A 44,064-nucleotide genomic window follows, 5' to 3' on the forward strand; every position below is an offset into this window, starting at 1 on the left:
AGGACTCAAAATTCCCCCTGTTGTCTTTGAATTCCAATAAGACTCTGGTTTGTTCAAGGTGTATTGGAGAGTATAGTCGTCCACTGCCTTGACTCCAACAGTCTCAAAGTCAGATGTTTTCCCCTCAACATAGTCTGCCAAACCTTTGATGGAGTCTTGTACCAAATACAAGTTTTCAGCCTTTTTATCCGCCGCATACTTGAGACCCGTCACAAAGTCATGAGCTGTCACTTCAGCGTATTCTTCTCCTTCAGAGGTATACCACTTAACTCCCTTTCGGATTTTATAGGTATAGGTCAAGCCATCCTTTGATACTTTCCATGACTCCGCCATAGAAGGGACGAGGTTCCCATACTTATCATTTTCAAACAAACCATCGATCAAGTTTGTCGTAATGCTAGAAGTCGAGCCACGTGTCGAAGTGATATAGTCTAATGTATCTGGATTGCTAGCAAATACATAAGAGTAAGTTTTATCTGTATTTGATTGTGCCGAACTACAAGCCACCATCAAGAAGCTTGCACTCAAAATTCCAGCCCCTAGTAGGAGGGCTTTTGATTTCTTCATAACTGTTCTCCATTTTTATAGTATATGAAACATTATACATTATTTCAGAAAAAATATAAAGCATTTACAGACTGATATTATAGGAAAAAGAAAAGCCAGTAGACTCGAGTTCCTACTGACTTCTTTGTTGAATTCGTTTGGATTATGCAGCCAAAACTTTGCGTCCTTTACGACGACGAGCTGCCAATACGCGACGACCGTTTTTAGTTGACATACGGTTACGGAATCCGTGTTTGCGCGCACGACGAAGTTTACTTGGTTGATAAGTACGTTTCACGATGAATACCTCCTCATAGATTTTGTATTCGTTTAGCCGGCTATAAAGTGATCAGTTACTAAACATACTTTACTATTCTATCTGATTCTGCCACTTTTGTCAATAGCTCCAAGCAAATGTTTTCGAGCTTTTCCTATGAAAGCCCTATCTACGATATTGTTTCAAGAAACGAGTCATCTTTTCTTGAATTTGTGCTAATTCGTCCACTCGTGGAAGGTAAACGATACGGAAATGGTCTGGTTCTTGCCAGTTAAAGCCGCGACCATGAACCAAAAGAACCTTTTCTTGCTTCAAGAAATTGAGGACAAACTGCTCATCATCATCGATGCGATACATATTACGGTCAATTTTAGGGAAGATATAAAGACCCGCCTTCGGCTTGACTGCTGATAAACCTGGAATATCTTGAATGGCATTGTAGATAAAGTTTCTTTGCTCATAGATACGACCACCAGGAAGGAGCAATTCGTCCACTGACTGGTGACCTCCTAGCGAGGTTTGTACAACTTGCTGGGCCAAAACGTTGGAGCAAAGGCGCATATTGGACAGCATATTGAGCCCTTCGATATAGCCCTTAACATGAGTCTTAGGTCCAGACAAGACCATCCAGCCCACACGAAAACCTGCGATACGGTGGGATTTCGAAAGACCGTTCATGCTGACGCAGAATACATCTGGAGCCAGACTTGCTACAGGTGTATGCACATGTCCGTCCATCACCATGCGGTCATAAATCTCATCCGCAAAGATAATCAAATCATGCTGGCGCGCAATCTCGATAATCTCCAACAGAAGTTCTTTAGGATAAAGGGCTCCTGTTGGATTGTTCGGATTGATAAGGACGATAGCCTTGGTATTGGAAGTGATTTTTGACTTGATATCGTCAATATCAGGATACCATTCTGCAGCTTCATCACAGATATAGTGAACCGCATTTCCTCCAGCTAGGCTGACAGCAGCCGTCCAGAGAGGATAGTCTGGCATAGGCACCAAGACCTCATCTCCATTGTCCAAAAGCCCCTGCATAGACATGACAATCAGCTCACTGACACCATTTCCAAGGTAGATATCATCAATGTCCACATTAGGGAAGTTCTTCAGTTGGCAATACTGCATGATGGCCTTACGGGCTGAGAAAATCCCTTTAGAGTCAGAATACCCTTCGCTATCACGCGCATTCATAATCAAGTCATGAATGACCTCATCTGGTGCTGTAAAGCCAAATTCTGCTGGATTCCCTGTATTCAGACGTAAAATCTTTTCTCCGTTTGCTCGCATCCGCATAGCTTCTTCCAAAACAGGGCCACGGATATCATAGGCAACATGCTCTAACTTACTAGACTTGTTATATTCTTTCATCTTGTTTCCTCAATTCATCGAGATAGTAACATTATACCACTAGAAAGGGATTGCGACAAGTTTCCTGAAATGAGGAAGCCAAGAAAAAACTCACAACAACTAGGTTCTCACCGTCTAAACAACTAGAATGAAGAACCATTTCTCACATACCAAAAGACAAACCTAGGAAGACCAATGCTAAAAAAGAATCATACAAAAGATTAAACATGAGAAAGAGACCCCACGTGACCAAATAGTCCAAGCGACCACTTCTCTTTGCAATCACAAATAAAATGATGTGGTAGACTAAGTGAAAGAGAAGAAAACCAACAAAATATGGATAGAGAATAGGCACGACTCTTTCCAGCTGCCAAAGCATCACTACTTCTCCTACAAGTAATGCAAGGATAATTCCATGATAAAGAAGACTTATTTTTTTAGAAGCTTGAACAAAATCTTTCATACTTTCTCATCCCTTCACTATGTTTCCTAATATCCCGTTTTCTTTTATTTTAACATATCTCCACCAAATCGAATCTCCGATAATATTTATTTAAATATGATTTTTACTTTACTTCTTTAGTGAAAAGGATTACAATAAAAGTAAGAAAATTTCAGGAGGTTTCATTATGGCACAACGTTACCAAAATGTTATGGTTGCAATTGATGGTTCTAAAGAGGCAGACTTGGCTTTTGTTAAAGGTGTTTACACTGCTCTACGCAATGATTCCAAGCTCACCATTGCCCATGTTATTGACACACGCGCTCTTCAAAGCGTGTCTACCTTTGATGCTGAAGTTTACGAAGAACTCCAAGTCGATGCTGAAAGTTTGATGAAAGAGTACGAAAAGCGTGCAAGAGATGCGGGCGTGACGGATATTCACATCGTCATCGAAATGGGAAATCCGAAAACCCTCCTTGCCCGTACCATTCCAGACGCAGAAAATGTTGACCTGATTCTCGTCGGTGCAACGGGTCTTAATGCCTTTGAACGCCTCTTGGTTGGCTCTTCATCTGAATACATCCTCCGCCACGCAAAAGTTGATTTGCTCGTCGTGAGAGAACAAGAAAAAACATTATAGGAACATAAAAGGAGCCTGCTAGGCTCCCTTTTTTCTTACTTATTTCTCTCTTTATGTCGCTCATAAGCCTTGAGCTGACGCTGCAGTTCCTTTCTGATAGCAGGTTCTGGAGCATATTTTTCGTCCCAGTCATCCGGTTTTAAGATTTTATGTGTAACTGGATCAAAATGGGCTTTTCCATCAGGAAAAACCTTCCCCATGTTTGCCTCATGCACAATATCAAAGATGCGTTCTGGATCCACTCCCATCAAGGCAAAACTGCCGTAAGTAAAATACAGTGTATCGATTAAGGCATCAACCTGCCCGATTAGATCTTTTTGGGCAGGCGTTTTTTGCCTTACCTTTTCTGCCGCCTTGTCAAGTGCCTCATGCATGCTTGCAAGGGAGTTTTGGAATTCTTCCTCCGAAGAACTTGCCGCTCGGACAAACTCTACTAATTCTTCAATTTTAAAGTCTGCGCGGTGGGTTGCCCCCTCAACATCCCATGCCTGTGGCTCTTCCTGCGTCCGTTCATCCATCATGTGATGGAAGGTCTTGACCTTATTAAAGTGGTAGTCTCGACTGACAAACACTTTTTCTGAAGCCAAAACACCAAAGTGCTCGAGCGCCTTGTGGATGCCATCTTGTTGGTTACTTGCTGTAATGTGCTTGGCAACTTCTTTGACGCTGCTACTGCCATTTCCCATGGCTACAGACATACCAACACCTGCCAACATTTCCAGGTCATTGTCTGAATCTCCGAAGGCCATGACTTGGTTGAGATCAAAGCCATATTCTTTCCCGACTCGGCGAATGCCTTCTAGTTTGGAATTTCCTTGGTTGATGATATCTGCTGCAAAAGGATTGCTTCGAGTCAATTTCAAATCTTCAAAATCAGCTGCTGCCTTCTCAGATTCTTCAGGAGTCATCAGCATTAACACTTGATAGATTGGCTCATTGATCAAACGAAGTAGGTCATCTTCCTTTTGAGGGACTGCCTTGCTAACCATTCGATTAAAGGAACGGCTAACGGTTCTTGTTAAGCCAGTTGGAATGAAACGGCTAACCAGCTGTGAAAAGGACCCAAGACCAAATGACATAATTTTCGAACCAACAACAGCATGCTCGGTTCCAAGAGCGATTTCTTTTCGCTCTTTTTTAGCATAGGCAATCAATTGACGCAGGCTTGACTTAGCAATCGGACTAGCAAATAAAACTTTTTCTTTATTAAAGATATATTGTCCGTTATAAGTTATTGCAAAATCCAGATCTAAATCTTCCATCAATTCCTTGACAAAGAAAGGCCCCCGTCCTGTCGCCACTCCAACAAGCACCCCTTGCTCTTTCACAATCCTAATCGCGTCCTTAGTGGATTTCAAAACACTCTTACGATCGTTGACTAGCGTTCCATCAATATCAAAAAAAACAGCTTTGACTTCCATCCTATCCCATTCTCCCCTTTTGTGTTACAATGATTATACCACATTTCAGAAAAGAGTGAGTTAATCATGACTAAGAAAATCCTTGTTTTACATACTGGCGGTACTATTTCTATGCAGGCAGACGCCACAGGCGCTGTTGTGACCAGCCAGGACAATCCCATGAACCATGTTTCCAATCCACTTGAAGGGATTGAGGTTCATGCCCTAGACTTTTTTAACCTGCCAAGTCCCCATATCAAACCCAAGCATATGCTTGCGCTCTATCATAAAATCAAAGAGGAAGCAGACCACTACGATGGAGTTGTCATCACACATGGAACAGATACGCTAGAGGAAACTGCCTACTTCCTTGATACCATGGAAATCCCACACATGCCCATCGTTCTAACAGGAGCTATGCGTAGTTCAAACGAACTCGGTAGTGATGGAGTTTATAACTATCTGAGTGCTTTACGGGTTGCCTGCGATGACAAGTCAGCTGATAAGGGGGTGCTGGTCGTCATGAATGATGAGATCCACGCAGCAAAGTATGTCACCAAAACCCATACGACCAACGTCGGTACCTTTCAAACTCCTACTCACGGGCCTCTCGGTCTCATCATGAAGCAAGAAATCCTCTACTTCAAAACAGCCGAACCGCGAGTCCGTTTTGATCTCGAACATATTCAAGGTCTGGTTCCCATCATCTCGGCCTATGCAGGTATGACAGATGAGCTGATTGATATGCTTGACCTAGATCACCTAGATGGATTAGTCGTTCAAGCTTTTGGAGCAGGTAATGTACCCAAAGAAACAGCTCAAAAATTAGAAAGTCTCCTCCAAAAAGGCATTCCAGTCGCCTTGGTTTCACGTTGTTTTAACGGAATTGCAGAACCTGTTTATGCCTACCAAGGCGGAGGAGTGCAGTTGCAACGAGCTGGTGTTTTCTTTGTCAAAGAACTCAATGCTCAAAAAGCTCGCCTCAAATTATTGATTGCTATTAACGCTGGGCTAAAAGGAGAAGAACTTCGCAATTACATGGAAGGTTAAAATTGAAAATCAGGAAATCTTCTCGATTCCCTGATTTTTTCTATTTGCGTTTTCGTGTCGAACGACGTTCTGTCAAGCCGTGAGGCAGGAGAACTTCACGTTCTTCCAACTCTTCTTTATGCATAATCTTGGTCAACATACGCATACTGATAGCACCAAGGTCGTATAGAGGTTGAGCAATTGTCGTTAAGTTTGGACGAGTGAATCGTGCAATTTGAGAATCATCTGTCGTGATGATTTCAAACTCTTCTGGTACAGAAATACCGTGATCTGCCAAGCCATTTAACACACCTGCAGCCAATTCATCACCTGTCACAACTGCAGCTGTAGCCTGTGAAGAAACCAAGCGTTCTGCCAAGGCATAGCCATCATTATAGCTGTATTTAGACTCAAATACCAAGCCCTCGCTATAAGGGATTCCTGCCTTTTTCAATGCTTCCTTGTAACCAATCAATCGAATTTTGCCGTTGATATCATCAACAAGTGGCCCACTGACAAAGGCAATCTTTTCATTTTCCTGAAGCAAATGAGTTACTGCATCAATCGTTGCTTGTTTGTAGTCAATATTAACACTTGGCAACTGGTGTTCGATATCCACCGTTCCTGCAAGGACAACTGGTGTCCGAGATCGAGAAAATTCTGAACGAATCTTTTCAGTCAAGTGATAACCCATAAAAATGATCCCGTCAACCTGTTTCGAAAAGAGAGTATTAACTACTGAAACTTCTTTTTCATCGTCTTCATCACTGTTGGCTAGGACGATATTGTACTTATACATCTCTGCAATATCATCAATCCCCTTAGCTAGGGTTGAAAAATAGCCATTGGTGATATTTGGAATCACAACACCAACTGTCGTGGTTTTCTTGCTGGCCAAGCCACGCGCTACCGCATTTGGACGGTAGTCAAGACGATCGATCACCTCTAGAACTTTTTTACGAGTATTCTCTTTGACGTTCTTATTGCCATTCACTACACGGCTAACAGTTGCCATTGAGACCCCAGCTTCACGGGCAACATCATAAATCGTTACTGTATCATCTGTGTTCATTCTGTTTCCTTTCTATATTGAAAATTTCGCTTTCATACATCTGCTTACTCCATTTTATCACTTATTGTAAACACTTTCAAGTATTTTTTAGAGAAACTTTGAAAAAATTTCACAACCTATTCCCATTTTGAAAAAGTGAGTACGATTTCTTGATTTTTGGGATGTTTTGCTGTATGATAAGGAAAAATAAAAGGAGGGAGGGAATGTTTATGGCTTTTACAAATACTCAGAGACGTTCGGCCAGTTTTGGCGTTGTGACAAGCTTGCCTGACGATGTTATCGACTCTTTGTGGTATATTATCGATCATTTTTTGAAAAACGTCTTTGAATTAGAAGAGGAACTTGAATTTCAACTACTAAACAACGAGGGGAGCATTACCTTCCATTTCTCTAGTCAGCACCTGCCGACTAGTATCGACTTTGATTTTAATCATCCCTTCGACCCTCTTTACCCTCCTCGGGTCCTTGTTTTAGACATGGACGGGAAAGAAACCATCCTCCTTCCTGAAGAAAATGACCTATTTTAAAAACTCTAGCTTCTCGGCGCAAACTGCTGAGGAACTAGAGTTTTTTCTATTTGTTCAATTCTTGATACAAGTAGCGTATCGGCTGTTTGAGTACTGGATGAATAAAATGGGGAGCTATTTCTTGCAGAGACTCAAGGACAAAGAGGCGTTCTGCTATATAGGGATGTGGCAAGATGAACTCGTCTGTATAGATGACTTGGTCCTCCACAAAGAGTAAGTCCAAATCAATCAAACGAGGCCCCCAATGCACCTCTCGAACCCGTCCCATTTCTGACTCAATGGCTAACAAAGTTTCTAACAAGACTGGTGCTGGAAGCCAGGTTTCTACTTCAATCACCTGATTGGTAAAGCTATCCTGCTCCACACCGCCCCAGGGCTCCGTCGTCAAGACACTGGACTCTTTTAAAATATGGATACCACGAGCTCGCAGTTTGTCAATAGCTTGTTCCAAGTTTGCTTGCTTATCCCTCATATTGCTTCCTAGAGCGATAAAGGCCCGCTGCTTACGACGGTGAATGGTCACCGAGCAGGTATCCAACGGTAAATGCACTGGAGCCCACGGTTTTTTTAGTTCCAACTCAATTTCTTGGACAAGAGGATAGGTCTCAAAGGTACGCTCTACTAGTTTGTAGGCTACCGTTTCAATCAAGTCCTCAGTGCTTTCCTGAAACCAAGTCGTCCACTGCTGACACAGTTCTCCGTAATGGACAGAAGCTGTCAAATCCAATTCTGTCGCCGCCTTGGTCATATCATAGGATAAGCTTGCGGAAATAACAAACTTCTGCCCCAATTCCTTCTCACTAGGAAAAAGACCATGATAGGCAAAAATTTCCAAATCTTTTATCTGCAGTTGATCCATAACTAGTCCTTTCTAGAAAAATCCGCATGAAGCGGATTCTTTTTATACTCAATGAAAATCAAAGTGCAAACTAGGAAGCTAGCCGCAGGCTGTACTGGAGTACGGCAAGGTGAAGCTGACGTGGTTTGAATTTGATTTTCGAAGGGTATTATAGTCCCATTAAACGATAAGCCTGATCTCTTAGGTCCTTATCTGTTTCAAATAGACCACGAGCTACTGTCGTCAAAGTCGCAGTGCCTGGTTTTCTTACACCACGCATGCTCATACACATATGCTCCGCTTCAATAACAACAAAGGCTCCCTTAGCCCCTAGATAGTCCATCAAGGCATCAGCCACTTCAATATTCAAACGTTCTTGAATCTGTGGTTTTTTAGAGTAGACTTCAACCGTACGGGCTAGCTTGGACAAGCCTGCCACCCGACCATCTGGAATGTAGGCAATGTGCGCTCTCCCATAAAAGGGCAAGAAGTGGTGTTCACACATGGTGTGGAAAAAAATATCCTTTTCCACTACCATATTGTCATCAATAATCTCAAAGGATTTTGACAGGTGTTCCTCAGCAGTTTGGCCAAGACCTGAAAAAATCTCTTGGTACATACGGGCTACACGAGCAGGAGTTTCCTGCAATCCCTCTCGGTTAGCATCCTCACCGACGGCCTCGATAATCATTTTTACAGCCATTTCAATCTTTTGTGTATCCATTCTCGTTCTTCCTCTCCATCAGATAGGCTCTCACTTGGCTCAAGAAATACAAGGAACCAGTGACAAGCCTAACTGTTTTTTTCTCTTCATCTTCTGTCATTTTCTGATCTAAAAATTCCTGCCAACCTTGGTAATTGAGTTTTCTAGACTTAGCTGTCTCTTTCAGCACGTTCTCATCTGTCGCCCGACTATCATCAAAATGGGTCAGGGTAAGCTCGGTATCTGGGATTTCCTCCAACAAATCCAGCATATCCTCCAAGGCCTTGGTTTTGATGCAGGTAAAAAGGATTTCCTTATGATAATCCGCAAAGCGTTCTTGCAAGGTTGCTAATAAAGCCTTGATAGCATGAGGATTATGGGCTCCATCCAAAATCATCAAGGGGGCGCCAGACAGAACCTCCAAACGCCCTGGCCATCTGGTTTCTTCCAAGGCTTGAGCAACCAAGTCATTGCTAGCTAACTCTCGTCCAGTCTCCTGGCAATAAGTGTCTAGGAGGGCAAGCGCCATCCCCGCATTCTCTATCTGATGTAAACCAATCAGACCTGTTTGAAAGCGACCTTGTCTGACAGAACTGGTATAATCAAAGACCTCGCCTGTCACCACACTTTCTTGATGACGAACCTGATAATCCGTCCCATAGGCAAGTCTCGGCGCATTTTTAGCTTCTGCAATAGGATCAATCACAGTCAAGGCTTCTGGAACAATGCAACCTGTCACCAAGGGAATACCTTGTTTGACAATACCAGCCTTCTGCTCTGCTATGGCCCCCAAGGTATCACCAAGTAGGGCTACATGGTCCAGTCCAATGGTCGTAATCCCTGTCAAAATTGGCTGACAAACATTAGTACTATCCAAAAGTCCTCCCATGCCGACTTCCATGATAGCCACATCTACTTGTTCTGAGGCAAAATAATCATAAGCTATGGCTGTGATAATCTCAAACTCAGTCGTTCCTTGTAATGCAACGCTCCTCTCCCCCTCAAGCAAAGAGCGATAAACTGCCATGAGGGCTTCTAGCCTCTCTTCTGGGATGGATTCCCCATTGATGCTAATCTGGTCTGTATAATGAATGAGATAGGGCGAGCTAAAAACTCCAACTTTCAACCCCATCTTTTCCAGCATATTTTTCAAAAAAGCAATGGTCGAACCCTTTCCATTGGTTCCACCGATATGGATAACCTTGAGTTTGAGATGGGGATTACCTCGCAAGGCTAGGAGTTTTACCATTCGCTCCAAACCAAAATGTGGTTGGTCCGTCCGGTAGTGGGCAATCCACTGATTGTTTTGAATTTCTTTCATCTTATTTATATTGTTTTAAATCTAGATTTTCCGCATCATCTGCCAAACGAATGGCTGACGCAATTTCAACTGCCATCTTATGACTGGCTACATCGTGCACGCGCACAACTTCGACACCCTGTCTCGCAGCGATACTGGTCACATGAGCCGAAGCGGTGTCCCGATTGCGAAAACCGACTTCCGTCTCAGGATTAACTTCAAAGTCATTCTCCTCAAGGATATTGATAACAAACCGCTTGCGCGAAACACCGAGAAAGATTGGATAGCCTTTCTGATGCAGTTTATCCAGATCACGTAGAAGGAGCAGATTTTCCTTCTTAGTCATACCAAAGCCAATTCCTGGATCCAGCATGATCTTGCCTTTCGAAATCCCCGCTTTCTCCGCTCTCGCTAGAGCGCGGTCAAAGAACGCGGTCATCAAATCTTCTACTGGTAGTTGTTCAAAGTACGCCAAGTCTTCATTTGTAAAAGGATCCCCAAATCCAAAATGCGGGAATATGAGCGAGCTAGGGTGCTGAGGTCTAGCCATGACTGGATTAAACATGATAATCACTTTCGCTCCAGCTTTAGCAACCACATCCGCCATTCTCTCATCTCCCATGAGACCAGTGATATCATTGACCAGATTGGCACCAGCTTCCAAAGCTGCCTCTGCCACCTGACTCTTCCAAGTATCGATGGAGATGAGGACATCACTTTCCTTACGGATAGCTTCGATGACTGGAACAACACGCTGGATTTCCTCTTCTATCTCGACATAGCTACTGCCAGGACGAGTCGATTCTCCACCAATATCTAGCATACTCGCTCCTTCAGCTATCAATTTACGAGCTTGCTGGAGAGCCTGGTCAACAGCAAAAAACTGACCACCATCCGAAAAGGAATCTGGGGTTACATTGATAATTCCGCAAATGGCTGTTTTTGCCTGACTAGCTTTATTGGACATAAGGTCACTCCTCAAGGTTTTTCACCACATTATTTCTCTATTTTACCATAAAAAGAAAAAGATGGATACGCTAGCATTTATCTTTTCCAAGTAAGGAAATGGTTTAGAAAGGCAAGCCTACATTTCGACTAATCAAAACCAGTAAAGCCAGCAAACAAAAGGCAATACCATTGACAATCATATGAAGCAAGATCGACATCTCTAAGCGTTCTGTTCTGTAAGCTGTCCAAGTTAAAACTGTAGACATTCCTCCATAGATAAGGAGAGAAGGCAGATTGGTCGGTGTGTGGAGCAAGGCAAAGACGACTGCACCTACAAGATAACCCAACTTCTCCTTCCCACGGAAGATCTTTTTAGGGATAATTCCACGACACAATATTTCCTCACAAATGGGAGCAATCAGAACCAGTAAGAAAAAACTGGAAATCAGCGAGCTATTCTGAACCAGATTATTAATAGTTGATTGGTTGCTGGTCGTAGATTCATTCATCAGACGAAGCAAGGCAGAGCCGAATAAGTTACTTGTGAAAATAACCAAATAACTCAAAACCAAGCGGGCTAGATCTTTTGCCTTGAAAAAAGAAAGATTGAAGGTCGCAATCTCTGTTTTTCGCGCACTAAAGATAAAAACAGTTAGAATAGCAACCGACAGCAAAGCCACTAAGAGTCCTGACTGGAGGAGTGGGAATTGTCTAGCGGATAAAAGGGCAGATAAAATTAAAGGAAGTTGAGATAGCACTAGTGCTACTAAAAAAATTAACACCCATATTCCTCTATCCAGAATTTCTTGCCAGATACCTTTTTTCTTCATGATGTACCTCCTTATAATAAAAAGGGGAGACTCCCCTTTTTCTATTATACCATTTATAGCTTATAGCGCCATGCTAATATAGTTCAGGATGAACAAGGCATCCAAAATCCAAATCATCACGTGCACATCCTTGGCTTGACCTTTGACAACTTTTGTCAAGGTATAAGTCAAGAAACCAACAGCAATACCTTGTGTGATAGAGTAGCTGAATCCCATAAAGATAGATGTGAAGAAGGCAGGAACCGCTTCAGCCATATCATCCCAAGGAATGTTTTTCAAGTTAGAAAGCATCATGATTCCGACGATGATCAAAATTGGCGCTGTTGCAGCTGTCGGAACAATCGCTAGAAGTGGGCTAAAGAAGCTAGAGAGAGCAAAACAGATCGCAACTACTAGGGCTGTCAAACCAGTACGTCCACCAGCGCCGATACCCGCCGCAGACTCAACATAAGTCGTAACGTTTGAAGTACCTGCAATGGCACCTACTGAAGTCGCCACCAAGTCAGAGTAAAGAGCCTTGTCCAATTTAACTGACTCATGGTTTTCACCACTTGTCGCAACGATACCAACTTTTTCACCAGTACCGATAAGAGTACCAATTGTATCAAAAATATCCGTTAGTGAGAAAGCAAGAATGGCCATCAAAGTTTCTGGCAAACGTGAAGTGTTTGAAATCAAAGATCCTAAACCTTCTGAGCCCAGAGCGGCACCAAACAAAGTCCCAAGATCATTAACTGCTGATGAAAGATTGTTGCTAGCGAAGTCAATCCCTGATAATTTCACAACACCAACAGCAATGGCAAGCACAGTCGTTGTTAAAATAGAAAGAATGATTCCACCTTTGATGCCTTTAACAACAAAGAAGATGGTAATAGCCAGACCAGCAAGAGCCACCAATACTGCTGGAGTATTGAAGTCTACCAAGCCTGGAACAGCTGCTGAGTTTGCAGTAAGTGCAGCTTGAGCCTTGTCTGCTCCCTCACCTGCTACAGTATAAGTACCTGGATCGATTGAGAATTTCAAGAGACCAGCATTCTTAATCCCAACATAGGCAAGGAAAACACCAATACCAGCTGAAATTGCTGAACGGAGCGTTGTAGGAATGGATTCGATGATCATTTTACGAACATTTGTCAAGGTAATAATCAGTGAAATAATTCCACAAATGAAGACCATACCAAGAGCTTCTTTCCAAGTATAGCCCATCCCAAATACAACTGTAAAGGTAAAGAAGGCGTTCAATCCCATACCTGGTGCTTGTGCATACGGCAAATTAGCATAAAAAGCCATCATCAAGGTACCGACTACAGAACCGATAATCGTTGCCAAGAACACACCTTGTACAGGCATTCCCGTTTGGGAAAGCATTTGAGGGTTTACAAAGAGAATATAACTCATTGCAAAGAATGTTGTTAAACCAGCAAGCACCTCTGTACGGACATCTGTCCCGTGCTCTTTTAGTTTAAATAGTTTGTCCATTATAAATCTCCTTTTGTTTTTTACGAACAATATGAGTATTATATCATTTATTATTCACCTTTTCAATATATTTGTTTGATTTATTTAACAAAATGAAATGTTTATTTTTTGTTTTGAGTCTGTTTTTCTTCTTTCTTTTTGATATAATAGTAGACATCTTATCTGGAATGTACTAGGAAGGTTTATATGACTAAAAAAATTATCGCAGTCGATTTGGACGGAACCCTGCTCAATGGTGAAAGCAAGCTCTCCGATTTTACCAAAAAGACAATCAAAAAAATTACCGAAAAGGGGCACCATGTTGTCATCACGACAGGTCGTCCTTATCGTATGGCAAAAGAATTTTATCAGGAACTAGAGTTGCACACACCTATGATCAACTTCAATGGTTCCCTTACCCATCTACCAGGACAAGCTTGGGAGCATGAAAAGTGCTTGACATTGGACAAAAAATACCTCTTAGATATGGTCAAACGCAAAGAGGATATCCAAGCTGACTTTATTGCAGGAGAATACCGCAAAAAATTTTATATCACGGCTCCTAATGAAGAAATTGCCAATCCCAAACTATTTGGTGTAGAAAATTTCCAACCAGAAAATCAATTCAAATCCGAATTGGTGACCAAGGACCCTAACTGTATCCTCTTGCAAACAAGAGTCGATGATAAATACGCGCTAGCAGATGAGATGAATCGTTTTTACCAACACCAACTAGCAATCAATACCTGGGGAGGGCCCCTCAACATTCTCGAATGTACACCAAAAGGGGTCAACAAAGCCTTTGCTTTAGAATACTTGCTCAATGTTATGAACCGTGACAGACAAGATTTGATTGCCTTCGGTGATGAGCACAATGACACCGAAATGTTGGCATTTGCAGGCAAGGGATATGCTATGAAGAATGCCAATCCCGATTTGCTACCATATGCAGATGAGCAACTCTCTCTGACAAATGATGAAGATGGTGTTGCCCATACCCTACAAGATTTGTTCCTATGACACTCAAAAAGTTAGCTTGTGCTAGCTTTTTTGATTTTCACAATTTTTCAATTAATCGGCCTGTTTTCATTTTTTTATATTAAATTACTCCCTTATCTTTTTAAATATTTCTACAAAATATCTATATATTAACATTTTGTAAGCGAGTTTTCATTGAAGACCAATACATATTTATAAGAAATGGTTGATTTTTGTTTGAAAACGGTTTATACTTAAAGTTAGGCTTAAAGTTTTCTTAAACAAATAGTCAAACATTTTAAAGGAGGAATGACAATAATGAGTATCGGAATCATTATTGCGAGCCACGGCGAATTTGCTGCGGGTATTCATCAGTCCGGATCTATGATCTTTGGTGAACAAGAGAAGGTTCAAGTTGTAACCTTTATGCCAAACGAAGGTCCTGATGATTTATACGCTAAGATCAATAACGCTGTTGCTGCATTTGACGCAGAAGATGAGGTTCTAGTTTTGGCTGACCTTTGGAGTGGATCTCCATTCAACCAAGCTAGCCGCGTGATGGGAGAAAATCCAGAGCGTAAGTTTGCCATCATCACAGGACTGAACTTGCCGATGTTGATCCAAGCCTACACAGAGCGCCTGATGGACGCTACTGCAGGTGTGGATAAAGTCGCTGCGAATATCATTAAAGAAGCCAAAGAAGGCATCAAAGCTCTTCCAGAAGAGCTTAACCCAGTTGAGGAAGTTGCAACTGCTGCAGCTGCTCCTACTGCCCAAGCTGCTATTCCAGAAGGAACAGTTATCGGTGACGGTAAACTGAAGATCAACCTTGCTCGTCTAGACACTCGTCTCCTTCACGGTCAGGTTGCAACTGCTTGGACTCCAGATTCAAAAGCAGATCGTATCATCGTTGCTTCAGACAACGTTGCAAACGACGAATTGCGTAAAGAATTGATCAAACAAGCAGCTCCTAACGGAGTAAAAGCCAACGTTGTACCAATCAAAAAATTGATTGAGGTTGCAAAAGATCCTCGTTTTGGTAACACACATGCTCTTATCTTGTTTGAAACTCCACAAGATGCACTCCGTGCCATCGAAGGTGGCGTGCCAATCAAGACTCTTAACGTTGGTTCTATGGCTCACTCAACAGGTAAAACAATGATTAACAACGTTTTGTCTATGGACAAAGACGATGTTGCAACCTTTGAAAAAATGCGTGACCTCGGTGTTGAATTTGACGTACGTAAAGTACCAAACGACACGAAAAAAGATTTGTTTGACTTGATTAAGAAAGCAAACGTTCAATAATTTTAATCTGTTTCTATCATTTTTGAAAACAGGATTAAATACTTTATTAAAACTAAATAGAAAAGGAATAAAACCATGTCAGATATTTCAATCATTTCTGCTATCTTGGTTGTAGTTGTTGCCTTCCTTGCAGGTCTTGAAGGTATCCTCGACCAATTCCAATTCCATCAACCAATCGTCGCATGTACCCTTATCGGACTTGCAACTGGTAACCTCGAAGCAGGTGTTATGCTTGGTGGATCTCTTCAAATGATCGCCCTTGGTTGGGCAAACATCGGAGCTGCCGTAGCTCCTGACGCTGCTCTTGCATCTGTTGCCGCAGCGATTATCTTGATCAAAGGTGGTAACTTTACTACTGAAGGTATCGCCGTCGCAACAGCCACAGCTATCCCTCTTGCCGTAGCTGGACTTTTCTTGACTATGATTGTTCGTACAATCTCAGTTGGTTTGGTTCACACTGCAGATGCTGCCGCTAAAGAAGGAAATATTGCAGCTGTTGAACGTGCTCACTACTTTGCGCTTGTTCTTCAAGGTCTTCGTATTGCAATCCCTGCAGCCTTCCTTATCGCTATCCCAGCTTCTGCCGTTCAAGATGCTCTTAAATTGATGCCAGAATGGTTGAATGGTGGTATGGCTGTCGGTGGTGCTATGGTCGTTGCCGTTGGTTACGCTATGGTTATCAACATGATGGCAACTCGTGAAGTATGGCCATTCTTCGCAATCGGTTTTGCTCTTGCAGCAATCTCTCAATTGACTTTGATTGCCCTTGGTGTCATCGGTGTTGCCCTTGCCTTCATCTACCTTAACCTTACAAAACAAGGTGGAAACGGTGGCGGCGGAGCTGCAACTTCTAACGACCCAATCGGTGATATCCTAGAAGACTACTAGAAAGGGGAACAATCATGGCTGAAAAAATTCAATTATCAAAATCAGATCGTCAAAAAGTTTGGTGGCGTTCACAATTCCTTCAAGGTTCTTGGAACTACGAACGTATGCAAAACTTGGGTTGGGCTTACTCATTGATCCCAGCTATCAAAAAATTGTACACTAAAAAAGAAGACCAAGCGGCTGCTCTTGAGCGCCACCTTGAATTCTTCAACACTCACCCATACGTCGCTGCTCCAATCATGGGGGTTACTCTTGCACTTGAAGAAGAGCGCGCTAACGGTGTTGAAATCGACGACGCGGCTATCCAAGGGGTTAAAATCGGTATGATGGGACCTCTTGCTGGTATCGGTGACCCAGTATTCTGGTTTACAGTTCGTCCTATCCTTGGAGCCCTTGGTGCATCACTTGCTGCATCTGGTAACATTGTTGGTCCCCTTCTCTTCTTCTTTGGATGGAATGCTATCCGTATGGCCTTCCTATGGTACACACAAGAGTTCGGTTACAAAGCTGGATCTGAAATCACTAAAGACATGTCTGGTGGTATCTTGAAAGACATCACCAAAGGAGCATCTATCCTTGGTATGTTCATCCTTGCCGTTCTTGTACAACGTTGGGTATCTATCAACTTTACTGTCAACCTTCCAGGTAAACAATTGGCTGAAGGTGCTTACATCAACTTCCCAGAAGGTGCTGTAACAGGTGGAGAATTGAAGGGAATCCTTGGTCAAGCACTCAGCGGATTGAGCCTAGATAAGATTCAACCACAAACTCTTCAAGGTCAGTTGGACTCATTGATTCCAGGATTGATGGGACTTCTCCTTACTTTCCTTTGCATGTGGTTGCTTAAGAAAAAAGTATCACCAATCGCAATCATCCTTGCTCTCTTTGCAGTAGGTATCGCAGCTCGTTTCTTCGGTATCATGTAATCTCGGTGAGAATATATAAACAAAAAAGAATCAGGATTAAACCTGATTCTTTTTATGTATCAACTTTTTCTCCTAGTAAGATAATGAAAGCACCCAATCACCACTGCTAGTATGGCAACATAGAGTAGCTGTTTGGCTTCTAAAGGCACAAAAGCTCCCTGTAGGATAAAAGTATTGGCAAGTACACCAACAAGGGCTGCAAGGCTCAAAAACGTGAGCAAAAGCATCTTGTATCGATTAAAAGGCAAGCTGACCTTGGCAACTAGACACAGACCATTGATCAGGGCAAGGAGGAAGCAAATAAATTTGACCTGACCTGGGACAGTGATAAAGAAATTGGTCAAAAGAACACTAGCAACCAGAACGCCACCACCAATCGCCGCGTTGGTTAGGATATCTCTCATAAAGTGAGTGCTAACCTTTTCTTTATTGGACTCAAAAGTCAGGAAGAAGGATGGAATCCCAATCGTAATAGCTGAAATGATTGTAAACTGAATAGGGATAAAGGCGAATTCCAAACCAAATACCACACTCAAAATGGCAAACACGACGGAGAAGAAGGTCTTTGTTAGAAAAAGAGAGGCTACCTTTTGGATGTTGTTAATGACCCGGCGTCCTTCCATCAAGATATCATAAAATACTGCAAAGTCATCTGTGAGAAAAACAATATTGGATACACTTTTGGCTGCACTCGTAGCCCCCTTCATGGCAAAACTAATATCTGCTTTCTTGAGAGCCAGAACATCATTGACTCCATCACCACTCATGGCAACTGTTTTACCAGCATTTTGCAAAATAGATACCATCTTTTGCTTCTGTTCAGGTGTCACACGACCGAAGATATCGTGTTCCAAGACCACTCTTTCAAAGTCATCATCGCTCACCTTAGTCATATCAATCGCACGCGCTTCCTCCTTAAAACCTGCTTTACGAGCCACCCCATATACAGCAACATGATTGTCACCACTGATAATCTTCACTTCAACACCTTGAGATTCGAAATAGTCAAAGGTTTCCTTGGTATTGTCCTTAATCTCATCTGACAAAACAACATGGCCTAGGAGTTCCATATTGGCTGGACTCGTAATCTGGTCCTTGCTATGAGCAAGGGACAAAATTCGAAAACCTTGCTGTTTTAGATCTTCATAGTAGGCATCCATCGGCTGGGTAAAGCCTAAAAACTCATAGGCTCCGAAGAAATAGGTCCCACCATCTTTTACTTGGACAAAGGAATACTTGTTTTTGCTTGAAAAGGCACCGACTTCTTGAACTTCCCACTTTTTCTCACAGGTTAAGTAAGTCTTCAGAGCTCGGGAAGTTGCATTTTCATCCTCGAAATAAGCCAGATAAGAAGATAGTTTCTCTGCTACATTAGCATCCATTTCTTGGACCTTCATATTCCCCGTCGTGATAGTTCCTGTCTTATCAAAACAAAGAACATCTACTCGCGCCAAGGTCTCTACACAGTATAGCTCCTGCACCAGAACCTTCTTTTTGGCCAGCTTCATAGCCGCTACTGCTAGAGACACACTAACTAAGAGAATCAAGCCCTCTGGAATCATACCGACCAAGGCACCAGAACTTCCCAAGATAATCTCAACATAAGACCGTCCTAGACTAAAACCTCTGATATAAAGCAGAATGGCAACGGGCACCAGCAAGATAGAGACGATTTTTAAAATCTTATCCATGTAATCGCGCAGTTGAGAAGGATATTTTTTGAATTCCTTGCTGGATTTTGCGAGTTTGTTGATATAACTATCCTGCCCCACAGCCGTTGCCGTGACCAAGCAGGATCCGCTAACGACATTGCTTCCGCTCATCAGCTGGTCACCAACCGTTTTAAAGATCGAATCACTCTCACCCGTCAGCAAAGACTCATCAACTTCAATATTCCTTTCAAGGACTTCTGCATCTACAGGCACTTGGTCACCCAGATTGAGATGCAGGTACTCACCCAGAACGATGTCCTCTGGATCAATCTCGATTGTTTGACCATCTCGATTGACTTTGTACTTACTTTTACCAAGCAAACTTAGCTTTTCTAAGGCATTTTTTGAACGCACTTCTTGGAAAATCCCGATGACTGTATTGATAGCAATCACACCTAAAAAGAGCATATTTTCAAATCGCAAGGTTGTGGCTACCAGAACCGCCAGAGCCAAATTCATGGCATTAAAGAAGGTAAAGATATTTGAAATGACGATTTCCTTGGTTGTTTTATAAGGTTTAATGTCGCTGATATTTCGTTGACGATCCTTGATGTCTTGACTGCTTAAATACTTCATTTCTACTCCGATATCCTTTTGTACTACTATAGTAACACATATCTTTTTCTCTGTCACTTAAAGACTCAAAATAAGAAGAACTCCCTTGGCAAGCATCATCTATCGCCACTTCGATAAGAACTTAAAAAGAAGCTAGGATTTCCCTAACCTCTTTTCTTTAGACTTTATTCTGCCAAGGCACCCATTGGATCCCATGGTGCAAGTACGATTGGTTCCGCTTCATAAGCAGCTTGTTCTTCTGCTGTCAGCAATTCCTTACGGACAACGATTTGGTAAGTGTATTCATCCATCCAAGCGTCTGAGGCAACAAAGTAACCATCTGCGCCGACCTTATCTCCCCATGAGTTTTCAACCTTCCACTTAGTTGACTTGCCATTTTCATCCAAATCAACACCTGTCAAGACCATGGCGTGGGTCATCAAGCTTTCGCTGTAGTCCAAACGTCCAGCTTTGTCTTGAGTGAGTTGAATATCCATGCTTGATTCAAAGTCATAAACATCTGTCGCAAGAATTCCTGCTTTGCGGTTGCTGAGCTGGCCGACATCTGAACCAAACCAAACAGTCTCACCTGTTTGCATTTGGGCAATCGCCAATTCTTTCAAGCGCTCCATTGGAACGTTGATATAGCGAACTGCACGGCTACCAACCACATTTCCTAACATCTCAACTGTGTAAGATTTGCCGTAAGGCTTGTCAGCAGTTGGAGCATTGATAACAGAAACGTAGTCTTCTAGAGGAAGATTGACATATTTCTTGTAAAATTCCTGTGGTGTGATTCCTTTTTCGCTTTGGTAGTTGTCATCCTTATCGCGATAAGCAAAGTCAAATTGACGTGGTGGAAGTCCTAGTGACATAGCAAGGAAGTTAAAGATTTCTTGTAAGAGGTCTTCTTTCTTAGCTTGAACAGTCACTTGGTCTGCACCAGAAGCGAGCAAGTCACGCAAGATTTGGGCATCTTGACGGAGCAATTTATTGAGGATGGCATTGAGCTCACGGCTGCTGCTAGATGAAACAGACTCAGGATAAACAGACTTAGGAACGACACCGTATTTTTCAAAGAGGGCAACGACCATATCCCATTGACCTCCATCTTGTTGAGGGGTTTGGAGTAGGAAGCTAACCTTGCGGCTCGTCAAGTCTTGGTCTGCAGTCGCAATCACTTGCTCCAAGAACCAGTTTGATTTCTCATACTTGTCCCAGAAGAAAGTGTGGGCTTGTGACAATTCAAAGTTTTCCAATTTGTATTGAGAGATGAGTTTGTGGCGGAAGGTGTTGAGAGCTGCAAACATCCAGCAACGACCAGAGGCCTTCTGGTTAGTAACCTTGTCCTTGGTCAAATCCAATGAGAAAACAGGTGTATTGTCTACATGGCTTTGACGACGTTCTAGGGCTGCAAAAATTCCGTTGTGGCTGGCAGCATTTTCGATCGCTTGGTATTTGACATTTGCTTCATAGTTGGCAAATAATTTATCTGTAAATGATTCTTGAATCGCGTTCATAGATTCCTCCTTTTATTCTACTGTCTATTATAACTCTTTTCACAAAGGAAGCAACTGAAAAACGAAAAAGGAAGGGACATTCTCCCTACCTTTTTACTAAAATACATTGACTTAATCAATACTAGCAAGAAGCTCCTCTAACTCCTCCTTGGTCAGGCGACGCCATTCACCCCGTTTCAGCTTCTCGTCTAAAATCAGTGCTCCCATAGTCAAACGTTGCAGGTCTACCACTTCCTTACCACAGTAGGCTACCATGCGTTTAACTTGGTGAAATTTTCCTTCGGCAATGGTCACCCGAACCAAACTTTGATTTTTTTCTGGATCTACCGATACAAGCTCCAGTCTAGCTGGCTGGCAGGTAAAGTCCTTGAGAGGAATGCCCTCAGCAAATGTCTCCACATCTTCTTGGGTCATGATGCCCTCGACTTGCGCCAGATAGGTCTTATCCACATGACGTTTTGGTGAAAGCAAAGCATGAGCCAACTGGCCGTCATTGGTCAAAAGTAGGAGACCATGCGTATCAATATCCAAGCGCCCTACTGGGAAAACTTCCTTACTTCGAGCCACATCATCCAACAAGTCTAGAACCGTTCTATGCTTGGAATCTTCAGTCGCTGAAATAACTCCTTGGGGCTTGTTCATCATGTAGTAGACAAACTCCTCATACTCCAGCACTTGGCCATCAAAGCGAATCTCATCTCTTTCTTCATTAATCTGCAATTTAGCTGACTTTTCTTTTTTACCATTTACTGTCACGCGCCCAGCCTTGAGCAAGTTTTTGACTTCTGTCCGACTCCCCACAGCACAGGCAACTAAAAATTTATCTAATCTCATAGAACTATTATATCATACTCAAAAGGAGGCTGGTTCAATGACCAACCTCCTTTTCTTTTCAGATTTAGGAACTTAACTTCCTCGTCTCCAGAAAATAGCTAAGACAAGCATAGCTCCTAAAATAGCAGGAATAACAGCTGTTCCCGCTAGAATTGGTCCCCAAGTCCCAAAGAGCAGGTGGCCCAGAAAGGCTCCAATCCAGCCGAGAAACATTTTTCCAAAGCATCCCATGCTCTCTCCCCGATTGGTCAAAGCACCTGCCAAGAGTCCCACTAGGAGACCAACAAACATACTTCCAATCATAGCTTCTCCTTAATTTGCCCAGTCTCCATTACGGAAGAGAGGTACGCGCGTTCCATCCTCACGGATACCGTCAATATCCATTTGATTCGAACCAATCATAAAGTCCACATGAACATCTGAACGGTTCAGGCCTGCAGCTTCAAGTTCTTCTTCGCTCATCTCTGCTCCACCAACAACGCTGGTCGCATAGGCAGCACCGATAGCCAAGTGATTTGAAGCATTTTCATCAAAAAGGGTGTTGAAGAAGGTAATGCCTGACTGTGAAATTGGACTTGGATCTGGTACCAAGGCACATTCACCCAAGGCACGCGCACCAGCATTTTCAAAGACAAGGTCTTTCATGACCTGATCACCCTTTTCAGCAGTAATGTCAACGATTTGTCCATCCTTAAAGGTCACCTTAATACCTTCGATGATATTGCCATTGTAGCTAAGTGGTTTTGTAGAGGTTACATAGCCATCTGCACGACGGAAGTCAGGAGCCGTAAAGACTTCTTCTGTCGGCATATTTGGCAAGAATCCTTCTCCCTGTGCATTGATAGCGCCAGCTGATTCCCAAACGTGATTCTTAGGCAAGCCAAGTGTCAAATCTGTCCCTGGCGCTGTGTAGTGAAGGGCTGAAAATTGTTCTTTATTAAGCATTTCCGCCTTACTCTTAAGAATGGCTGCATGTTCTTCCCAAGCCTTAACTGGATCTTCTTCATAGACACGACAAGTTTTGAAGATTTGGTCCCAAAGGAGATCGACTGCTTCTTCATCGCTCGCAGCATTTGGAAAGACCTTCTTAGCCCACTCAAGCCCTGCTGCAGCTGCTACAGTCCAGCTAACCTTGTTGGATTGAGTTGCGATGCGCATCGGCTTCATAGCGAGTCCCATCGCTTTTGCAGAAGCTGAAAGCTTGTCCGCATCCACTCCGTTCAAGGCACCTGGATCAGATGAACGGACACCGAGACGGCTAGCCTTGTTTTCCAAGAGATAGTTCATCTCAGCAATCTTGTATTCTGGCACATTGTCCAAACGCTCCATCGGCGCGTGGAGGAATTTCTCACGGTTGATCACATCATCTGTCCACTGAACGATGACCTCATGCGCACCCAAGGCATAGGCTTCTTTCACGATCAAATGCGCCAACTCACGTTGCTCCACATCGATAGAAAGAGCCAAGGTGTGACCAGGTTGCACGTTGATTCCATTCGCAACCAATAATTTCGCATATTTTTCTAGATTTTCTTTAAAATTTGGTAAAACCATTTTATTCTTCCTTTTCTATTCTTCTTTCAAAGCAGTAAACAATCCTGCTAAAGCAATGGCACCAGACAAGAGTGCTGTCGATAGAATAATTGTTTCATCTGCAAGCTCTAGCTGATAATCAAAAACCTTTTCAGCTGGTTTATCTTCTGCAAAGATTCTAAGTTTCATAAAGATGTTCTCCGTTCTAATTCTTAAAACAACTCATCAAACAAACTCAACTGATTATCCTCTGGCATATTGCCGAGAATCCCCATTTCATCCATCTTTTCAACCAAGGTTGATGAGAGTCCACCGCGCTTGCGTAGTTCTGTCTTAGAGAGGAACTCACCCTCTTCACGCGCACGCACCAACTGCTTAGCAACGTTCTCTCCCAGACCATCCATTGCTACAAATGGTGGGATGAGGGTATCCCCATCAATGAGGAACTCTGTCGCCTGACTACGATAGAGATCAAGTTTGCCAAACTTGAAACCACGTTCCCACATTTCATTGACAATCTCAAGAGTTGTATAGAGGTCAATCTCCACATTAGAGGCTTCATTGTTCTTCCGTTTTTCAGCGATTTCTTCCATTCTGCGCTTGATGGCATCCAAGCCCGCTCCCATGGTCTTGATATCAAAGGCCTTGGCGCGGATAGAGAAGTAAGCACAGTAGTAATAAATCGGGTGATGAACCTTGAAGTAGGCCACACGCAAGGCCATCATAACGTAGGCTGCCGCATGGGCTTTAGGGAACATATACTTGATTTTTCCACAGGATTCGATATACCACTCTGGCACCTTATTGGCCTTCATAGCTTCGATATAACCATTTCTCTCCTCTTCAGAAATCTTCAACCACAAGCCCTTACGTACCCGTTCCATGATGGTAAAGGCCATCTTAGGCTCGAGACCCGCATGCATGAGGTAAACCATTATGTCGTCCCGACAACCGATAACGGTTGATAGGTCCGCAATCCCTTGCTTGATCAAATCCTGGGCATTTCCCAACCACACATCGGTACCGTGGGACAGACCAGACAACTGAAGCAATTCCGCAAAGGTCGTCGGATGCGTTTCGTCTACCATCCCACGTACAAAGTTGGTTCCAAATTCTGGAATCCCCAACATGCCCGTCGGCGTACCGATTTGCTCAGGTGTCACACCTAAAACTTCCGTTCCAGAAAAGAGGGCCATCACACCTTCATCATCCATAGGGATTTCATTAGGGTCAATACCAGACAAGTCCTGAAGTTTCCGAATCATGGTCGGATCATCATGTCCCAGCACATCGAGTTTGAGGACGTTCTCATCGATATCGTGGAAGTTAAAGTGAGTCGTCTGCCATTCAGCCGTCACGTCATCTGCTGGATACTGAACAGGCGTAAAGTCGTAAACATCCATGTAATTAGGAATAACAACAATTCCCCCCGGGTGTTGTCCCGTTGTGCGCTTGACACCAGCTGCACCTTGAGCAAGGCGTTCCACCTCTGCATCACGATAAAACTTGCCATAGTCTCTCTCGTAGCCCTTTACAAATCCATAGGCAGTCTTGGCAGCCACCGTACCAACCGTTCCTGCACGGAAGGCATATTCCTCACCAAAGATATCACGCACATCCAAGTGGGCGCTAGGCTGGTCTTCTCCCGAGAAGTTCAAGTCAATATCGGGAACCTTATCTCCATCAAAACCAAGGAAGGTCTCGAAAGGAATATCCTGTCCATTTTTGCTGAGTTTATGGCCACAGTTTGGACAGTCCTTATTGGGCATATCAAATCCTGAACCATAAGAACCATCGGTGATAAATTCGCTATACTGACACTGACCACAGACATAGTGAGGAGAGAGAGGATTAACCTCTGTAATCCCAATCATGGTCGCAACGAAACTAGATCCGACAGATCCACGAGAACCCACCAAGTAGCCCCGTTCATTGGAACGTTGTACCAGCATCTGCGATGCCAGGTAAATCACGGCAAATCCATTCCCCAGAATGGAAGTTAGTTCCTTTTCAATTCGCAAATCAACGATATCTGGCAGCGGATTTCCATAAATCTCAAAAGCTTTCTTATAGGTCAGCTCAGCAACCGTTTCTTCAGCCTTATCGATGAAAGGAGTGTACAAGTCACCCTTAACAACCTCAACAGACTCAAATATTTCTGCCAAGGCATTGGTGTTTTCAATAACCAGTTTACGGGCCAATTCTTCTCCCAAGAAAGCAAATTCATCCAACATCTCATTAGTTGTTCGAAAATGAGCCTTGGGAAGAGGTGCTGGTTGGGCATGTTCACCGTGACCAATAGTTCGGTTAATCATAGCCCCCTGTCCCAAACTACGGACGATAATTTCACGGTAAATCTCTTCTTCCGGTTCAATATAGTGAACATTTCCCGTAGCCAGAACAGGCTTCCCAAGACGATCCCCGACCTCTATCAAACTCTTGATAATAGTCTGGAGTTCCTCCATATCCTTGACCTGCTCTTTAGCAATCAAGGGAGCATAGATAGCCGGTGGCATGACCTCGATAAAGTCATAATACTTGGCCACCTCAACCGCCGCATCCACACCTTGGGAAACAACTGCGTCAAAAACTTCGCCTTCCGAGCAAGCCGACCCCAAAATCAAGCCCTCCCGATGGGCATCTAGAACCGTTCTCGGAATCCGTGGCACCCCTTCAAAGTACTTGGTATTGGACAAAGAAACCAGCTTAAAAATATTTTTTAAACCAACTTGATTCTTGACATAGATAGTCGCATGCTTGATCCGAGCTTTTTTATAAGAGTCTGGACTAATCAAATCAATGTTGAGTCTAGCTAAATCAGTCACACCATGTTTGTCTGCTACCTCTTTGATAAAGATGAAGAGCAGACGACCAGTAGCTTCCGCATCGTAGTTGGCCATGTGGTGGTGTTCAAGTGCCACACCAAAACGCTTGGTCAAAGGTCCCAAACCATGACGTTTATACTCAGGATAGAGATTTCTAGCAAACTCCAGCGTATCGATAACTGGCTGGTTAATTTTAGGCAGACCATGGCGCTCATAGTTGGCATTCATAAAGCCAACGTCAAAGGTAGCATTGTGAGCAACTAAGACTGTATCCTTGCAAAATTCTTGGAATTCTTGCAAAACTTGTTCCAGTGGTTTAGCATTTTTGACATGATCATCTGTAATTCCTGTCAACTCAGTAGTAAAGGCTGATAATGGATGCCCGGGATTGATAAATTCATCAAATTCGGCAATAACATTCCCCTTGTACATCTTAGAGGCCGCAACCTGAATCAAATCATTATAGATAGCTGAAAGTCCCGTCGTTTCCACGTCAAAGACCACATAGGTCGCTTCTGACAAGCCCATCTCCACTTCGTTGTAAACGATAGGGACACGGTCCTCCACGATATTGGCTTCCATTCCATAGATCAGCTGAATTCCAGCTTTCTTAGCTGCCTTGTAGCCATGTGGGAAGGACTGGACATTCCCATGGTCCGTGATGGCAACCGCCTTGTGTCCCCACTTAGCAGCTATCGCAACGATTTCTTCAACCTCTGGTAAAGCATCCATGGTCGACATATTTGTATGAGCATGAAACTCAACCCGACGCTCACCTTCTGGCATCAAATCCTTCCGCTCATAGTGAACCACTTCCTGCACATCCTGGACGTTCATGGTCAAATCACGTGTGAAGTTATTCATCTCCACATTCCCACGAACTCGAAGCCAAGAATTCTTCTTAATGATGTCAAACTTCTGAGCCTCTTCTTCATTCTTAACCCATTTTTGCATTGAAAAACTTGAAGTGTAATCTGTCATTTTAAAGTTGATCAAAACGCGACCAGTTCTGGTCACTTTATGCTCCACATCAAAAACAACCCCTTCAAAGACTAGACGATTTTCCTCAGTTGTCACGTCGATCATCTGGGTAACTTCTGCCTTATCTAGTTTTGGTTTAGCCGCAGCTTTTTTAGCCTGAAAATCAAAGGTCGGTTTCTCTTCTACTGGAGGAGGAGCCATTTGTTCTAGTTGTTCCATAGCACGCAAAGCCTCTTCATTGGCAGCTTGAACGATCTGCTCATTCTCCGTATGGAAGGCTTCCTCCTGCTCTTGTGTAAGGGCATCATTCTTTTCTATCTGGCAAACAAAAACAGGGAAACCAAATTTCTCAAGTTGCTTTGCTAGATTAGGAAGATGATTTTTCTTAAAGTGTTCCTTATCAATCGCCTCAGAACCTTCAATAAAGAGTTGATTACCCTCCGCACGAACTTGCAGGTTCTGGTAAAGAGATTTAAACCCTTGGCTTGCACATGGACCTTCAGAAAAAGCCTCCTTATAGTAGGCCTGCAAGAGTTCATTAGAAAATTCTTGGGAAAGAGCCTTGATTTCAAAAACAGCTTGATTGCCTGTCTTAGAAAATTCCTCACTCAACCCCTTCTTTAACTCTAGAAAAATTTCGATCGGTAAAATTTTAGAAAATACAAAATGAAATTCCCATACCTTACTAATTTTATGAACCACGACACGCTCAATGCTTGCATCAACGAGAGCAGGATCCTGTTTCAGTTGATCAGAGATTCCTAGTTGATTCATTAAAATTTCAAACTTACTTGACATTCATTTTCCTCACATTATTCTCTTACTATTTTACCATAATTAAAGAAAATATATAGCTAGTACCATTTTCCTTGCGATTTAGATGGAAAGGTTTCATCATACTTGTAGTAGATAAAACTATACTGATCCGTAGTCACATATTAAAAAGTGAGATGACATCTCACTTGGCACCTCACTCTTTTTATTCTTAAAATCCATTATTGTCGCTGAGTTCTTTGAACCAGTGGCCTGATTTCTTCAGACGTCGTTCCTGCGTTTCCAAGTCAAGTTCAACCAGACCATAGCGGTTTTTATAGCTGTTGAGCCATGACCAGCAGTCAATAAAGGTCCAGATTAAGTAACCTTTACAGTTAGCACCATCTTCGATGGCACGATGGAGTTCACGCAAATGCCCTTTGACAAAGTCAATACGATAGTCGTCTTGAATCATGCCATTCTCACGGAATTTATCTTCACCTTCAACGCCCATTCCGTTTTCAGTCAACATCCACTCGATATTACCATAATTTTCTTTGATATTTTGGGCAATATCATAAATCCCTTGCTCGTAGATTTCCCAACCACGATGGGGATTGATTTTACGGCCTGGCATGACGTAAGGTTCGTAGAAATGTTCAGGCAAGAGCGGGCTATCAGGATGTTTAGCAAAACGTGGGGCCATAACACGCAGAGGTTGATAGTAGTTAACTCCAAGGAAATCAACTGTATTCTCGCGAATGAGTTCTAACTCTTCAACAGTGTACTCTGGTAACAAGTCATAGTCTGCTAAAATCTCTACTAACTCTTCTGGATAAGCTCCCAAAACAGATGGGTCTAGAAAAGATTGAGCTTGAAAGAGGTCGGCAATGCGAGCGGCCTTGACATCCGCAGGATGCTGGCTACGTGGATAGGCTGGTGTCAAGTTAAGGACAATCCCAATCTTAGAATCTGGCAGAATCTCATGACAAGCCTTAACCGCAAGACTACTAGCCAGTTGTGTGTGATAGGCAACCTTAACCGCTGCTTTGGCATCCACCTTGTGAGGATAGTGGGCATCGTAAAAATAGCCAAACTCTACAGGGACGATGGGCTCGTTAAAGGTAATCCATTGGTCCACCAAGTCACCGTAAGTCTCAAAACAAAAACGAGCATAGTCTTCATAGGCTGAGACAGTCGCCTTATTTTCCCAACCATCCCCATCTGCTTGAAGGGCAAAAGGGAGGTCAAAGTGGTAGAGATTGACTAGAAGACGGATTCCCTTAGACTTGATGGCTTCAAATACCTGACGGTAGAAAGTCACCCCTTGAGGATTGACTTCTCCACGGCCTTGTGGGAAAACGCGAGACCACTGGATAGAAGTTCGGAAGGCTGTATGGCCAGTCTCTACCAAAAGCTCAATATCCTTCTCCCAGTTCTCGTAAAAAGTCGATGTTTTGTCAGGTCCAATCCCATTGTAGTAGCGATTGGGTTCCACCTGATACCAATAATCCCAGAGATTATCTCCCTTGCCATCACCTGGCACTCGTCCTTCTGTCTGTGGTCCAGAAGTGGAGGAACCCCAAACAAAATCCTTTGGAAATTTTAGCATTGTTATACCTCTTAAATTGATTATGTCTTTATTCACTTCCATTATATAGAAAAAACAAGGTAAAAACTAGTTACATTTTTGCCTTGTTTTTCTTCTGATTATAGTTTTTATTTCTTGCTGAGGATTTCAAGCGTTTCAAGCAAGTTGTCTGCGTGAACTTCGATGGTGTCACCAGTCGCTTTGATTTTAACTTCTACAATACCGTCAGCTACTTTCTTCCCAACAGTGATACGGATTGGCAACCCAATCAAGTCGCTATCGCTAAACTTCACTCCGACACGTTCGTTACGGTCATCTGTCAAGACTTCGTAACCAGCTTCCATCAAGCTAGACTCAAGTTTTTCTGTCAAAGCTTGCGCTTCTTCGTCTTTGACATTGACAGTAATCAAGTGCACATCAAATGGCGCCAATTCTTTAGGGAAGTTAATTCCCCAAGCGTAACGGTATTCCCCTTTTGGCGTTTTGTTAACAAAGAGGCGAGCGTGTTGTTCCATAACTGCTGATAGAAGACGGCTAACACCGATACCGTAACATCCCATGATGACTGGCACAGCACGACCATTCTCGTCCAAAACATCTGCGCCCATACTTGCTGAGTAACGAGTTCCAAGTTTGAAAATATGACCGATCTCAATACCACGCGCAAAGTTAAGGACACCTTGTCCGTCTGGTGAAATTTCACCCTCACGAACTTCACGTATATCCACATATTCTGCGGTAAAGTCACGACCTGGATTCACACCCGTCAAGTGGTAGCCATCTTCGTTAGCCCCTACAACAGCATTGCGAACATCTTGCACCTTACGGTCTGCAATGATTTTCACATTTTCTGGCAAACCAACTGGGCCAAGCGAACCAAAGCCAGCTGAGATAACATTTGCTACTTCTTCCTCGCTCGCAACATCAAAGAAATCTGCACCCAAGTGGTTCTTTAACTTGACTTCATTGAGTTGGTCATTTCCAACTAGAAGGGCTGCAACAAGCTCACCATCTGCCATGTAGAAGAGGGTTTTGATTGTTTGTTCTTCTGGGACATTTAGGAAGGCTGCGACTTCGTCAATGGATTTAACACCTGGTGTTTCCACGCGAGTTACTTCTTCTTCAGTAACGACACGGTTGCTTGGTTTGTACTCGTTTGTTGCCATTTCTAAGTTAGCTGCATAGCTAGACTCACTTGAGTAGGCAATAGTGTCTTCACCAGAAACCATCCATTTGAGCAATTCTGCCTTGATTTCTTCTTGCACTTCTGCAGGAATCTCATCAAATGAGGCAACTGACTTGTCTAAGACAACCCAGCGATCGAGGTCTGTACGGGCTGGTGTGATGGCCATAAATTCTTGGCTATCCTTACCACCCATGGCTCCACCGTCACCGATGATGGCCTTGAAATCCAAACCACTACGAGTGAAAATACGTTCATAGGCCGCCTTGTACTCGTCATAAGTCACATCCAAACTATCGTAATTAGCATGGAAACTATAACCGTCTTTCATGATAAATTCACGCGTACGGAGAAGGCCGTTACGTGGGCGTTTTTCATCACGGTATTTAGGTTGGATTTGGTAAAGGTTGAGTGGCAATTGCTTGTAAGACTTGACAGAGTCACGAACAATAGCTGTAAAAGTCTCTTCGTGTGTCGGACCTAGGATAAAGTCCGATTTTTCACGGTTTTTCAATTTATAAAGGTCTTCACCATAGGTTTCATAACGACCTGATTCACGCCAAAGATCGGCACTGAGAAGGGCCGGAGCTAGCATTTCTACCGCACCAATCTTATCAAACTCTTGGCGCATGATGTTCTTAGCCTTTTCAATCACACGGTTAGCGAGTGGTAGGTAAGAATAAACACCAGCAGAAACTTGACGGACATAACCAGCACGCAACATAAGGGCGTGGCTGATAACTTGAGCATCGCTTGGCATTTCGCGAAGCGTTGGGATTAGCATTTTACTTTGTTTCATAATATTCCTCGATTATCTAAAAGAAGAGTCGCATAATGTCATTCCAGGTCACAGCTAGCATCAAGACAACCATGATAACTACACCAGCCATGGTGACATAGGTTTCAATTTCTTGTTTAAGGGGTTTCCGGCGGATAACCTCTAGGATATTGAGCACAATCTTTCCACCATCCAAAGCCGGAATCGGAATCAAATTAAAAATTCCGATATTGATGGAAATCATAGCTAGGAAATAGAGGACATTCTCAATTCCATTTTTAGCAGCATCACTACTTGCCTTAAAAATGGCAACGGGACCACCGAGTTTGTTCAAATCTGGATGGAAAATCAAGTTTTTCAGAGCCGAAAGGATACGGAGCCCTGAATCAGCAGCTGTCGTAAATCCACCAACAAACATGGATAGAAAGTCTGACTTGACCCCCGGTCGAACCCCGAGAATGTAACGTCCTTGATTCTCTTCTGGAGTCACAGTAACTTGTTTTTCGCTACCATTTTCAGAAATGGTCACATCCAAGGTCGGGGCGGTCTTGTCCTTGGTATCTGCTTCCACAGCCTGGGTCAAGTCTTGCCAATTCTTAATCTCATGTGAGCCGACCTTGGTAATTTGGGCGGTTTCAGCCACACCCACCTTAGCCAAAGCTCCCTCTGGCATGACATGAAAGAGATTGGTCTGAGTATCTCTAACACCGCCCTGCAAAAAGATCAAGATCCAAAAAACAACAACACCTAAGATAAAGTTATTCATGGGACCTGCAAAGTTGGTGATGAGCTTGCCCCAGATAGAAGCATTTTGATACTGTACATCCAAAGGAGCGATGCGTACTTCGGTACCATCTGCCTCAACAACTGTTGCATCATGATCCACAGCAAAGGTCTTTTCTTCTTCCAAGACCAAACCCTTGATAAAGAGCTTGTCTTCAAAGTCAAACTGGGTTACCTGCATAGGGAGAGCTGTTTGATCCAGTTTCTTTCCTGAGAGGTTGATCCGTTTGACCTTACCATCATCAGCAAGTGTCAAACTGACCGGAGTTCCTGTCTTGATTTCTGTCGCATCATCACCCCAGCCTGCCATACGAACATAGCCTCCTAGAGGAAGGATTCGAATGGTATAAGCAGTGCCATCCTTACCGATATGAGCAAAAATCTTGGGTCCCATACCAATGGCAAATTCACGAACTAGAATGCCTGATTTCTTGGCAAAATAAAAATGTCCAAACTCATGCACCACCACAATAATCCCAAAAACGAGGATAAAGGTTAGCAATCCAATCATTCAATATTCCTTTCTTTAAAACAGGCCAAATAAGTGCATCATTGGAAACACAATCAGCATGCTGTCAAAGCGATCCAACACACCGCCATGTCCAGGGATAAATTTGCCAGAATCCTTGACACCGAAATGGCGTTTCATGGCACTTTCAATCAAGTCACCAAACTGACCGGCCACACTGAAGAAGGCAGCAAAGAGACTCATTCTATAAATCCCATAAGGAAGAGCAACTGTGCTGTCCACTAACATGAAAATCACTGTTATCAGTACCGCACCTAGAATGCCCCCGACAAATCCCTCAATACTCTTATTAGGAGAAACTCTCGGAGCCAACTTATGTTTACCAAAATTCATCCCTGTCAGGTAGGCTGCGCTATCTGTCGCCCAAACGATAAAAAGGGCCAAAAGTACCTTGTCAAAACCTGCCACCCGAGCATCTAGTAAGGCATTGAAGCCAAAACCAACATAAAAGCTCACAGCAATTGGGAAAGCGGCATCTTCAATCGTATAGTTCTTACTGAAAACGGTCGTCCCTAGCATTATGGTAATCAAAACACTGTAGGCAACCACATTCCCATCAACAGGCAAAAAAGTTAGGTAATTTTCTAAAGGAACTGTGAGAGCGAAGGTCGCAAAAAGAGTCAAAGCACCCTCAATGGTCATAGTCTTTAGCCCCTTCATGTGCAAGAGTTCATGGACGCCTAGCATCGCTAACAAGCCAATCCCTATCTGCAACAAGAGCCCTCCCGCAAACAAGACTGGAAGGAAAATTGCCAGGGCCAATACCGCAAACAATGTTCTCTTTTGTAAATCCTTGGTCATATCTTCTCCTAAACTCCTCCAAAACGGCGATTGCGATGGTTAAAAGCAGCAATAGCTTCCTGCAAGGCTGCTTCATCAAAATCAGGCCACAAGGTATCCGTAAAGTAAAGCTCACTATAGGCTGCTTGCCATGGCAAGAAATTACTTAAACGCAACTCACCACTCGTACGAATAATCAAGTCCGGATCTCGCAAATCCTTTGGCAGGTGTTGCGTGAAAAGATAGTCCCCAATAATATCTTCTGTGATATCACCAGGGTTGATTTTAGCATCTAGAACATCTTGAGCCAAGCCCTTAAGAGCCTGCGTAATTTCAGCACGACCACCATAGTTAAGCGCAAAATTGAGAATCAAGCCCGTATTGTTCTTAGTCAACTCCTCTGCTTTTTTCAAAGCTTCAAAAGTCGGCTTAGGCAGACGGTCTGTCTCCCCAATCATCTGAATCTTAACGTTATTTGCGTGCAATTCAGGAACGTAGTTATCATAAAACTCGACTGGCAAGTTCATGATAAACTTGACCTCTTGATCTGGACGCGTCCAATTTTCCGTTGAAAAGGCATAGACTGTGATGACCTTGACTCCCATCTTGTTAGCTGCCTTGGTCACTTTTTGGAGGGCTTCCATCCCCGCCTTATGACCAAAAACCCGTGGTTGCATCCGTTTTTTAGCCCAGCGACCATTCCCATCCATGATGATCCCAATGTGAGCAGGAACCTGTGTTGGAACCTCAACTTCTACAGCTTTATCTTTCTTAAAAAATCCAAACATGATCATATTCCTATTCAAAAATCTATCGTTTCATTATACCATATTTCCCTATTTTCTTCTATAGCTAAGTTGCTTCCTTTGCTTGTAGACAAACAAAAAAATAAGCCGCCTGATTGGGCGACTTTATTTTATAGGGAGATTATTATGAAAAAGTTTTAGGAGTTTAAGTTAAGTTCTTCTTAACTTATGAGTTTAGTATACACCTCCTAGCTTAAATTTTTCTTAAGTTTTTTGAGCTTATTAAGAATTTATATCAAACTCATCGTTTAATTGAAAAATATTATTGAGATGATCTGAAATTTGCTTGGCGACACTTTCACTTGATCCTCTATTTTTAGAAAAAATTTGTTGTAATTCATTCTCTATTTTTTCATTACTATATTTTTCAAAGAAATTTAACACCTCATTAAATTTTTGAAATTTATATTTTAAATGTAATGAAGTGAAAAAGTTCATTAAACTGCTAAATCCAACAGCTTTTTTTGTTAAAAGATCCTCATTATCCCATACGCTTGAAAAAGCTATTTCAAAAGCGCTAAAATAGTTTATCATAAACTCAGTAACACTTTCTGGAGTATTCTTTCTAAAATATTCTCGAAAAATTTTACTTGAATCTCCTTCAGTCAATTTTTGTCCTTTTTCTATATTAAGATTATCTTCCTGTATATTCGAACTTATCCTATCTATAATTTTTTTCGCTACAGTTCCTTGAGAAATAAATTCATGTTTATTAGTTTTTCTTCCTAGCATTTTTATTCGGTGGTAAAATGGAGAAATATCACTACTGTTTAAAGAGTTGACAACTGTAGATGCAAATGATTCAACTGTATACAAGCTAGAGTTCTTATAAATTACTCCAAAAAGCTGACTTATCGTTGATCTATCAACAGAACGTTGATTAGCATTAATGGTCACAAATATCTTGGCAGAAGACTCAATACTAGCATCTTTATATATAATAAGGGGTAACATAAATTTTTTTTGATTCTCTTTATTGGTTTCAAAATATTTTTCTATCCCTGCTAATCTATGCTGCCCATCTATAATTGAGAATGGCACTAAGTCACCATCTAATTTATTTTTAGCTTCTGATGCACTCCAAACAGACAGCTTCCCCTCATTTTTATTTTCTTGATTCACAAAGTCTGTATTTAATGAAACTATTATAGGCGTCGGGAAAATAGCATCATTTTGTTGACAAAATTTAGCTATATCAAGTGTTCTCTGTTCATTTAAATATCTTTGAACACCTTTTCCCTCAGACAATCTTTCCACATTACTATTGACAATTAGATCACTTGCGTCTATTGAGGTTATATAGAAGTCAAACTCATCCTTTGAGCCTTGTTCAACCGTTATTAAATTTCTAAAATGGATCATTATTTCTATTCCTTCAATTTATTCTTACGTGCTTTTTTAATCATTTCTGCATTATCTGAATCTGAAACACTTCTCACAACTTCTTGAGTATTTATTTCTTGTTTCTTTAAATAAGATTGTTGTTCACTCTCTAAATCTTCAGGGGTAAAATAATTTTCTATATATCCGATAAAGAAAAGAGAAATGACATATATAAGAAGTTGAAGGATAACCATTAGAGGATGTAATTTATTATTTTGACTAATAAATAGTAATCCAGATGCAGGTATAATACATAAAGTTGGAATTGCTTCGTATTTAATTAGTTCAATTATTAGCATGATTTTTAACTCTTTAGAAGTATTATCCGCAAAATCTGAAATATTATACTTACTTTTTATTCTAGAATATAAAGTAATCATATAAATTCCATTAATACTTATAATTGAAGATAACAAAGCTCCTGTTGCTAACTTTTGATAAAATTTATCCCAAAATTGATCTAGAGAATCATTTTCAGTCAATGGTAATGTTACAAATAAAATAGTCAAGACAAACGAGAAGAAAAGATTAATAAAGATACTGTTCCAGTTATAGTTATTTTTTTTACAAATATCTTTAAAGTGACAAGGGAAAAAACGTTTCATTATATTCTCAATCTAATTAAATTAATTTCAATTATTTTCTTATATTAGTTTAGATACCTACAAAATATCACTATAAACAATATATACAAATTAAACTACTATTGATTATATCATATAGAACAAAAAAGGTGTAAGTAATAGCAAAATTTATTTAAAAATGTATACCACTTCCTAATATTTTTTAATACCTTTTACTCTAAGTAATTTTGAAAAATTCAAGTATCCATTATAATATTCTTGTTTTTTCTTCATGGTAGAAACAAAAGCTAATTTTACAGGAACTGCATTGGCTCTTGAATGTTTAAAACTTAAATCTTCTGATTGTGGGATAAATCTTAATTCATCTTCCAAATATCTATACACTCTTTCAGGAATTACTAAATTACAGATATACTTTGCATGATCATTGTTTCGAAACATTCGTAAATAGTACTTTTTATCAGTCTTACCTATAAATACCTTACATTCTCCATAGTATATAGTTAGATGGGCAGATACTTCTAATTCACTTAGGAGGAGGGACCTGCGAAGTAAATATTTTCTGATACCGACTTTATTTTCTAAAACAAATTTTACATCAGGCACCTCATTATTATTTTGTAGAGAATTGACGCTCCTTGGTTGGATTACTCTAGTGGCCTTTTCTTCCAGAATACGATTTAAGAGTTGCTCAGCTAAGTCTGCATCAATTTTCTCATAGTATTCTTTCAGTTCTATTTTCGAAGCAGATTCCAAAGCATATTCACATCCGTCACCATGAGGTGATTTAGGATGGCTCGATAAATAGATTTTCCCTTTTTTCTCGTTTATCACTAAATCCACTTTGTAATAACCAGGACAAAATAATTGGTTTTCATACTTAAGTTTTGTCCCAGCTTTATCATTTTGATATTCCTTTTGTAGCTCATGAAGTTCTAGTCTCTCATGATCGTAAATACAGTATTGAAATTTATTTTTTGTAGACATAATATTCCTTTCTAGTTATCAACAATTAAATCTTGTTTTTAAAAATCTGAGATGTGTAGTTATCTTAAACCAACGTCTAAATTTCTTAAACAACACAAAAACGCTCTAGATCAACTAGACTTTTTTAGTTTATTCTACCTGTAGTTCCTTGTCTTTCAAAGTCAACTTCGAGTTTTCTGTCAATTCTGTTTGTTCAAAAGTGTAAATCGTCTCGCCTTTTGTATCAATCATGTACCAAACTTGATCTTTGCGGACAACCAGTCCAATTTCCTTGCTATTTTCGTCCTCGTTTTTGATCGACAATGGAAAGGCCTTGTCCACACCTTCCAGAGCTACTTTCTCACCAGTTTTTAATTCTACTAGGTAGTGCACGCCATCCTTTGTACCAAAACTGTAGTCCCCATTAATCGGTGTGTGGGTATCATAGTTTTTCATTAGAATGGAAGTTTTATCCATACCATCAAACGCCTTTTTAAATTGTTCTTTCTGCTCTTCAGCTTTCTTTTGATCTTGAGACTGAACCGTCTCTTGCACAGCAGCAATCCGTTCCATATTTTGCTTTTTCGCTTGTCTCGCCTGATGGATCAAAACTGTTCGGATTAAGAAAGAACCTGATAAGACGATACCAATCAGCATGAGAATAATATTTTTTTTCCTCTTCATTTCTTCTCCTTATAAAAAACTACCTTCGGAATAGAAGGATTCCTATCTCAAGTATAACAAGGAAGAGCAAAAAAGTCTAGGCAGACTAGACTTTTTTAGCTTATTCTACTGTTACTGACTTGGCAAGGTTACGCGGTTTGTCCACATCAAGACCACGGTGGAGGGTTGCAAAGTAAGCAACCAACTGCGTTGGTACGACCATTGAGATTGGTGAGAGATAAGGGTGTACGGTCGTAAGGACGATATCATCTGTCTCTTTAGCAACATTTTCTTCTGCGATGGTAAGGACTTTGGCACCACGAGCTGCGACCTCTTGGATATTTCCACGAGTATGGTTGGCAAGGACTGGATCTGACAAGAGGGCCAAGACTGGCGTCCCTTCTTCGATCAAGGCAATGGTTCCATGCTTGAGTTCTCCTGCCGCAAAGCCTTCACACTGGATGTAAGAAATCTCTTTAAGCTTAAGACTCGCTTCCATAGCTACGTAGTAGTCTTGACCACGTCCGATATAAAAGGCGTTGCGAGTTGTTTCAAGAAGCTCACGAACCTTGGCATCAATGGTTTCTTTCTCAGAAAGAGTTGATTCGATAGACTGAGCCACGATAGACAACTCACGAATCAGATCAAAGACTTGTGCTTTGGCATTGCCATTTGCTTCTCCGACTGCTTTTGCAAGAAAGGCAAGGGCTGCAATTTGCGCTGTATAAGCCTTAGTTGAAGCCACTGCGATTTCAGGACCCGCATGAAGGAGCATGGTATGGTTGGCTTCACGTGAAAGGGTTGAGCCTGGAACGTTGGTGACTGTCAAACTCGGAATCCCCATTTCATTGGCCTTGACCAAAACCTGACGGCTATCCGCTGTTTCACCAGACTGGCTGATGAAGATGAAGAGAGGTTTCTTGCTGAGAAGTGGCATACCGTAGCCCCACTCAGATGAGATTCCAAGTTCCACTGGTGTATCCGTCAATTCTTCCAGCATCTTCTTAGAAGCAAAGCCTGCATGGTAAGATGTTCCAGCTGCAAGGATGTAGATTCGGTCTGCGTCTTGAACAGCCTTGATGATAGCTGGATCCACGACAACTTGACCAGCCTCATCTGTGTAGGCTTGGATGAGTTTACGCATAACCGTTGGTTGCTCATCAATTTCCTTGAGCATGTAGTAAGGATAAGTCCCCTTACCGATATCTGACAAGTCGAGCTCAGCAGTATAGCTAGCACGCTCACGACTGTTACCATCATAGTCTTGAACTTCGACGCTATCAGCCTTGACGATTACCAACTCTTGGTCATGAATTTCCATGTATTGGTTGGTCTCACGAATCATAGCCATAGCATCTGAGCAGACCATGTTGTAGCCTTCTCCAAGACCAATCAAGAGTGGTGATTTGTTCTTAGCGACATAGATGACATCTGGATTTTCAGAGTCAATCAAGGCAAAGGCATAAGAACCACGGATGATGTGAAGGGCTTTTTTGAAGGCTTCAAGAACTGACAAGCCATCTTCTTCAACAAATTTCCCAATCAAGTGAACGGCGATTTCCGTATCTGTTTGCCCCTTGAAGTGGTGACCTGCAAGGTATTCTTCCTTGATTTCAAGGTAGTTTTCAATCACCCCATTGTGCACCAAGACAAAACGTCCAGTCTCAGAGCGATGTGGGTGAGCATTGTCCTCAGTTGGTTTACCATGAGTCGCCCAACGCGTATGTCCGATACCAGTTTTTCCCTCAACACCGGTAGTTTTAGCAGACAATTCTGCGATACGACCAACAGCCTTGACTAGATGATTTTCAGCATCACCTAGGACAAAAATTCCCGCAGAATCATAGCCACGGTATTCAAGCTTTTCAAGCCCTTGAATCAAAATATCAGTTGCATTTGTGTTTCCAACAACACCGACAATTCCACACATAGTATATACGACACAGACCAGCTGTGCTTTCCCCTTAAATTGGTATAGTCTTATTTTCCTTTTATAGAACCAACAAAGACAGTATATACTTGTTTTTCTCACTTGTCAAGCATAAAAATTGGTATAGTTTTTTAAAATACCATCAGAGCAAGATTTCACTTGAGAACTGACAAGTAGGATTCGATTACTTATAATAGAGAAAGGAGGTAGTTACCATGTGGTTTTTCTTCGCACTTTTATCTGCTGTCTTTGCAGCCTTAACTTCTATTTTAGCCAAGATTGGGATTGAGGGAGTTCCGTCCAATCTAGCAACAGCCATTCGTACGATCATCGTCATCCTTATGGCTTGGGCCATGGTTTTCCTGACCAATAGTCAGACTGAGATTGTCAACATCAGTAGAAAAAGTTGGCTCTTTCTCATCCTGTCTGGTTTGGCAACAGGTGCCTCCTGGCTCTGCTACTACAAGGCCTTGCAGATGGGCAATGCGACTGAGGTATCTGCTGTCGATAAGTTTAGTCTCGTCATTACACTCGTTTTAGCCTTTTTCTTTCTACAGGATGTCCTGACGTTTAAAACAATCATTGGATGTATACTGATTACGATTGGGACCTTGGTGATGATTTTGTAATCCTCTCCCCCTCCATATATGACTTTTCCCCCAAAAAAAGCTAGATAGTTTTGGGGGTATTTTCTTACGTCTAAATTTATAGGTACAGGGAATCAGTTTCAAGCGTCTAGCAAAAAGGAGAGAACCAAATTGGTTCCCTCCAAGATGTGGTTTTTCATCAACCCATTACAGTTGATAAAAAACTAATTATCTAAGATGGCTAACTTCGACTTGAAATTTTGCCTTTCTAAATCTGAATGTGGTAAACCGATGACCGACTTTTGACTAATCTAAGAGCATCATGGAATCAATAAACAATTTCTTTGTGAAATAACCATTTTTAATTAAGTAAGCTGTATATTTTGCTCTTGTAACCATTTGATCATACTCTTCTGCCGTACATTCCTGAACCACGCGGCTAGCTTCTTCCAAACTGGACACGACAAAGCCCAAACCTTTCTCACGGATATAGTCGACATTAGAAAGATAGTCTGGCACAACCACAGGAATACCCGCAGCCAGATAAGTTGTCAACTTATAAGAAACATTTTCTTTATAGTAGTCACGCTCTTCCGTAGGATTTTCGGAATTTCCCCATACTAGGCCAAAACCTCCTCCTTTAGACAACTCCAACAATAATTCCTGCTGAGTTCGCCACCCCTCAAGATGGACTTTGGAATAATCTACTCCCTCTGTTCTCGTAGCATAAACATGAAGGGGGGTACTGTGTTTCCAGTCAACAATATGTGGAAAACGAGATGGGTCTCCTGAGAAGATTAATTTTTTCTCAAATTTTGGAGTATAGAGTTCCAAACCATGGGGAAGATCCCAGAGTTTTTGAACAACGTAGTTCTTGACGGTTAATCCCTCCGAAACGAGTTTCTGATACATTTGTTCGGATGGTACTACCACCACATCACACTTGTTATACATGTCAATGTGGGCCTTCATAAGATAATAATTGCTCTCAAACATTAGTGGCTGAACATCATGGATAAACATCACCATTTTTACATGAGAAAGCTTTAACTTTTCTACCAAGTGATTGTCCCATTCAACACTATTCCATGAAGGAGATTGGAAAAAAACGACATCTCCATAAGATACCCCCGCGACAATCCCATCCATCCGCGAGTTCAGTTCTTCCCACGGTTCATGGCTTGCATCATAAAAATATATCCCCAGTTCGTTAACTCCAAAGTCTCGAACAATTTTCATGACATTGTTCTGCGCCATCAAGGCAACACTCGTTGATGCTTGCCCAAATAAATTTGTGAAATGTACTTTCATTATTTTCTAAATCCTCGTCTCAGTAATTTCTCTAAACATTGTATCATAATTTACGACTTTTCAAAAGCGTTTATATCCCAATTTTCAAGCTCAAGTTAGTTACTTGGGATAATTTTCCAGGAGTCTTATCTTCCAAGAACAATAAGGATAGCCTTAATAGATGTTTTTCTCACTCAATCTCACAAATTCGGTATCTTTGTTAGCTATGATAGATTGAATGAGTTGTTCCTGTTGACTATATAATTTTTTGCACCTTTAGATTTCTCTGTTTATCTTGTGATGACTACAAGCTCACATATAGAATTCTTATGTAATCAAGTCACTAACTTCTTTTCAGAGATTCGAGAAAGTGAGATCTTTCCATTTTTCTTGCCAATTTTTCTTGGACAAGCGTTCTTGATAGAGCTTTATCCGGTCTTCATTTTCTAAGAAATGAGGAGTTGGAGAAACTTGAAAGTTCAAAATATCCTCTAAACCATAGGGGGCAAAGAGCTCTAAAGTGGAATCTTCATTCAAGCGTAGGCCTACCGCTGTACATCGTTCTGGATACTTACTCATAGCATCACGAGAACCCGTGTAAGGCGCTGTGTGGGGACTGTGCAGATGCATATAGACTTGATTTTTCAACTCCCACTGATACTGGGGGAAATCCTCTCTCAGCTTGCTCTCTAGGGATACTGTTTCCTCATAAGAAACCTCTGGATCAAAGAAAATCACATCCACATCCGTTTCATGATCAAAAGGGGATTTGTCTGACAAGAGATTCCAAATAAAATTTCTGACGGAACCTGCTACTAACCAAGAGTCTTTCAGACCAAGGTTACGGATGATGGTTAAGATTTTCATCAAATCTGGGTTTTCTCTGAAAGCATCTAGAATTTCTTGTTCATTTTTCATTGTATTCATAGCCTAAATGCTCATATGCCTTAGCAGTCGCCACCCGCCCAGAACGAGTTCGCATGATGAAACCTTTCTGAATCAGGTAAGGTTCGTACATATCTTCAACCGTCTCACGCTCCTCAGCAATATTAACAGAAAGAGTTCCTAAACCGACAGGACCACCTCCGTACATCTCAATCATGGTACGAAGGATTTTCTGATCCACATAGTCCAAGCCTTCATGGTCAACATCTAGCATGGTTAATGCCTTATCGGTAATCACATCATCGATAACCCCATTCCCCATAATCTGGGCAAAGTCGCGCACGCGCTTAAGGAGACGATTGGCAATACGAGGGGTTCCTCGACTACGTAAGGCCAACTCTGAAGCTGCCTCATGAGTGATTTCCATCTCAAAAATATCTGCTGTCCGCTCAACAATTTCCGTCAAATCAGCGTGGGCATAGTATTCCATATGACCAGTAATTCCAAAACGGGCACGAAGAGGATTTGAAAGCATTCCTGCTCGTGTCGTCGCGCCGATTAAGGTGAATGGTGGCAAATCCAAATGGACACTGCGACTGCCCTCACCAGCCCCAATCATGATGTCGATGTAAAAGTCCTCCATAGCACTATAAAGCACTTCTTCCACCGACATGGGCAGGCGATGAATCTCATCAATAAAAAGGACGTCTCCAGGCTCCAAATCATTCAAAATCGCTACCAAGTCACCCGCTTTTTCAATGACAGGACCAGACGTTTGCTTGAGATTGACACCTAATTCGTTAGCAATGACAAAGGCCATGGTCGTTTTCCCCAAACCTGGAGGCCCAAATAAGAGCACATGGTCCAGCGCTTCATCCCGCATTTTAGCAGCTTCGATAAAGATTTGCAGCTGGTCCTTGACCTTGTCCTGCCCAATATATTCACGTAAATACTGAGGACGGAGGGTACGTTCTACCAACTCCTCATCCCCCATGATTTCATTATCTAAAATTCTACTCATGGTTCTATTATATCAAAAATCCAAGCTACAAACAAAAAAGCCACCTGATTGGGTGGCCTCTTTAGGGAGATTATTATGAAAAAGAAAAGTTTAGGATTTCATTAAATAAAGGGTACTCAATGA

The 44,064-nt window shown here is 42.0% G+C and carries 40 protein-coding genes (1 of these 40 running past the window's edge); 8 read left to right on the forward strand and 32 right to left on the reverse strand.

Going from position 1 to position 44,064, the window contains the following annotated elements:
• The 4 genes from E2R31_RS02535 to E2R31_RS02550 all read right to left on the reverse strand — a co-directional run.
• On the reverse strand, nt 1–567 hold the start of the coding sequence (locus tag E2R31_RS02535; protein ID WP_132972680.1) for a peptide ABC transporter substrate-binding protein. It extends 1,395 nt beyond the left edge of the window; the window shows 567 of its 1,962 coding nt (coding positions 1–567); the start codon lies at nt 565–567; the stop codon falls past the left edge of the window.
• A gap of 142 nt (nt 568–709) precedes the next feature.
• Entirely contained in the window at nt 710–844 is a 135-nt protein-coding gene (rpmH, locus tag E2R31_RS02540) for a 50S ribosomal protein L34 (protein ID WP_000831905.1), read from the reverse strand.
• A gap of 144 nt (nt 845–988) precedes the next feature.
• The gene (locus E2R31_RS02545) at nt 989–2,203 is read right to left on the reverse strand and encodes a pyridoxal phosphate-dependent aminotransferase (protein WP_132972682.1); all 1,215 of its coding nucleotides are present in this window, start codon (nt 2,201–2,203) and stop codon (nt 989–991) included.
• A gap of 142 nt (nt 2,204–2,345) precedes the next feature.
• Nucleotides 2,346–2,645, reverse strand: coding sequence for a hypothetical protein (locus E2R31_RS02550; protein ID WP_132972684.1), 300 nt, complete (start codon nt 2,643–2,645; stop codon nt 2,346–2,348).
• A 166-nt stretch (nt 2,646–2,811) separates the two neighbouring features.
• Here E2R31_RS02550 and E2R31_RS02555 point away from each other — a divergent pair, with 166 nt between their 5' ends.
• Nucleotides 2,812–3,264, forward strand: coding sequence for a universal stress protein (locus E2R31_RS02555; protein ID WP_000079160.1), 453 nt, complete (start codon nt 2,812–2,814; stop codon nt 3,262–3,264).
• A gap of 35 nt (nt 3,265–3,299) precedes the next feature.
• On the opposite strand, the gene E2R31_RS02560 is transcribed toward E2R31_RS02555, so the two are convergent.
• A complete protein-coding gene (locus E2R31_RS02560; RefSeq protein WP_132972686.1) occupies nt 3,300–4,685 on the reverse strand; it encodes a Cof-type HAD-IIB family hydrolase in 1,386 nt (461 codons plus the stop codon).
• A 66-nt stretch (nt 4,686–4,751) separates the two neighbouring features.
• Between E2R31_RS02560 and E2R31_RS02565 the strand changes: the two genes are divergently transcribed.
• Complete coding sequence (locus tag E2R31_RS02565; RefSeq protein ID WP_132972689.1) at nt 4,752–5,714, forward strand: asparaginase; 963 nt, start codon at nt 4,752–4,754, stop codon at nt 5,712–5,714.
• A gap of 40 nt (nt 5,715–5,754) precedes the next feature.
• Here the strand turns inward: E2R31_RS02565 and ccpA are convergent, their stop codons facing one another.
• The gene (ccpA, locus tag E2R31_RS02570; protein ID WP_038804599.1) at nt 5,755–6,765 is read right to left on the reverse strand and encodes a catabolite control protein A; all 1,011 of its coding nucleotides are present in this window, start codon (nt 6,763–6,765) and stop codon (nt 5,755–5,757) included.
• 209 nt (nt 6,766–6,974) lie between these two features.
• On the opposite strand from ccpA, the gene E2R31_RS02575 reads away from it, so the two are divergent.
• Complete coding sequence (locus tag E2R31_RS02575; protein WP_084948578.1) at nt 6,975–7,292, forward strand: DUF960 domain-containing protein; 318 nt, start codon at nt 6,975–6,977, stop codon at nt 7,290–7,292.
• Nucleotides 7,293–7,338: 46 nt separating this feature from the next.
• Here the strand turns inward: E2R31_RS02575 and folB are convergent, their stop codons facing one another.
• The 6 genes from folB to E2R31_RS02605 form a co-directional block, all read right to left on the reverse strand.
• Nucleotides 7,339–8,151, reverse strand: a complete 813-nt coding sequence (folB, locus tag E2R31_RS02580; RefSeq protein ID WP_132972691.1) for a dihydroneopterin aldolase — start codon at nt 8,149–8,151, stop codon at nt 7,339–7,341.
• A 148-nt stretch (nt 8,152–8,299) separates the two neighbouring features.
• On the reverse strand, nt 8,300–8,854 hold the full coding sequence (folE, locus tag E2R31_RS02585) for a GTP cyclohydrolase I FolE (protein WP_132972693.1): 555 nt from the start codon (nt 8,852–8,854) through the stop codon (nt 8,300–8,302).
• On the reverse strand, nt 8,835–10,154 hold the full coding sequence (locus tag E2R31_RS02590; RefSeq protein WP_132972695.1) for a bifunctional folylpolyglutamate synthase/dihydrofolate synthase: 1,320 nt from the start codon (nt 10,152–10,154) through the stop codon (nt 8,835–8,837). Before E2R31_RS02590 ends, folE begins: the two co-directional genes overlap by 20 nt.
• Nucleotide 10,155: 1 nt before the next feature.
• Nucleotides 10,156–11,100 (reverse strand): dihydropteroate synthase, encoded by a 945-nt coding sequence (gene folP, locus E2R31_RS02595; RefSeq protein ID WP_132972697.1) that lies wholly within the window; start codon nt 11,098–11,100, stop codon nt 10,156–10,158.
• Nucleotides 11,101–11,203: 103 nt separating this feature from the next.
• Entirely contained in the window at nt 11,204–11,911 is a 708-nt protein-coding gene (locus E2R31_RS02600) for a CPBP family intramembrane glutamic endopeptidase (protein ID WP_132972699.1), read from the reverse strand.
• A 60-nt stretch (nt 11,912–11,971) separates the two neighbouring features.
• Nucleotides 11,972–13,390, reverse strand: a complete 1,419-nt coding sequence (locus E2R31_RS02605) for an NCS2 family permease (protein ID WP_000359243.1) — start codon at nt 13,388–13,390, stop codon at nt 11,972–11,974.
• A gap of 186 nt (nt 13,391–13,576) precedes the next feature.
• Between E2R31_RS02605 and E2R31_RS02610 the strand changes: the two genes are divergently transcribed.
• The 4 genes from E2R31_RS02610 to E2R31_RS02625 all read left to right on the forward strand — a co-directional run bounded on the left by E2R31_RS02610 (nt 13,577) and on the right by E2R31_RS02625 (nt 17,469).
• Nucleotides 13,577–14,389 carry a Cof-type HAD-IIB family hydrolase gene (locus E2R31_RS02610; RefSeq protein WP_132972701.1) on the forward strand — a complete coding sequence of 271 codons (813 nt, stop codon included), beginning with the start codon at nt 13,577–13,579 and terminating at the stop codon, nt 14,387–14,389.
• A 276-nt stretch (nt 14,390–14,665) separates the two neighbouring features.
• The gene (locus E2R31_RS02615) at nt 14,666–15,655 is read left to right on the forward strand and encodes a PTS sugar transporter subunit IIB (protein WP_132972703.1); all 990 of its coding nucleotides are present in this window, start codon (nt 14,666–14,668) and stop codon (nt 15,653–15,655) included.
• Between the two features lie 75 nt (nt 15,656–15,730).
• Nucleotides 15,731–16,543 (forward strand): PTS mannose/fructose/sorbose transporter subunit IIC, encoded by an 813-nt coding sequence (locus E2R31_RS02620; RefSeq protein ID WP_132972705.1) that lies wholly within the window; start codon nt 15,731–15,733, stop codon nt 16,541–16,543.
• Nucleotides 16,544–16,557: 14 nt separating this feature from the next.
• Nucleotides 16,558–17,469, forward strand: coding sequence for a PTS system mannose/fructose/sorbose family transporter subunit IID (locus tag E2R31_RS02625; protein WP_049477764.1), 912 nt, complete (start codon nt 16,558–16,560; stop codon nt 17,467–17,469).
• Between the two features lie 59 nt (nt 17,470–17,528).
• Here the strand turns inward: E2R31_RS02625 and E2R31_RS02630 are convergent, their stop codons facing one another.
• The 17 genes from E2R31_RS02630 to glmS all read right to left on the reverse strand — a co-directional run bounded on the left by E2R31_RS02630 (nt 17,529) and on the right by glmS (nt 40,158).
• Complete coding sequence (locus E2R31_RS02630; protein WP_132972707.1) at nt 17,529–19,757, reverse strand: HAD-IC family P-type ATPase; 2,229 nt, start codon at nt 19,755–19,757, stop codon at nt 17,529–17,531.
• A 164-nt stretch (nt 19,758–19,921) separates the two neighbouring features.
• Nucleotides 19,922–21,256 carry an aminopeptidase C gene (pepC, locus tag E2R31_RS02635; RefSeq protein WP_000991653.1) on the reverse strand — a complete coding sequence of 445 codons (1,335 nt, stop codon included), beginning with the start codon at nt 21,254–21,256 and terminating at the stop codon, nt 19,922–19,924.
• A 111-nt stretch (nt 21,257–21,367) separates the two neighbouring features.
• On the reverse strand, nt 21,368–22,090 hold the full coding sequence (locus E2R31_RS02645) for a pseudouridine synthase (RefSeq protein ID WP_001234911.1): 723 nt from the start codon (nt 22,088–22,090) through the stop codon (nt 21,368–21,370).
• A gap of 72 nt (nt 22,091–22,162) precedes the next feature.
• Nucleotides 22,163–22,393, reverse strand: coding sequence for a GlsB/YeaQ/YmgE family stress response membrane protein (locus E2R31_RS02650; RefSeq protein ID WP_000580446.1), 231 nt, complete (start codon nt 22,391–22,393; stop codon nt 22,163–22,165).
• A 9-nt stretch (nt 22,394–22,402) separates the two neighbouring features.
• A complete protein-coding gene (locus tag E2R31_RS02655) occupies nt 22,403–23,644 on the reverse strand; it encodes an aminopeptidase (protein ID WP_000243939.1) in 1,242 nt (413 codons plus the stop codon).
• Nucleotides 23,645–23,659: 15 nt separating this feature from the next.
• Nucleotides 23,660–23,812 carry a hypothetical protein gene (locus tag E2R31_RS02660; RefSeq protein ID WP_000776618.1) on the reverse strand — a complete coding sequence of 51 codons (153 nt, stop codon included), beginning with the start codon at nt 23,810–23,812 and terminating at the stop codon, nt 23,660–23,662.
• Nucleotides 23,813–23,835: 23 nt separating this feature from the next.
• Nucleotides 23,836–28,227, reverse strand: coding sequence for a PolC-type DNA polymerase III (locus tag E2R31_RS02665; RefSeq protein ID WP_132972709.1), 4,392 nt, complete (start codon nt 28,225–28,227; stop codon nt 23,836–23,838).
• A 187-nt stretch (nt 28,228–28,414) separates the two neighbouring features.
• Nucleotides 28,415–29,794, reverse strand: a complete 1,380-nt coding sequence (locus E2R31_RS02670) for a glycoside hydrolase family 1 protein (RefSeq protein ID WP_132972711.1) — start codon at nt 29,792–29,794, stop codon at nt 28,415–28,417.
• A gap of 107 nt (nt 29,795–29,901) precedes the next feature.
• Entirely contained in the window at nt 29,902–31,755 is a 1,854-nt protein-coding gene (locus E2R31_RS02675; protein ID WP_132972713.1) for a proline--tRNA ligase, read from the reverse strand.
• A 16-nt stretch (nt 31,756–31,771) separates the two neighbouring features.
• Nucleotides 31,772–33,028 carry an RIP metalloprotease RseP gene (gene rseP, locus E2R31_RS02680; RefSeq protein WP_125425092.1) on the reverse strand — a complete coding sequence of 419 codons (1,257 nt, stop codon included), beginning with the start codon at nt 33,026–33,028 and terminating at the stop codon, nt 31,772–31,774.
• Between the two features lie 15 nt (nt 33,029–33,043).
• Nucleotides 33,044–33,847, reverse strand: coding sequence for a phosphatidate cytidylyltransferase (locus E2R31_RS02685; protein ID WP_000159119.1), 804 nt, complete (start codon nt 33,845–33,847; stop codon nt 33,044–33,046).
• An 8-nt stretch (nt 33,848–33,855) separates the two neighbouring features.
• Nucleotides 33,856–34,614 carry an isoprenyl transferase gene (locus E2R31_RS02690; protein WP_132972715.1) on the reverse strand — a complete coding sequence of 253 codons (759 nt, stop codon included), beginning with the start codon at nt 34,612–34,614 and terminating at the stop codon, nt 33,856–33,858.
• Between the two features lie 240 nt (nt 34,615–34,854).
• Nucleotides 34,855–35,994 carry a DGQHR domain-containing protein gene (locus E2R31_RS02695; RefSeq protein WP_132972717.1) on the reverse strand — a complete coding sequence of 380 codons (1,140 nt, stop codon included), beginning with the start codon at nt 35,992–35,994 and terminating at the stop codon, nt 34,855–34,857.
• A gap of 5 nt (nt 35,995–35,999) precedes the next feature.
• Nucleotides 36,000–36,620, reverse strand: coding sequence for a hypothetical protein (locus tag E2R31_RS02700; protein ID WP_132972719.1), 621 nt, complete (start codon nt 36,618–36,620; stop codon nt 36,000–36,002).
• A 171-nt stretch (nt 36,621–36,791) separates the two neighbouring features.
• Nucleotides 36,792–37,586: a hypothetical protein gene (locus E2R31_RS02705; RefSeq protein ID WP_132972721.1), complete on the reverse strand. Its 795-nt coding sequence runs from the start codon at nt 37,584–37,586 to the stop codon at nt 36,792–36,794.
• A gap of 129 nt (nt 37,587–37,715) precedes the next feature.
• Complete coding sequence (locus E2R31_RS02710) at nt 37,716–38,249, reverse strand: hypothetical protein (protein ID WP_132972723.1); 534 nt, start codon at nt 38,247–38,249, stop codon at nt 37,716–37,718.
• A 100-nt stretch (nt 38,250–38,349) separates the two neighbouring features.
• The gene (glmS, locus tag E2R31_RS02715) at nt 38,350–40,158 is read right to left on the reverse strand and encodes a glutamine--fructose-6-phosphate transaminase (isomerizing) (RefSeq protein ID WP_132972725.1); all 1,809 of its coding nucleotides are present in this window, start codon (nt 40,156–40,158) and stop codon (nt 38,350–38,352) included.
• Nucleotides 40,159–40,373: 215 nt separating this feature from the next.
• Here glmS and E2R31_RS02720 point away from each other — a divergent pair, with 215 nt between their 5' ends.
• Complete coding sequence (locus tag E2R31_RS02720; RefSeq protein ID WP_132972727.1) at nt 40,374–40,787, forward strand: EamA family transporter; 414 nt, start codon at nt 40,374–40,376, stop codon at nt 40,785–40,787.
• 264 nt (nt 40,788–41,051) lie between these two features.
• Here E2R31_RS02720 and E2R31_RS02725 read toward each other — a convergent pair whose 3' ends face one another.
• From E2R31_RS02725 to ruvB, 3 genes are all read right to left on the reverse strand, one after another.
• Entirely contained in the window at nt 41,052–42,056 is a 1,005-nt protein-coding gene (locus E2R31_RS02725) for a sugar transferase (protein ID WP_132972729.1), read from the reverse strand.
• A 333-nt stretch (nt 42,057–42,389) separates the two neighbouring features.
• Nucleotides 42,390–42,962: a nucleotidyltransferase family protein gene (locus E2R31_RS02730; RefSeq protein ID WP_132972731.1), complete on the reverse strand. Its 573-nt coding sequence runs from the start codon at nt 42,960–42,962 to the stop codon at nt 42,390–42,392.
• On the reverse strand, nt 42,943–43,941 hold the full coding sequence (ruvB, locus tag E2R31_RS02735; RefSeq protein WP_084939994.1) for a Holliday junction branch migration DNA helicase RuvB: 999 nt from the start codon (nt 43,939–43,941) through the stop codon (nt 42,943–42,945). The genes E2R31_RS02730 and ruvB overlap by 20 nt, the downstream gene beginning before the upstream one ends.
• Between the last annotated feature and the right edge of the window lie 123 nt (nt 43,942–44,064).

Origin of the sequence: Streptococcus downii (assembly GCF_004353325.1) — a bacterium.
GTDB classification, from domain to species: Bacteria; Bacillota; Bacilli; order Lactobacillales; family Streptococcaceae; genus Streptococcus; species Streptococcus downii.

Coding starts and splice junctions, on each gene's coding strand:
- E2R31_RS02625 (WP_049477764.1), top strand. CDS start 16,558: ATGGCTGAAAAAATTCAATTATCAAAATCAGATCGTCAAAAAGTTTGG.
- E2R31_RS02670 (WP_132972711.1), bottom strand. CDS start 29,794: ATGCTAAAATTTCCAAAGGATTTTGTTTGGGGTTCCTCCACTTCTGGA.
- E2R31_RS02545 (WP_132972682.1), bottom strand. CDS start 2,203: ATGAAAGAATATAACAAGTCTAGTAAGTTAGAGCATGTTGCCTATGAT.
- E2R31_RS02665 (WP_132972709.1), bottom strand. CDS start 28,227: ATGTCAAGTAAGTTTGAAATTTTAATGAATCAACTAGGAATCTCTGAT.
- E2R31_RS02650 (WP_000580446.1), bottom strand. CDS start 22,393: ATGATTGGAAGTATGTTTGTTGGTCTCCTAGTGGGACTCTTGGCAGGT.
- E2R31_RS02575 (WP_084948578.1), top strand. CDS start 6,975: ATGGCTTTTACAAATACTCAGAGACGTTCGGCCAGTTTTGGCGTTGTG.
- E2R31_RS02710 (WP_132972723.1), bottom strand. CDS start 38,249: ATGAAGAGGAAAAAAAATATTATTCTCATGCTGATTGGTATCGTCTTA.
- ruvB (WP_084939994.1), bottom strand. CDS start 43,941: ATGAGTAGAATTTTAGATAATGAAATCATGGGGGATGAGGAGTTGGTA.
- ccpA (WP_038804599.1), bottom strand. CDS start 6,765: ATGAACACAGATGATACAGTAACGATTTATGATGTTGCCCGTGAAGCT.
- folB (WP_132972691.1), bottom strand. CDS start 8,151: ATGGATCAACTGCAGATAAAAGATTTGGAAATTTTTGCCTATCATGGT.
- E2R31_RS02615 (WP_132972703.1), top strand. CDS start 14,666: ATGAGTATCGGAATCATTATTGCGAGCCACGGCGAATTTGCTGCGGGT.
- E2R31_RS02630 (WP_132972707.1), bottom strand. CDS start 19,757: ATGAAGTATTTAAGCAGTCAAGACATCAAGGATCGTCAACGAAATATC.
- E2R31_RS02655 (WP_000243939.1), bottom strand. CDS start 23,644: ATGGTTTTACCAAATTTTAAAGAAAATCTAGAAAAATATGCGAAATTA.
- E2R31_RS02660 (WP_000776618.1), bottom strand. CDS start 23,812: ATGAAACTTAGAATCTTTGCAGAAGATAAACCAGCTGAAAAGGTTTTT.
- E2R31_RS02565 (WP_132972689.1), top strand. CDS start 4,752: ATGACTAAGAAAATCCTTGTTTTACATACTGGCGGTACTATTTCTATG.
- E2R31_RS02645 (WP_001234911.1), bottom strand. CDS start 22,090: ATGAGATTAGATAAATTTTTAGTTGCCTGTGCTGTGGGGAGTCGGACA.
- E2R31_RS02555 (WP_000079160.1), top strand. CDS start 2,812: ATGGCACAACGTTACCAAAATGTTATGGTTGCAATTGATGGTTCTAAA.
- glmS (WP_132972725.1), bottom strand. CDS start 40,158: ATGTGTGGAATTGTCGGTGTTGTTGGAAACACAAATGCAACTGATATT.
- E2R31_RS02725 (WP_132972729.1), bottom strand. CDS start 42,056: ATGAAAGTACATTTCACAAATTTATTTGGGCAAGCATCAACGAGTGTT.
- E2R31_RS02610 (WP_132972701.1), top strand. CDS start 13,577: ATGACTAAAAAAATTATCGCAGTCGATTTGGACGGAACCCTGCTCAAT.
- E2R31_RS02675 (WP_132972713.1), bottom strand. CDS start 31,755: ATGAAACAAAGTAAAATGCTAATCCCAACGCTTCGCGAAATGCCAAGC.
- folE (WP_132972693.1), bottom strand. CDS start 8,854: ATGGATACACAAAAGATTGAAATGGCTGTAAAAATGATTATCGAGGCC.
- E2R31_RS02600 (WP_132972699.1), bottom strand. CDS start 11,911: ATGAAGAAAAAAGGTATCTGGCAAGAAATTCTGGATAGAGGAATATGG.
- E2R31_RS02685 (WP_000159119.1), bottom strand. CDS start 33,847: ATGACCAAGGATTTACAAAAGAGAACATTGTTTGCGGTATTGGCCCTG.
- E2R31_RS02620 (WP_132972705.1), top strand. CDS start 15,731: ATGTCAGATATTTCAATCATTTCTGCTATCTTGGTTGTAGTTGTTGCC.
- rseP (WP_125425092.1), bottom strand. CDS start 33,028: ATGATTGGATTGCTAACCTTTATCCTCGTTTTTGGGATTATTGTGGTG.
- E2R31_RS02690 (WP_132972715.1), bottom strand. CDS start 34,614: ATGTTTGGATTTTTTAAGAAAGATAAAGCTGTAGAAGTTGAGGTTCCA.
- folP (WP_132972697.1), bottom strand. CDS start 11,100: ATGTCCAATAAAGCTAGTCAGGCAAAAACAGCCATTTGCGGAATTATC.
- E2R31_RS02590 (WP_132972695.1), bottom strand. CDS start 10,154: ATGAAAGAAATTCAAAACAATCAGTGGATTGCCCACTACCGGACGGAC.
- E2R31_RS02560 (WP_132972686.1), bottom strand. CDS start 4,685: ATGGAAGTCAAAGCTGTTTTTTTTGATATTGATGGAACGCTAGTCAAC.
- E2R31_RS02695 (WP_132972717.1), bottom strand. CDS start 35,994: ATGATCCATTTTAGAAATTTAATAACGGTTGAACAAGGCTCAAAGGAT.
- E2R31_RS02605 (WP_000359243.1), bottom strand. CDS start 13,390: ATGGACAAACTATTTAAACTAAAAGAGCACGGGACAGATGTCCGTACA.
- E2R31_RS02720 (WP_132972727.1), top strand. CDS start 40,374: ATGTGGTTTTTCTTCGCACTTTTATCTGCTGTCTTTGCAGCCTTAACT.
- pepC (WP_000991653.1), bottom strand. CDS start 21,256: ATGAACGCGATTCAAGAATCATTTACAGATAAATTATTTGCCAACTAT.
- E2R31_RS02700 (WP_132972719.1), bottom strand. CDS start 36,620: ATGAAACGTTTTTTCCCTTGTCACTTTAAAGATATTTGTAAAAAAAAT.
- E2R31_RS02550 (WP_132972684.1), bottom strand. CDS start 2,645: ATGAAAGATTTTGTTCAAGCTTCTAAAAAAATAAGTCTTCTTTATCAT.
- E2R31_RS02730 (WP_132972731.1), bottom strand. CDS start 42,962: ATGAATACAATGAAAAATGAACAAGAAATTCTAGATGCTTTCAGAGAA.
- E2R31_RS02705 (WP_132972721.1), bottom strand. CDS start 37,586: ATGTCTACAAAAAATAAATTTCAATACTGTATTTACGATCATGAGAGA.